Source organism: Kutzneria sp. 744 (genome assembly GCF_000568255.1).
Taxonomy (GTDB): domain Bacteria; phylum Actinomycetota; class Actinomycetes; order Mycobacteriales; family Pseudonocardiaceae; genus Kutzneria.
The window spans coordinates 4,407,931-4,454,070 of record NZ_KK037166.1 but is presented as its reverse complement, the minus strand read 5'-3'; the positions used below and the strand labels follow the sequence as shown (position 1 = coordinate 4,454,070).

At 69.8% G+C, this 46,140-nt stretch carries 50 protein-coding genes and 1 pseudogene; 33 read left to right on the top strand and 18 right to left on the bottom strand.

Annotation, left to right across the window (positions count from 1 at the left end; translation table 11 throughout):
- Positions 1-139: 139 nt before the first annotated feature.
- From KUTG_RS20065 to KUTG_RS66325, 7 genes are all read left to right on the top strand, one after another.
- On the top strand, positions 140-1,117 hold the full coding sequence (locus KUTG_RS20065) for a ScbA/BarX family gamma-butyrolactone biosynthesis protein (RefSeq protein ID WP_052395027.1): 978 nt from the start codon (positions 140-142) through the stop codon (positions 1,115-1,117).
- Positions 1,111-1,713 (top strand): nitroreductase family protein, encoded by a 603-nt coding sequence (locus tag KUTG_RS20060; protein ID WP_043718777.1) that lies wholly within the window; start codon positions 1,111-1,113, stop codon positions 1,711-1,713. The genes KUTG_RS20065 and KUTG_RS20060 overlap by 7 nt, the downstream gene beginning before the upstream one ends.
- A complete protein-coding gene (locus KUTG_RS58735; protein WP_043718775.1) occupies positions 1,710-2,546 on the top strand; it encodes a UbiA prenyltransferase family protein in 837 nt (278 codons plus the stop codon). The genes KUTG_RS20060 and KUTG_RS58735 overlap by 4 nt, the downstream gene beginning before the upstream one ends.
- 17 nt (positions 2,547-2,563) lie before the next feature.
- Positions 2,564-4,585, top strand: coding sequence for an MMPL family transporter (locus tag KUTG_RS20050; protein WP_052395025.1), 2,022 nt, complete (start codon positions 2,564-2,566; stop codon positions 4,583-4,585).
- Complete coding sequence (locus KUTG_RS20045) at positions 4,582-5,856, top strand: cytochrome P450 (RefSeq protein WP_043718774.1); 1,275 nt, start codon at positions 4,582-4,584, stop codon at positions 5,854-5,856. The genes KUTG_RS20050 and KUTG_RS20045 overlap by 4 nt, the downstream gene beginning before the upstream one ends.
- A 1,186-nt stretch (positions 5,857-7,042) precedes the next feature.
- A complete protein-coding gene (locus KUTG_RS63745) occupies positions 7,043-7,258 on the top strand; it encodes a hypothetical protein (RefSeq protein WP_232240871.1) in 216 nt (71 codons plus the stop codon).
- Complete coding sequence (locus KUTG_RS66325; RefSeq protein WP_369794487.1) at positions 7,225-7,506, top strand: HC3 family zinc finger protein; 282 nt, start codon at positions 7,225-7,227, stop codon at positions 7,504-7,506. The genes KUTG_RS63745 and KUTG_RS66325 overlap by 34 nt, the downstream gene beginning before the upstream one ends.
- Here the strand turns inward: KUTG_RS66325 and KUTG_RS61465 are convergent.
- Positions 7,388-7,714: a hypothetical protein gene (locus tag KUTG_RS61465; protein WP_198047926.1), complete on the bottom strand. Its 327-nt coding sequence runs from the start codon at positions 7,712-7,714 to the stop codon at positions 7,388-7,390. The genes KUTG_RS66325 and KUTG_RS61465 overlap by 119 nt on opposite strands.
- A gap of 344 nt (positions 7,715-8,058) precedes the next feature.
- Here KUTG_RS61465 and KUTG_RS20035 point away from each other — a divergent pair, with 344 nt between their 5' ends.
- Positions 8,059-8,868: a Crp/Fnr family transcriptional regulator gene (locus tag KUTG_RS20035; RefSeq protein WP_198047234.1), complete on the top strand. Its 810-nt coding sequence runs from the start codon at positions 8,059-8,061 to the stop codon at positions 8,866-8,868.
- Between the two features lie 70 nt (positions 8,869-8,938).
- Here the strand turns inward: KUTG_RS20035 and KUTG_RS20030 are convergent, their stop codons facing one another.
- Both KUTG_RS20030 and KUTG_RS58725 read right to left on the bottom strand, forming a co-directional pair.
- Positions 8,939-9,700: a Crp/Fnr family transcriptional regulator gene (locus KUTG_RS20030; protein ID WP_043718769.1), complete on the bottom strand. Its 762-nt coding sequence runs from the start codon at positions 9,698-9,700 to the stop codon at positions 8,939-8,941.
- A gap of 517 nt (positions 9,701-10,217) precedes the next feature.
- Complete coding sequence (locus tag KUTG_RS58725) at positions 10,218-10,358, bottom strand: hypothetical protein (RefSeq protein ID WP_157494657.1); 141 nt, start codon at positions 10,356-10,358, stop codon at positions 10,218-10,220.
- 625 nt (positions 10,359-10,983) lie between these two features.
- Here KUTG_RS58725 and KUTG_RS20025 point away from each other — a divergent pair.
- Both KUTG_RS20025 and KUTG_RS20020 read left to right on the top strand, forming a co-directional pair.
- Positions 10,984-12,285, top strand: a complete 1,302-nt coding sequence (locus KUTG_RS20025; RefSeq protein WP_043729001.1) for an IS256 family transposase — start codon at positions 10,984-10,986, stop codon at positions 12,283-12,285.
- Between the two features lie 578 nt (positions 12,286-12,863).
- Positions 12,864-13,187: a DoxX family protein gene (locus KUTG_RS20020; RefSeq protein WP_084579527.1), complete on the top strand. Its 324-nt coding sequence runs from the start codon at positions 12,864-12,866 to the stop codon at positions 13,185-13,187.
- A 29-nt stretch (positions 13,188-13,216) separates the two neighbouring features.
- Here KUTG_RS20020 and KUTG_RS66320 read toward each other — a convergent pair whose 3' ends face one another.
- The 3 genes from KUTG_RS66320 to KUTG_RS66310 are packed head-to-tail and all read right to left on the bottom strand — an operon-like array spanning position 13,217 to position 14,653.
- Positions 13,217-13,708: a transposase gene (locus tag KUTG_RS66320; protein ID WP_369794486.1), complete on the bottom strand. Its 492-nt coding sequence runs from the start codon at positions 13,706-13,708 to the stop codon at positions 13,217-13,219.
- Positions 13,671-14,225 (bottom strand): hypothetical protein, encoded by a 555-nt coding sequence (locus tag KUTG_RS66315; protein WP_369794485.1) that lies wholly within the window; start codon positions 14,223-14,225, stop codon positions 13,671-13,673. The genes KUTG_RS66320 and KUTG_RS66315 overlap by 38 nt, the downstream gene beginning before the upstream one ends.
- Positions 14,222-14,653, bottom strand: a complete 432-nt coding sequence (locus KUTG_RS66310) for a transposase (protein WP_043718767.1) — start codon at positions 14,651-14,653, stop codon at positions 14,222-14,224. Before KUTG_RS66310 ends, KUTG_RS66315 begins: the two co-directional genes overlap by 4 nt.
- A 353-nt stretch (positions 14,654-15,006) precedes the next feature.
- On the opposite strand from KUTG_RS66310, the gene KUTG_RS58715 reads away from it, so the two are divergent.
- Positions 15,007-15,162 (top strand): hypothetical protein, encoded by a 156-nt coding sequence (locus KUTG_RS58715; RefSeq protein ID WP_157494656.1) that lies wholly within the window; start codon positions 15,007-15,009, stop codon positions 15,160-15,162.
- 175 nt (positions 15,163-15,337) lie between these two features.
- On the opposite strand, the gene KUTG_RS20005 is transcribed toward KUTG_RS58715, so the two are convergent.
- On the bottom strand, positions 15,338-17,752 hold the full coding sequence (locus KUTG_RS20005) for a LuxR C-terminal-related transcriptional regulator (protein WP_043718766.1): 2,415 nt from the start codon (positions 17,750-17,752) through the stop codon (positions 15,338-15,340).
- Between the two features lie 283 nt (positions 17,753-18,035).
- Here KUTG_RS20005 and KUTG_RS20000 point away from each other — a divergent pair, with 283 nt between their 5' ends.
- Together KUTG_RS20000 and KUTG_RS19995 are read left to right on the top strand one after the other, a co-directional pair.
- Complete coding sequence (locus tag KUTG_RS20000) at positions 18,036-18,581, top strand: DUF1269 domain-containing protein (RefSeq protein WP_198047233.1); 546 nt, start codon at positions 18,036-18,038, stop codon at positions 18,579-18,581.
- Positions 18,582-18,778: 197 nt separating this feature from the next.
- Positions 18,779-21,547 carry a cation-translocating P-type ATPase gene (locus KUTG_RS19995; RefSeq protein ID WP_063753543.1) on the top strand — a complete coding sequence of 923 codons (2,769 nt, stop codon included), beginning with the start codon at positions 18,779-18,781 and terminating at the stop codon, positions 21,545-21,547.
- A 13-nt stretch (positions 21,548-21,560) separates the two neighbouring features.
- Here KUTG_RS19995 and KUTG_RS66305 read toward each other — a convergent pair.
- Positions 21,561-21,752, bottom strand: a pseudogene (locus KUTG_RS66305) (hypothetical protein); the annotation flags it as partial.
- Between KUTG_RS66305 and KUTG_RS56460 the strand changes: the two are divergent.
- The 3 genes from KUTG_RS56460 (at position 21,669) to KUTG_RS19980 (ending at position 23,378) form a co-directional block, all read left to right on the top strand.
- A complete protein-coding gene (locus KUTG_RS56460; protein WP_369794484.1) occupies positions 21,669-22,106 on the top strand; it encodes a polyphosphate kinase 2 family protein in 438 nt (145 codons plus the stop codon). The pseudogene KUTG_RS66305 and the gene KUTG_RS56460 overlap by 84 nt on opposite strands.
- Before the next feature lie 97 nt (positions 22,107-22,203).
- Positions 22,204-22,638, top strand: a complete 435-nt coding sequence (locus KUTG_RS19985; RefSeq protein WP_052395020.1) for a DUF7144 family membrane protein — start codon at positions 22,204-22,206, stop codon at positions 22,636-22,638.
- A 209-nt stretch (positions 22,639-22,847) separates the two neighbouring features.
- Entirely contained in the window at positions 22,848-23,378 is a 531-nt protein-coding gene (locus tag KUTG_RS19980) for a hypothetical protein (protein WP_043718765.1), read from the top strand.
- Positions 23,379-23,434: 56 nt separating this feature from the next.
- Here KUTG_RS19980 and KUTG_RS58710 read toward each other — a convergent pair whose 3' ends face one another.
- A complete protein-coding gene (locus KUTG_RS58710) occupies positions 23,435-23,575 on the bottom strand; it encodes a hypothetical protein (RefSeq protein ID WP_157494655.1) in 141 nt (46 codons plus the stop codon).
- An 87-nt stretch (positions 23,576-23,662) separates the two neighbouring features.
- Here KUTG_RS58710 and KUTG_RS58705 point away from each other — a divergent pair, with 87 nt between their 5' ends.
- The gene (locus KUTG_RS58705; RefSeq protein ID WP_198047232.1) at positions 23,663-23,854 is read left to right on the top strand and encodes a hypothetical protein; all 192 of its coding nucleotides are present in this window, start codon (positions 23,663-23,665) and stop codon (positions 23,852-23,854) included.
- Here KUTG_RS58705 and KUTG_RS19970 read toward each other — a convergent pair.
- A complete protein-coding gene (locus KUTG_RS19970; RefSeq protein WP_052396628.1) occupies positions 23,811-24,320 on the bottom strand; it encodes a potassium channel family protein in 510 nt (169 codons plus the stop codon). The two genes, KUTG_RS58705 and KUTG_RS19970, sit on opposite strands and share 44 nt — an antisense overlap.
- Before the next feature lie 155 nt (positions 24,321-24,475).
- Here KUTG_RS19970 and KUTG_RS19965 point away from each other — a divergent pair, with 155 nt between their 5' ends.
- The gene (locus KUTG_RS19965; protein WP_084579525.1) at positions 24,476-24,880 is read left to right on the top strand and encodes an SHOCT domain-containing protein; all 405 of its coding nucleotides are present in this window, start codon (positions 24,476-24,478) and stop codon (positions 24,878-24,880) included.
- Between the two features lie 197 nt (positions 24,881-25,077).
- Here the strand turns inward: KUTG_RS19965 and KUTG_RS19960 are convergent, their stop codons facing one another.
- Positions 25,078-26,076, bottom strand: a complete 999-nt coding sequence (locus KUTG_RS19960; protein WP_043718761.1) for an NADP-dependent oxidoreductase — start codon at positions 26,074-26,076, stop codon at positions 25,078-25,080.
- A gap of 111 nt (positions 26,077-26,187) precedes the next feature.
- Here KUTG_RS19960 and KUTG_RS19955 point away from each other — a divergent pair, with 111 nt between their 5' ends.
- From KUTG_RS19955 to KUTG_RS19940, 4 genes are all read left to right on the top strand, one after another.
- On the top strand, positions 26,188-27,060 hold the full coding sequence (locus KUTG_RS19955; RefSeq protein WP_043718760.1) for an alpha/beta fold hydrolase: 873 nt from the start codon (positions 26,188-26,190) through the stop codon (positions 27,058-27,060).
- 66 nt (positions 27,061-27,126) lie between these two features.
- A complete protein-coding gene (locus KUTG_RS19950) occupies positions 27,127-27,717 on the top strand; it encodes a TetR/AcrR family transcriptional regulator (protein WP_043718758.1) in 591 nt (196 codons plus the stop codon).
- Between the two features lie 155 nt (positions 27,718-27,872).
- Positions 27,873-28,688 (top strand): oxidoreductase, encoded by an 816-nt coding sequence (locus KUTG_RS19945; protein ID WP_084579523.1) that lies wholly within the window; start codon positions 27,873-27,875, stop codon positions 28,686-28,688.
- A 37-nt stretch (positions 28,689-28,725) separates the two neighbouring features.
- Complete coding sequence (locus tag KUTG_RS19940) at positions 28,726-29,424, top strand: SDR family oxidoreductase (protein ID WP_043718756.1); 699 nt, start codon at positions 28,726-28,728, stop codon at positions 29,422-29,424.
- A gap of 55 nt (positions 29,425-29,479) precedes the next feature.
- On the opposite strand, the gene KUTG_RS19935 is transcribed toward KUTG_RS19940, so the two are convergent.
- The gene (locus tag KUTG_RS19935) at positions 29,480-30,913 is read right to left on the bottom strand and encodes a hypothetical protein (protein WP_157494653.1); all 1,434 of its coding nucleotides are present in this window, start codon (positions 30,911-30,913) and stop codon (positions 29,480-29,482) included.
- 231 nt (positions 30,914-31,144) lie between these two features.
- On the opposite strand from KUTG_RS19935, the gene KUTG_RS19930 reads away from it, so the two are divergent.
- The 6 genes from KUTG_RS19930 (at position 31,145) to KUTG_RS19910 (ending at position 36,335) form a co-directional block, all read left to right on the top strand.
- Positions 31,145-31,585 carry a chromo domain-containing protein gene (locus KUTG_RS19930; protein WP_043718753.1) on the top strand — a complete coding sequence of 147 codons (441 nt, stop codon included), beginning with the start codon at positions 31,145-31,147 and terminating at the stop codon, positions 31,583-31,585.
- Between the two features lie 37 nt (positions 31,586-31,622).
- Positions 31,623-32,087 (top strand): hypothetical protein, encoded by a 465-nt coding sequence (locus tag KUTG_RS19925; RefSeq protein ID WP_043718752.1) that lies wholly within the window; start codon positions 31,623-31,625, stop codon positions 32,085-32,087.
- 37 nt (positions 32,088-32,124) lie between these two features.
- Positions 32,125-32,994 carry a peptidoglycan-binding protein gene (locus tag KUTG_RS19920; protein WP_232240869.1) on the top strand — a complete coding sequence of 290 codons (870 nt, stop codon included), beginning with the start codon at positions 32,125-32,127 and terminating at the stop codon, positions 32,992-32,994.
- Between the two features lie 54 nt (positions 32,995-33,048).
- Positions 33,049-33,870, top strand: coding sequence for a CHAP domain-containing protein (locus KUTG_RS56455; RefSeq protein ID WP_157494652.1), 822 nt, complete (start codon positions 33,049-33,051; stop codon positions 33,868-33,870).
- Between the two features lie 160 nt (positions 33,871-34,030).
- Complete coding sequence (locus tag KUTG_RS63740) at positions 34,031-35,020, top strand: helix-turn-helix domain-containing protein (RefSeq protein ID WP_052395017.1); 990 nt, start codon at positions 34,031-34,033, stop codon at positions 35,018-35,020.
- Positions 34,923-36,335: a tetratricopeptide repeat protein gene (locus KUTG_RS19910; protein ID WP_052395015.1), complete on the top strand. Its 1,413-nt coding sequence runs from the start codon at positions 34,923-34,925 to the stop codon at positions 36,333-36,335. The genes KUTG_RS63740 and KUTG_RS19910 overlap by 98 nt, the downstream gene beginning before the upstream one ends.
- 3 nt (positions 36,336-36,338) lie before the next feature.
- Here the strand turns inward: KUTG_RS19910 and KUTG_RS19905 are convergent, their stop codons facing one another.
- From KUTG_RS19905 to KUTG_RS19895, 3 genes are read right to left on the bottom strand one after another with little or no spacing between them, the layout of a single operon-like run.
- Positions 36,339-37,565 carry an RNA polymerase sigma factor gene (locus tag KUTG_RS19905; protein WP_043729984.1) on the bottom strand — a complete coding sequence of 409 codons (1,227 nt, stop codon included), beginning with the start codon at positions 37,563-37,565 and terminating at the stop codon, positions 36,339-36,341.
- Between the two features lie 2 nt (positions 37,566-37,567).
- The gene (locus tag KUTG_RS19900; protein WP_043718747.1) at positions 37,568-37,897 is read right to left on the bottom strand and encodes a YciI family protein; all 330 of its coding nucleotides are present in this window, start codon (positions 37,895-37,897) and stop codon (positions 37,568-37,570) included.
- 32 nt (positions 37,898-37,929) lie between these two features.
- Positions 37,930-38,544, bottom strand: a complete 615-nt coding sequence (locus KUTG_RS19895; protein ID WP_043718746.1) for a dihydrofolate reductase family protein — start codon at positions 38,542-38,544, stop codon at positions 37,930-37,932.
- 189 nt (positions 38,545-38,733) lie between these two features.
- On the opposite strand from KUTG_RS19895, the gene KUTG_RS19890 reads away from it, so the two are divergent.
- From KUTG_RS19890 to KUTG_RS53620, 3 genes are read left to right on the top strand one after another with little or no spacing between them, the layout of a single operon-like run.
- Positions 38,734-39,468: a GNAT family N-acetyltransferase gene (locus tag KUTG_RS19890; RefSeq protein WP_157494651.1), complete on the top strand. Its 735-nt coding sequence runs from the start codon at positions 38,734-38,736 to the stop codon at positions 39,466-39,468.
- A 44-nt stretch (positions 39,469-39,512) separates the two neighbouring features.
- Positions 39,513-40,043, top strand: coding sequence for an MFS transporter (locus KUTG_RS53625; protein ID WP_052395014.1), 531 nt, complete (start codon positions 39,513-39,515; stop codon positions 40,041-40,043).
- Positions 39,998-40,780 carry an MFS transporter gene (locus KUTG_RS53620; RefSeq protein ID WP_052395012.1) on the top strand — a complete coding sequence of 261 codons (783 nt, stop codon included), beginning with the start codon at positions 39,998-40,000 and terminating at the stop codon, positions 40,778-40,780. Before KUTG_RS53625 ends, KUTG_RS53620 begins: the two co-directional genes overlap by 46 nt.
- A gap of 7 nt (positions 40,781-40,787) precedes the next feature.
- On the opposite strand, the gene KUTG_RS63735 is transcribed toward KUTG_RS53620, so the two are convergent.
- The 3 genes from KUTG_RS63735 to KUTG_RS19870 all read right to left on the bottom strand — a co-directional run bounded on the left by KUTG_RS63735 (position 40,788) and on the right by KUTG_RS19870 (position 43,268).
- On the bottom strand, positions 40,788-41,333 hold the full coding sequence (locus KUTG_RS63735) for a hypothetical protein (RefSeq protein ID WP_043718745.1): 546 nt from the start codon (positions 41,331-41,333) through the stop codon (positions 40,788-40,790).
- 14 nt (positions 41,334-41,347) lie between these two features.
- Positions 41,348-42,094, bottom strand: coding sequence for a PIG-L deacetylase family protein (locus KUTG_RS19875; protein WP_043718744.1), 747 nt, complete (start codon positions 42,092-42,094; stop codon positions 41,348-41,350).
- Positions 42,095-42,224: 130 nt separating this feature from the next.
- Positions 42,225-43,268, bottom strand: a complete 1,044-nt coding sequence (locus tag KUTG_RS19870) for an LLM class F420-dependent oxidoreductase (RefSeq protein WP_052395010.1) — start codon at positions 43,266-43,268, stop codon at positions 42,225-42,227.
- 227 nt (positions 43,269-43,495) lie between these two features.
- Between KUTG_RS19870 and KUTG_RS19865 the strand changes: the two genes are divergently transcribed.
- The gene (locus tag KUTG_RS19865) at positions 43,496-44,731 is read left to right on the top strand and encodes an MFS transporter (protein ID WP_043718742.1); all 1,236 of its coding nucleotides are present in this window, start codon (positions 43,496-43,498) and stop codon (positions 44,729-44,731) included.
- A gap of 315 nt (positions 44,732-45,046) precedes the next feature.
- Positions 45,047-46,140 (top strand): AfsR/SARP family transcriptional regulator (locus tag KUTG_RS61445; RefSeq protein ID WP_198047231.1); only part of this gene is annotated, 1,094 nt, incomplete at its 3' end.

Sequence of the window (46,140 nt, the reverse complement as noted above, 5' to 3'; positions counted from 1 at the left end):
TGAACGGGAACCTGCGCGCGGCGCTCGCGGGACTCCTGCTCTGGGCATGGCGGCAGGACATCGGGCTCGACCCGTGGAGCGTGATCGTCGTCGGATCCGCGGTGTTGCCGATGACCGTCGACACCAGGCGAGGAGCGGCATGCACAAGCTGACGTTCTCCCGAACCGTGCCCCGCGAGCTGGTGCACCGGGCATCGGTTGCAGAGGTGTTCGTGACGTCACTGCTCGACCACGGCGGCGGGCGGATCGACGTCGGTGTCCAACTGCCCAGGTCGCACGCGTTCTACGGGGACTCCGACAACGGCCACCACGATCCGGTCGCGTTCGCGGAGGCAGCTCGCCAGGCGTGCCTTGCCGTGGCGCACGAGTGCTTCCGGGTTCCCGCCGAGGCTCGGTTCTTGTTGCGAAAGTTCGAGCTCCGCTTGCTTGATCCGGCGGCCATCGCCGTCACCGACACACCGTGCGATGCCGTCCTCCGCTGTCGGGTGGTGCAGCGCTTCACGCACGACGGGCGACTGTGCGGCCTGCACCTCCGGCACCGGGTCGAGATCGACGACCGGCACGTGCTGACCGCCGACTTCGCCTTCTCCTGGCTGCCCGAAAGCGAATGGGCCCCGGTGCGTGGCACGATCGAACCGCCGCGCGCAGTGCCGCCGCCAACAAGATGCGCGGCCGCCGTCGTCGGACGCAGGTGCGACCGCAATGTGGTGATCGGGCCGCCGCACGTCGAAGGCAGCTTCGCCCGTGCCACCGTCGTCGTGGACACCGCGCACCCGACGCTGTTCGACCACCCGGTCGACCATGTGCCGGGGATGGTGCTGGTCGAGGCGTTCCGCCAGCTGGCGACGGCGTGCGCCGCGGTTTCCGCGAACCTGGACACCGGCCTGCTGACCGCGCTGCGCTGTCGGTTCAGTGCCTTCGCCGAGCTCAGTGCCGAGGCGGTGTGCCACTGCCGACTGGGCGCGGTCCAGATGATGGCCGCCGACCGTGAGGTGGAGGCGTGGTGTTGGATCGACCAGTCGGGCCGCACCGTTGCCGACGCCCAGCTCCGGCTGAGCTTCCCGACCACGGCGGTGGACGCGCCGCACGCCGACGGCCTGGCGGGACGCACATGCTGATCGACGAGGCGCTCACCACCACCCGCGCCGTGCGCCGCGGCGTCGATCTGCGCCGGCCGGTCACGCGGGACGTCGTCGAGCGTTGCCTCCGGATGGCGGTGCAGGCGCCGACCGGCGGGAACAGACAGGACTGGCGGTTCGTCGGGATCGACGACCCAGGTCTGAAACAGACGATCGCCGACTGCTACCGCGCCGCCTCCGTGGCGTACCTGGACCAGGCAGCACGGACGGCGGACACCGACTCCGCCCGGTTTCTGGCGCAGAACCTCGAACGCGTGCCCGTGCTGCTGCTCCCGTGCATCCAGGGCCGGCACTCGCCGACCGAGCACCCGGCACGGACCGCGAGCCGCTACGGCTCGCTGTACCCGGCGGTCTGGAGCTTCATGCTCGCCGCGCGGGCACGAGGCCTCGCCACCGCGTTCACCACCGTGCACCTGGTGTACGAGCGGGAGGTCGCCGACCTGCTCGGCATCCCGTACGACGAGGTGACCCAGGGGTGCCTGATACCCGTCGCCTACGCCAAGCGCTGGTTCGGGCCGGCGCCCCGGCGGCCGGTCACCGAGGTCACCAGCTGGAACCGCTGGAGGCGCGGATGACCATGTTCACGCTCCGGTTGGGGCGCTTCGTGCTGGCGCGGTTCCGCCCGCACGTCTATGTCAGCTATGGCGTGCTGTGGACGTTCGCGCTTGAGGCGGTGGCCGGCGATCACTGGCGGCCGTCGCCGGCCACGGTCGCCCGCGCCGCGAGCGTCGTGCTCAGCCTGCTGTTCCTCCGGATGCTCGACGAGCGGAAGGACCTCGACTACGACCGCGTGCACCATCCGGACCGCCCCCTGGTGACGGGCGCGATCAGCGTCGGCGAGCTGGAGACGGCAATGGCGCTGATCATCGTGTGCGTCCTCGCGCTCAATGCGCCGATCTCGGTGGTCTCGGTCAACCTCGCGCTGCTGGTTCTCGGCTACGGACTCGCGCTGTCCGCGGTGGAGCGCCGATTCCCGGCCGTGCGAGACGGGCTGCTGCTGAGCCTCGCGGTCAGCTATCCCGTGCAACTGCTGATCAGCTGCTACCTCTACCTGTCGTCGACCGCCTCTGTGGACTGGCGGGTGGTGCCAGTGGTGCTCGTCTTCGCCTGCGTGTTCCTGCACTTCGAATTCGCCCGCAAGACGCGGTGGCATGGCGACGCCGGGGAACGGCTGTACTCGGTGGCGCTCGGCCCGACGCTGAGCGGCATGGTGACGCTGTGCTGGGCCGTAGCCGCGGTCGTGCTCATCATGCAGCTCACCACGACGTGGTTCGTCGTGCTGCTCGCGCCGCCCGTCCTCGCGGCCCGGCGGTTCTTCGCCGGTGCCAGCGAGTCCTGGCCGCTGGCCGCGGCCATGGCCTTCGTGCTGCTCAGCTACCTGTCCCTCATCGCCTACGGGCTCCGCTGACGTCCGGGAGCATCGCCTTGCTCAACCGTCTGGCCGACCTCACCGTGTCCCGGCCCCGCACCGTGCTCGCCGGCGCGGCGGTGTTCCTGCTCCTGTCCGTCGCCTGCGGCCACGACGTGGCTGACCGGCTCCATGGTCTGGGCGCGACGGATCCGGCGGCTTCCTCGTCGGTGGCCGCCCGCACGCTGTCGACGGAATTCCCCACCAGCAACCCGAACCTCGTCCTGCTCGTGGACTGCGCCCGCGGTGTGGACGAACCGGCCTGCGCCGCGGACGGGTCCGCCGTCGCCAAGCGGCTGGCCGGCGAGACGTCCGTCACGGGCGTCACGTCGTACTGGCTGGGCCGGGAGACGGCGCTGCGCTCGCGCGATGGACGGCAGGCGTTGATCACCGCCCGGATCACCGGGTCCGAACTAGCGGCGGCCGACCGGTCCGCGCAGCTGGCTGTCGCTTACGACGGCCGCCACGGCAGCGTGCTGGTGCGCACCGGCGGCCAGGCCGCGGTGGCGGACCAGGCGCGTCACACGATCGCCGACGACCTGACCCGCGCGGAACTGCTTTCGCTGCCGTTGACGCTGGTCGTGCTCGTCCTGGTGTTCGGCAGCGTGGTCACCGCGTTGCTGCCGCTCGTGGTCGGCGCGATCGCCATGCTGGGTACCGGCGCCGTGCTGCGGGCGGTCAGTGAGTTCGCCGATCTCTCGATCTTCGCCCAGGAGCTGAGCGTCGCTCTCGGGCTCGGGCTCGCGATCGACTACGCGTTGTTCATCGTGCGGCGGTTCCGTGAGGAGAGACCGCGTCCCGACGCTGTCCGCCGCGCGATGCTGACGGCCGGCCGCACTGTCGTGTTCTCCGCGGCCACCGTCGCGGTGTCGCTCGGCACCCTGTTCCTGTTCCCACTGGGCTTCCTGCGCTCGTTCGCATACGTCGGCGTGAGCGTCGTGCTGCTCGCGGCGGTCGCCGCGCTCACGGTCGTGCCGGCGGCGCTGACCGTGCTCGGCGCCCGCGTCGAGGCAGGCCGTATCCGCAGGCCATCCGAAGTGGACAGTCGAAAGTGGACGCGCACGGTCATCAGGTTCGCACCGCTGGTCGCCGTCCTGGTGGTGACCCCGCTGGTGCTGGCGGCGCTGCCGTTCCGCGACGTCCGCTTCGGCTCGGTCGACGACAGGCAGCTGCCGGTCGACGCGCCGGCCCGTGTGGTGCAGCAGGAGATCCGCGACAACTTCACCGGCAACGGCCGGATCGACGTGCTCACCACGGCCCCCGCATCGGACGTGGTGTCCCGGCTGGCGGGCCTGCCCGGGGTCGTGGCGGTGGCGCAACTCGGCCGTGTCGGCGACACCAGCGCCCTCGCTGTTGAGACGTCCGAGGACGCCGTGTCGCCCGCGAGCCAGGACCTCGTCCGCACGATCCGCGCCCAGGGCCTCCCGTTGCAAGTGGCCGGCCAGGCCGCCGAACTCGTCGACGCACAGGCGGCTGTCGGCAGTCGCCTGCCGTACGCGCTGGCGTGCATCGCGGCGGCGACGCTGCTGCTGGTGTTCCTGATGACCGGGACCGTCCTGCTACCGATCAAGACCGTGGTGCTCAACGCGCTGAGCCTGACCGCCACGTTCGGGGCCGTGGTGTGGGTGTTCCAGGAGGGCCACCTGTCCGGGCTGCTGGGGTTCACCCCGGTCGGCGCCATCGACACCACGCTGCCGGTGCTCATGTTCTGCCTGGCGTTCGGGCTGTCCATGGACTACGGCCTGCTCGTGCAGTCCCGGGTCCAGGAGGAGTACGCCCGGACCGGCGACAGCCGGGAAGCCGTGGCCGTCGGGCTGGACCGCAGCGCGCGGGTCGTCACCGCGGCGGCAGCCATCCTCGTCATCGTGCTCGTCGCGGTCGGCACCTCGGGCGTGCTCAACATGAAGATGCTGGGCCTGGGAACGGCCCTCGCGGTCGCCGTCGACGCGACCGTCGTCCGCTGTCTGCTCGTCCCGTCCGTGATGGTCCTGTTCGGACGGATCACCTGGTGGACCCCCTTCCGGAGGAAGCAGCGATGAACACCGTCACCACCATGCCCTGTCGGCTGCCGGTCATCGGCCACGGCCTGCCGCTGCTGCGGCGGCCGCTACGGTTCGTCACGTCGTTGCGTGACCGCGGCGAGGTGGTCCGGATCCACCTGGGCGGGGTGCCGGCCTACGTCGTCACCACCCCCGAGCTGACCCAGCGGGTGCTGACCGGCGCCGCCGGCGAGTTCACCCGCGACGACGTCTCCGATGCCGTCCGGGCGATGTTCGGCCGCGCCGTTGCCACGCTCGCCGGCGAGGAGCACCTGCGGCGCAGGCGTCAGCTGGCGCCCGCGCTGCGTGCCGCCCGGATCCGTCAGCACGTGCCGACAATGGCGGACCTCGCCGACCAGCGTGCCCGGTCCTGGCGCCCCGGCGACCGCATCGCCGTCGACGCCGAACTGTTCGAACTCTCGCTCGCCACCCTGTCGACGACCTTGCTCGGCGCCGACCTCGCACCGGCCGCGGTGGCCGAGATCCGCCGGTCACTGCCGGTGGCGCTGGCCGAGATCCCGCGCCGGCTGCTACTGCCGCGGCGCCTCCGGCAGCTGCCGACCGCCGCCAACCGGCGCTTCGTCACCGCCGCCTTCCGGCTGCGTCGAGTGTTTCGCTCGGTGGTCGCGCAGCGCCGGGCCGCCGGCGCCGGCGCCGGGGATCTGCTGTCCGCCCTGGTGTTCGAGGCCGGCCTCTGCGACGACGAGGCGGTCGACGAGCTGGTCGGGCTGCTCGTCGCCGGGGTGGACACGCCCGCGGCCGCCGTCGGCTGGGTGTGCCACGAGCTCGGCGCACACCCCGAGGTCGAGGCGCGACTGCATGCCGAGCTGGACACCGTCCTCGGCGACGGGCGGGTCACCGTGGACCGCGTGGCCGCGCTCCCGGTGACCAATGCGGTGATCATGGAGGCGCTGCGCAAGTACCCGGCCTGGATCAACCTGCTCCAGGCCGCCACCGAGGTCGACCTCGGCGCGGTCCGGCTGCCGCCGGGCAGCACCGTCGCCGTCAGCCCGTACCTACTGCACCACGACCCCTCCCGGTTCTCCTGGCCGGAGACGTTCGACCCGGACCGCTCGTTTGCCGGATCGCTGCCGTTCAGCACGGGTGTCCGCAAGTGCCCCGGCGAGGGTTTCGCACTGACGGAGATGGCGGTGCAGGTCGCCACGATCGCCCGGCGATGGCGGCTGCGCCCGACCGGTCCGGTCCGGCCGGTCACCCGAGGCGTCGTGGTGCACGCGGACCGTCTCACCATGATCGCGCACGCCCGGTGACGCCACGCACCCGCGTCGCGACGCCCGTCCCCGTACCGCGCCAATAGCCGACACGTAGGCGGTGACCAAGTGTTTCGCTGGTCGGGTAAGGCAACTCGACGGACCTCGCCGGGTTGCCTCCGCAGCGATCTCGCATCCTGGACCACGGAATGTCAGCCGAAGTCTGCCCGCGTCCTCCGGCCACCCCAACCAATCCACTCCGGTCGGAGACGTCGGTGAACCGGCGACAGCCGGCCCGGAGGGGGGCCACGCGCAACCGGACCGGCTGCCTGCACACCAGCAGGGCGCCGACCAGCGGTGGTCTCCCTGGTGAGTCGATCTGTGGAGGAACGGAACACCACCGGCCACTCGCGCCTCATGCTGCGCGTCGGCGGTCAGCACTCGCACCACCCGACAGCCACTTGCTGCGGCGGTAGCCTCGTGCTGTCGGACAGCAACTCACAGAATGCCGCAGCCCACACCCCGGCGCGAGGGGCTATTACGCGGAATCCTCACAATTCGACGACGGTGTCAACAACTCGCCACCCCTGACCCGAGGCCCCACCAGGCCGCGACGCGCGCGCCAGCTCCAGGCAATCCAACGTGCCCAGCCCGCCACGCCGTCAACGTCCGCCTGAGGGGCCTACCGGCAAGCTCCGGCGCTCTAGACACACAGCCGGACTCATGGTCACCGCCCCGAACGCCTGAGAGGTCCGTTCGGAGTCGGCGACACCGATGGATCCTCCGGCGTGTTCGATCTTGGTCCGATGGCCTCTGATCGTTCAGCACCGGGCCGGTGGCATCAAGGGCGCCGACGGCAGGCGCAGGGTCGTCCACCGGCAGAGCCTCCGATCATGACGAGCGGGGTACTGCGCGCGCCGGGTCCCCGCAACGGGCGATTGCATCACCACGGGTGTGCCCGTTATGGAACGGCGAACACTGTCCGATGAGGCACCATTGCGTCCCCTGGCGGGCGGCCACACGGTTGAAAGGACGCGTCGGGCACGCAGACTCGAATGCGTACAACGAAAAGCCGCACGTCACGAGGAGTGATCCGACTGTGATGGGAAAAAGGCTCCGTCAACTCTCCCTGCGACGCACCATCGATCAACTGACCCACGGCCCGCGCGAAATACGAACCCGGGCCCGCACGCGACGGACCACGGCCGATCCCGCACCTACCGGGGCCTGGTCCCGATTACTGGAGATGAACCACCAGGGAGTTCAGGTCTTCTCCGCACACGGCGGTCCCAGCGGCACTGACGACGGACGCGTTCGCCACATCGTGCTCGTCCCTCCCCCGTACGTCGTCCCTCCCCCGTACGTCGTCGCGTACTGCGCGGCCGTGCTTTCCGTGGAGGGCATGCGACTTCCCGGCCCCGGCCCGCTGTGCTCCTCCTGCCTGCGGCAGGTGCGGCTGTGAACCCGTGCGGACAACTGCTGCAGCCCCATTTCACCTGGCAGCCCGCCGCCCTGCGGAGGCACTGCTATCTCGCTGAACACCCCGCGTGGCCGGGCACCGAGCTGACGGCGCTGTGCGGCGTGGTCATCGTCAGCCATCCAGCCAATCGGGACGAGTGGTACTGGCCGACGTGTCCGCACTGCTACGACGAGGCTCGGCGGATCCAGCTTCGCTGGGCGGATGACGGTCGGACATGGCCCCTGACGTGACCAGCCACAGCGCTGGATTCATCTGAAGGACCTCGAACACCTCCTCGATGGCCACCCCGAGCCGACCGGCCGGCTCGCTGGGTCTGGAACCGCGGCTCAGCTGCTGCGCCAGGTCGGCGGCCGTCTCGCGCAGCCCGGCCTGGAGCGCGGCATGGCATTCGGACATTTGCCGCAGACCCGGGGCCGTAGTGCTGACGGGCCAGGACACGGGCGAACGCAGAAGCGGCCGGTGAGGTCGATGCGGGCATCAGCGGTCCTTGCGGGAGTTCGGTAACTCGATTGCCTGGCCAGAACGGGAACTACCGGGCGACGCCCAGATTTACCGGTCCACACGGCTAGATCAAGTCGCCGGACCACTGCGGGTGAGCAGATCGTCCTCGGGATGACAGTGTCTGTTCCGACCCGACGACTTCGCCACGACCATGGGGAATCCGGCACTCGTACACCAATGGTTATTGCGCCGACAATGTTCGTGCGCCGCATTCGGTGTACCGAACTGCCGCAGGAAATACCGTGCGCGGACCTGGGGGCCGGAACTTCTGGAGGACACGGGTGGACGAAGTGGTGGGGAATCGGCTTGCGCGGGTGACGCCGGATGCGCCCGACGACCGGCACGTCGCACCGAGAAATGTGCCGTTCGCGCTGGCCAACGCGCGATTCGCCGTGCGCGCGCTCGGCGGCACGCGACGTGCGGAGCGGTCCGTTCTGTCGACGCTCGCGGAACAGTTGTGCGCTCGGCAACTCCGCGTCGGAGAGGACCTGTGCTCGCCCGGACAGTGGTCGCCAGGCATATGGATCATCCAGGACGGCATCGCGGAGGTCGCCGTCGGCGTCGGCGCCAACCGGTGCGTGGTGCAGACGTTGTGCCGCGGGGAGGCGTTCGGCGTCGCGCCGCTGGTGTCGGGCCGCTGGATCCCGTGCCGCGTGCAGGCCGCCACCCATGTTTCCGCGCTGTTGTGGCCGGCGCACGGGTTTCTCGTTCAGCTGGAGCGGAATCCCGCGCTTGCGCGATTGTTGCTGGACGGTCTGGCCGACCGCGTCGTGGACGGCCGGATTCGGCTGTCGGCCTTGCTGGCCAGCAGCTTGGCGGTTCGTGCCGCGCGCATCCTGCTGCTGGAGGAACGCGACGGAGTGGTGCCGGTCTCGCAGGCGACGTTGGCGTCGATGATCGGCGCGTCGCGGCCGGCGCTCAACCGCGTGCTGGGGGACTTCCAGCGGGACCGGGCGATCGAGCTTCAGTACCGCAGGATCCAACTGCTCGACTGGGACCGGCTCGAAGACCTGGCCCAGTCCACGACGGCACCGGCACGGCACGAGCCGTCGCGGGGGCCGCAGATACGCCAGCTGCACACGGGCCGCTGATGCCGCGCCCGGCCGGGTGGCTCAGCCGCCCGGCCGGGCGCCTTTCTCGCGCGGGGCGCAGAATGGGCGGCTATCTCGGTTCCGCACGGCGACGGCTGTCGAGCACGCTGACCGGTTCGTCCTGAAAGGGCTGGGCGAGCCGGACCAGGGCGGCGCGGTCGAGGATCCGGATCGCCCGGTAGGACAGCTCGATGACGCCGGTCGTCTGGAGTCCGCGCAGGATGCGGTTGAGCGCCTGTCGGGAGGCGCCGATCATCGATGCGACGACGTCCTGCGGCAACGCGACGACGCCATCCCGCGCCTCGATCAGCAGGATGCGCGCCGCACGGACCTCGAGGCTGCTGACCGCCACCGAGGCGAGCCGCACCCAGCCGTCGGTCACGCGTCTGCTCAGCGTGGGCAGCAGCATCAGGGCCAGCGCGGGGCGCCGGTGCAACGTGCCGAAGAACAGGCTGGCCGGCCATTCCAGGACCGACACGGTGTCCACCGCCTGTGCCTGGCAGGGCACATCCAGTCCGCCGAGCAGCTGAACGATGCCGACGACCTCGCCGGCGCCGGCGGTCTGCACGACCCGGCGGCGCGCGCCCCGCCCGACGGCCACCTCGACCAGGCCGTGCTGGATGATCCAGACAGCCGACGGGCGTCGGTGCGCCTGCCACAGCTTCTCGCCGGGCCGCAGCGACCGCAGCGACAACTGGGCGGCCAGCGTCGACAGCACGCCGAAGTCGACGTCGCCGACGTTCTCGGGGATCTCGCCGCCGGACAGGCAACAAGCCGCGAATCTTGCCTGCTCCAGCCCGGCGCGGCGATGCTCGGGCCTGGCGTCGTCCATCTGTCGCTCCCTCCAGTCACTGCCGACGGGGACGGGACACCGGTCGACGACCGCTACGACGCGATATGCAGGATGCAACTTGCCAGAAGGTAGTGGGGGACAGTAGACAACGGCGATGGATGCCACCCGATCGGGCGATGTGGGTCTCCCCTGAACGGCGCAGCTGAGCTGATTCCTTCGTACCCGCGCCGAACGTCGCGTGCACGAGCATTCGCCGCGACGGGCGAGCAACCCACGCGCCGCGCCGTCGGGGCGGGCGAGCGGCGCAGGGCCGCGTTCGTCGAACGGCGGCTCGGCGAGGAGCATCGCGCCCGCGGGGGCATCTGTGACTCCGATGACCTTGATTGCTTTGTCATGCAACGAGGTTTGATCCGCCCGGACCAGGCTTGGCCGGCACCCGGACGATCGCGGCGGAGTTGGGTGATCGCCTCCGCCGAGGCGCGGATCGCGATCGGAGGGCAACGAGTCCGAGCGATGCCCGGACTCGTTGTCGTCAAACGGAATTCGGCACACCAGGCTACTGATCGTGCGCCATGCCGACGCCCTGATCGGCCCACACGCGGGACAGCCGAACGGTCTGCGGCTGGATCACGACCGGCCGGACGGCGAGGGCGATTTCCTGACGCACCGGCAACTGGACGGCAGGCTGGAGGGTCACCCGACGCCCAGGCCATGGTGGATGCCGCCCACGACATCCTGTCGGAGCTACGACTCACGGCCAGCCGAAATCACCTCATTCCACCGTGGACCTGGTGCGGTCGGTCCCGTTCGACAAGGCGGCGGCCGGGTAGCCGAAGGTGACCCGGCATCCCGCCGTGCAACGAGGCGTACGACGACGACCACGAAGGCGCCAGAGGCAAGGACGAGGATGTGCTGCTAGGCAAGGGCAAGCCGCAGATCCTGCCGGCGGCTGGGGCGTGATCATCACTCGCAGGTTGGGGCGGCAGCTGATGCGGGCTCCGTGGCTGTCGACGGAGTGGCACTCTGTCGGTGTCGGGCTCTGCTCGACAGGGGTGCGGGTGGCCTGGCCTGGCTGTGTGATCCGTGGACGACGCCCGCATCCGCGATGGCTGGCATGTCTCGGGTCGCGTTACCGCTCATCGGAGCATGTTGCGACACAAGGGACGCGTTGCTGGATGTCCGGTTCTCGCACTGGTTGGAGCTGGAGAGGAGGTTGTCCCAGGTCTCGTGGAAGTTCTGAGGTGGCGGTCCCCCGCCTGAGACCTGCCATGAGGTAGGTGTTGGGCGTCTGCCAGGACAACCCGACAAGCAAGGGGACCGCCGTGGATAAGCAGTACCAGACACCGGAGATCGACTCGACCCGGATCGCCGTGCCCGAGCGGATCAGTATCGCGCTGGACGAGATCGCCGCCGACCTGCGCGAGGGCCTGCTCGCGCTCGCGGTGGGCGCTGGCATGCAGGTGTTGACCGCGATGATGGACGCGGACGTGACCGCGATGTGCGGGCCGCGGGGCCAGCACGATCCGGACCGGGCCGCAGTGCGCCACGGCCACGAGCGAGGGTCGGTGCCCCTGGGCGGACGGCGCGTGCCGGTTACCCGACCCCGGATGCGCGCGGCTGATGGCTCCGGTGAGCTGCCGGTGGCCAGCTACGAGGCGGTCAACGACACCGAGGTGCTGGGCCGGATGGCGCTGGAGAGGATGCTGGCCGGGCTGTCGACCCGCCGCTACACCGCCGGCCTGGAACCGGTGGGTGCCCAGGTCACCGACGCCGCTACGGCGGTCAGTAAGTCGGCGGTGTCGCGGAAGTTCGTGGCCGCGACCGAGACCGCGTTGGCCGATCTGCTGTCGGCTGATCTGTCCACACTGGATCTGGTGGCGTTCATGGTCGACGGGGTGCATTTCGCCGAGCACTGCTGCGTCGTGGCGTTGGGGATCGGCATCGACGGCACCAAGTACCCGCTGGCGCTGGTGGAGGGCTCGACCGAGAACGCCACCTTGGTGACCGAGTTGATCGTGAGTCTGCGGGAGCGGGGTCTAGATGTCACCCGCCCGGTCCTGGCGGTGGTCGACGGCTCGAAGGCGCTGCACCGCGCGATCAAGGACGTTTTTGATCATCCGGTGATCCAGAGGTGTCAACTACACAAGGTCAGGAATGTGGTCGACAAGCTGCCTGAGAAGCTGAAGTCGGTGGTACAGCGTCGAATGCGTGATGCCTACCACGCTGAGGGTGCCCTGGCCGCTCAGGCTCAGTTGGAGGCGCTGGCCGCGGAGTTGGACCGCACACATTCTGGTGCGGCCGCTTCGGTGCGCGAAGGGCTAGATGAGACGCTGACGGTGCTACGGCTAGAGGTGTCCCCGACGTTGGCGCGAACCTTGCGCTCTACCAACGCCATCGAGTCGATGATCTCTATCTGCCGCGAGCATGCCCGCAACGTGAAACGCTGGCGTGACGGGAAGATGGCGTTGCGTTGGTGTGCTGCGGGCATGGTCGAGGCTGGCAAGCAGTTCCGCCGTGTCAACGGGCATCTGCACCTGCCCGCGCTACGGGTCGCGCTCGAACGGCATGTCGCGACCGAAACCGCCGGTGTTGTGAGGCATGATGGGCGTGTGACCGCAGCCTGACGATCATGGGCCGCCACCGAAGTTCCACGAACCTCGGGACAATCTCGCTGGAGAGAGTCTGGAGGGAGTCTGGAGAGTCCGATGACCCTGAACCACGCCGAACAGCGGTCTTCGACAGCGAACGGGCCGCGGTTTTCCTGTGGTGTCTTGAGTTCCGCAGGTGACCGTCCTTGGATCACCGGCAGCGTCAGGGTCTGGGGTCCCCTCAGATCCATGATTGTCGAATACGTTGGATCCGCCTCCTGGCCTGGGAGAACCGACCGCCACGGCCGTGCCATCCTGGGGCAGACCTCGCTCGTGAGCGGATCAGCGTCGATCGGTGTTCGCCGCCTTGATCAACGAGTGCGAACGCCTCGCGTGAATCTGCTGGTCGGCGCCGGTGACCGACGTCTGGACCCGCTTGTGGCCACCGGAGCACTGCCTGTCCCGATCGCGTCAGAGGCGCATGTCCGCCGCACTCGCTCCTCGCGTCAACCGAAGTCATCAAGTCAGCCGAAGTCGGTGGATATGGAGGAGGCGTGAAGGTCAGGTCGGAATCGTTCCAACCAGTTGGCTTTCGTCTCTGTCGAGGAGGGGCCATGCGGCTCATCGGGCAAGGAAAAGACTATGTGCTCTCCCTGTATCGGATCGTTCTCGGTTTGCTGTTCGTCTCTCATGGCGCTGGAACATTGTTCGGTGTTCTCGGCGGCAAGCAACAGGCCCTTGCGTTCGGAAGCTGGCCCGGGTGGTGGGCGGCGGTGATCCAGTTGGTGGCCGGCAGCCTGGTGCTGATCGGGTTGTTCACCAGGGGTGCGGCACTGCTGTGCTCGGGGTCGATGGCGTTTGCCTACTTCACGGTGCACCTGCCGAGATCGTTCTTCCCGCTGGCGAACGGCGGTGAGGCGGCGGTGCAGTTCCGGTAGTTGTCAAGTCCAATTGAGACTGTTGTGGCCTACGAGGCTGGTTGCGACTGTTGGTGGACGGGCTGGTTGATCCAGGCCACCTCCGGCAGCACGGGCGGGCGGGGCCGGCGGGCGAAGCGCTCAGGGTGCGCGGCGTAGGCCCGGTTGAGCGTGGCCTGCCGCTGGACACGGATCTGCTGCGCGGTCCCGAAGTGGACCGAGGCCGGGGTGTGCATCCCGATTCCGGAATGCCGGTGCTCATGGTTGTAGGCCAGGAAGAAACCCTCGCAGAACGCGCGGGCGTCGGCCAGTGACCCGAACCGGTCGGGAAAGTCCGGCACGTACTTCATCGTCTTGAACTGCGCTTCGGAGTACGGGTTGTCGTTCGAGGTGCGCGGCCGGGAGTGAGACCGCAGGACACCCAGGTCCACCAGGAGTTCGGACACCGGCTTGGACACCATCGCCCCGCCGCGGTCGGCGTGGATCGTGTGTGGCTCGCAGCCGTTACGGCGCACCGCGTCGGCGAGGAAGTCCTTGGCCACGACCGCGTCCTCGGCCGCGGCGACCAGCCAACCGGTGACGTACCGGGAGAAGATGTCCAGGGATGACGTAGCACTTGTACCAGATCCCCTTCGCGGGCCCTTTCAGCGCGGTGATGTCCCAGGACCACACCTCGCTGGGGCCGCGGGCGACCAGCTCCGGGCGGACCCGGGGCGGGTGGGTGGCGTGCCGGCGGCGTTCGGACACCTGCCTGGCGGCGCGGGCGATCCGGTACATGGTGGAGATCGAGCAGTGGTAGCGGCCTTCGTCCAGCTCGCGGGCCCAGACCTGGGGGATGGCCAGGTCCCGGTAGGCGGGGCTGGTCAGCAGGGCGAGCACGGCCGCCCGCTCGGCGTCGGCCAAGGCCGCCGGCGGTGGGGTGCGGGGCAGCCATGGGCCGTGCATCGGGCCTGTCGGGCTGGCGCGTCGATAGTGGGTGGCGCGGGGAATGCCGGTCAGCGCGCAGGCTTTCTGCACCGAGGTATGGGCGTCGCGCAGCTCGGTGAACGCGGTCGTCATGATGTCGTCGGCGGCTCGTCGGTGTCCGCACTCTCGGAGAGTTCTTCCAAGAGTGCGTGTGCTTTTCCCATGATGTCCAGCGCGAGTCGGGTCTTGGTGAGGTCGGCTTCCAGTTGTGCGTTGCGGCGGCGGAGTTTGTCCAGCTCGATCTGCTCGGCTGTCTTCTTGGGGCGCCGGGCAGGGGCGGCGGGGTCTGTGGGTCCGGTGGTCAGGGCGCCGGCGTCGCGGGCTCGTGTCCATTCGATGACGTGGGAGGAGTACAGGCCTTCCCTGCGGAGGATCGCGCCTTTCTCGCCGTTGGGGGCGTTCTCGTACTCGGTGACGATCGCCAGCTTGTACTCGGGGGTGAACGCCCGCCGTGTGGGTCGCGGTGCGGGGTCGGCCGGCGGGGTCGAGCGGGTGGGCTGGTCGTCAGCGGGGGTGGACACGGGCACAAGGATCTCCGATCCCGCCCTTGGTCAGGAACCCCTCGTGCTCACACGGGGTGTCTCACACGATCCTGGCAAAGAGGGTTCTGCTGGGCGTTCCTGCTCGTCGTCTTCTTCGGGTCCGGCGTCTGGTCGATTGATCGGCTGCTGCATCGTTCCGTCGAGGTACGTGCCGCCGCCATCGAACAGTCGGCGGCGCAGTAGTCAGTCATTACATGGGCTCGACACCATTACCGGTACCGACTACCTGACGAGCAACGGGGAACTGGACCCGCCCGGCACACCACCCAGAAGACGGACACTGCTGGTAGCGCCGGTGTTGGCAACCGCGCCGCACGGACTGTCCATCGGCATTGATCGCCGCGCTGCTTCCCGTGCACCGGATCGCGCAGTTCGTCGGCGATGTCGCGGCGGCCGTGATCCTGATCGTGACGAGCGTGGTCGGTGCCGTAATGAACCGGCGGTCCCTGACCGGAACCGGGCGGCACCGCGAGATCCCCCACGTGTGAGCTCATCGGTGATGAAAGCGTGCGCGCGGGGGCGAGGTCGGCGCCGTCGGACTTGCAGGTTGACCGGCTACAGGGTGACCGACGAGCCGGCCCCGGACGTCGTCAACCTGAGTGAATTCGGCGTCCGGGTCACGAGATGGCCGGGTGGCCGGTCAGGACCAGGCCACCTCGGGCATCAGACTCCGATCACCTTCGATGACCCGGCAAAGGTCCCGTTACCTCTCACCCGGAGAAGGCCCAGCTCGCAGGCACGCCGGATGGCTTCGTTGCGGCGATTGGCGGACAGCTTGCGCAGAATCCCACGTATGTGAGTCTTCACCGTGTTAACTGACACGAACATCTTCTGCGCGATCTCGTCATTGGACAGCAGGGCGGCCATGTTGCACAGGACCTCGTGCTCGCGGTCGGTCAGCGGCTCGATGAGCGTGGCGGGCGCACTGGCCGGCTGGATGGTCGGTGTGCCAGCGATCGCGCTGCCCAGCCAGAGGTGGCGCTTGACGAGTTCCTGCTCGTGTCGCAGGAACCGCCGCAGCCGGGGCGGTGCCTCGACGATCGGGCGCCGCAGGTTCTCCGGAGCCGCGAGCTGCAACGCCTGCTCGAGCGCATGCCTGGCGAGGTCGTTCCTGCCCCGATCCAACTCCTGGGACGCCTTGCGCAGCCACAGGTTCACCCGAGCCGCCAGCGTCTGGATCTCCGTCTCGCTGGTCAGCCAGGGCGGCAACGGCGCGGTCGTGAGCCCGACACACCTGCGGAGCAGCCGGCCACGTACGACGGCCAGCGCGGCAGCGGCCACCGGGTCGTCGTGGTCGGCGTTCGCCCGCATGTGCTGTCGAGCACGGGGGACGTCGTACTCGTCGGCGTAGATCCAGGCGAACGCCGCGTCGACGGCTGGGGGCCGATCCTCACCGACCAGCCGGCTGGCCAACCGCGCGAACTTGGTGGCCCGACGCAGTCGGCCCCGGACCGCGTTGAGCAGGGCGAGTTGCCCCAGCGCGTGCGCCCTCAGCCGATCCAGCCCACCAGCCTCCGCGGACTGAGCCGCAGCGACGAGCGTGTCCTCGGCATCCTCGAGTTCGCCCGCCCACAGCAGGGCGCCCCCCTTGCTCGCCGCCACGACGGCACGCAGATTCGCCGGCGTCACCTCGCCGTCGGCTGCCAGTTCCTCGACCGTGGCCGCCGCCGCGACCACCCGGTCGACGTCGGCGCGTGCCCCGGCCAGCAACGTTTCCAAGGCGGCGATGGAGAGTCGGACCGCCCGGGTGCCTGCCTCGGGCGCACCGTTGTCGACCGACTCCCGTGCTCGCGACAACTGATAGGCGCAGGCTTCGTCGTCCTTGGCTGCCATCGCGAGTGCGGCCCGCAGGATCGCCACGTGTGGACCACCGACATCGCCCGGCATGGCCTGGAAGACCTGGGCGAACGGGGGCGAATCCGTGCCTGCCAGCAGTCCGCCGATCGCCAACTCCTCGACGACGAGCGTGGCCGCGCACTTCCAGTCCCCGGCCATCGCGCTGTGGCCCGCCGCCACGACGACCTGTCCCTTGGCCACCAGCCATCGCGCCGCCTTGCGGTGCAGCCGCGTGAGGTTCTCACTCGACTCGCAGTAGTCGAGCTGGGCTCGCAGCAGGTCGCGGAAGAGCGGGTGGTAACGGAAGCCGCCGTCGTCGGTCTGCTCCACGAACGCGTTCGCGCTGGCCAGGGCCCGCAGGACCCGCGCGCTGTCCGCGCGGCCGCTGAGCTCGTCGGCGAGTTCGGGCCGCAGCGTGTCGACCACGCACGTGCTGAGCATGAACTCACGGATGCCGGGTGGCTGGAAGTCCAGCACCTCGGCGAGAAAATACTCGGCCACGTCGCGTCGGCCCCCGCCGAAGCGGTGCACGATCCGCTCACCGTCCTGGGGTGACCTGTCCTGCAACGAGATCGCCGCGAGGCGAAGTCCGGCCGCCCACCCCTCGGTCCGCTCCGCCAGCAGCGCAAGGCTGTCCTGTGCCAGTTGCGCGCCGTGCTCGGCCAGCAGTGCCTGCGTCTCGGGAACGGTGAAGGCCAGCTCGTCGAGCCGGATCTCGGTGGCCCATCCCGAGAGCCGGTACCGGTGCAGCGGAAGCGGCGGGTCCATCCGGCTGATGGCCACTACACGCAACTGGGGGCAGGAGTGCTGGATGAGGAATTCGATGTCGCTGACGACCCGCCCGTGTCCCAATTTCTCGACGTTGTCCAGTACCAGCACGGACGGTTCTGGTTGCTCGGACAGGCAGGCAGACAGGCGGATCAGCAGCGAGCGGTCCACCGCCTTGGCCCGTGCCGGCCGATCGACCGCACCGACCTGGACTCCGCTGCGCGCCAACCCTTCCAGCACGTACGTCCAGAAGATCCCCGGCCGGTCGTCCCCGGAGTCCAGGGTGATCCAGGTGACCCTGCCCGGCGCCAGTCCGGCCGACACCCACGAGCTGGCGAGAACGGTCTTGCCAGAGCCAGCCGGCGCGCTGACGAGTGTGAGCGGTCCTCGGGCCCCATGACGTAGGCGGTCGAGAAGCCGCTGCCGCGCGACGACCCGGGACCGGATCTCCGCCACGCGCAGCTTCGCCGACATCAGGGGATCTCCGCTGGGAGTCGCCGCGTCTACCGCGGCAGTCTCGGCACGCACCTCAAGTCACCCGCCTGATCGTTGTGGTTAATTCAGACCAGCGGCCGCGTCGAGTACCTTGCCGAGTCCAGCGTTGTCCCTGCGACCGCCGCACACACCACCTCCTTCGGATGAGATTGAGCAACACTCACTCGTCCGAAGCGGGCAATTAGCTTGCCTTGGCGTCTCATGCCCGGGGGATGAAGCGGCCCCTTCCTTCGCTCGCTGAGATGGAGGCGCAAGCCGTGCCATGTGGGAGGAGCGAAAGGAAGTGGACGCCATGGCGACTTTGGTGGCCATCGGATACTCCGACGAGACCACGGCCTCATTGGCCGCGCATGAGGCTCAGTGTCTCGCCGAGGAGCTCATCATCCAGCCGGACGCGATCGCCGTGGTCAGCAGGGACCAGCAGGGCAGGTTCCACACGACCACCAGCCACCACGCGGTGGCCGGCGGGGCGATGTGGGGCATGTTCTGGGGCCTGCTGTTCGGCCTGCTGTTCTTCGTTCCGTTCTTGGGAATGGCGGTCGGCGGCGGGCTCGGCGCACTGCTGGGAAGGGTCGAGAAGTCAAGCGTCAGCAGGCAGTTCCAGGACCAGGTGCGCGAAATGCTGAAACCGGGGACGTCCGCGCTGTTCCTCATTGTCGAGAAGGTGACCCCGGACAAGGCGGTTGCCGCGATGAGCAAGTTCGGCGGCACCGTGCTCAAGTCCTCGCTGTCCGAGCAGGCCGAGGCCGACCTGCAGGCGGCGCTGCACGGCACACCCCTGCCTGCCACGACCCCGGCGGCGCAGTAGCCGGCGCGGCAACCCCCGGGCGTGGCTCATTGTTCCGCAGGTCCGTCACACCTGCTGGACGGACGCCTTGAGGCCGTCGGTGCCGACCTTGGCCACCTTGACCGTCAGCCGAGGGTCTTCACCCTGCGCGGATGAAGACTCGCCACAAACCGCAGTGGACGCTCGCTGCTGCGCCAGCGGCCGGAAGGAGACCACCGATGACGAGGCGAACGGTGTCCACCCCGTTCCACACGCTTTCGGTCGCCGACGTGCTTCGGACGGAGGGCGTCGACCGCGCCAACGGCCTGAGCGCGGCGCAGGCGACCGCACGCCTGCAGGTGTTCGGTCCCAACCGATTCGCCGAGGAGCGCAGGCAACCCTGGCCGCGCGCCTTCGTCCGGCAGTACGCCGACCCGATGCAGATCGTGCTGCTGGTCGCCGGGATCTGCAGCATGTTCCCGTTGCGGCAATACGGGACCGGCGCCCTGCTCCTGTTGCTGACGCTGTTCAACGCGGTGCTCGGCCTACATCAGGAGGGCAAGGCGGTCGCGGCCGTCGCGGCCCTGCAGAAGATGACGATCGCCGTGGCCAGGGTGCGGCGAGACGGAACCCTGGTGGAGCTGCCGGCCGACCAGTTGGTCCCCGGCGACCTCGTGCTGATCGAGGCGGGCGACATGGTGCCGGCGGACGGCCGGCTCGTGCGGGCGGCCAGGCTGGAGATCGACGAGTCCGCGCTCACCGGCGAGAGCGTCCCGGTGGTCAAAGGGGTCGATCCGGTGGATCGGGTCGACACGGATCTGGGCGACCGCACCGACATGGTGTACCTGAACACCGCCGTCACCAGGGGCGCGGGCGAGTTCGTCGTGACCGCGACCGGGATGACGACCGAAGTCGGCCATATCTCCGGCATGCTGTGCGTGGAGCGGGGCGTCCAGACGCCGCTGACCCGCCAGCTGGCCAGGCTGACCAACCAGATCCTGGTCATCGCGGGGATCGCGCTGCTGCTGTCGGTGGTGGTGAACCTGACCCGGGGACTGCCCTTCAGCGCGGTGTTCACCGCGGCGACAGCGTTCGCCATCGCCGCGATCCCCACCGGCCTGCCCGTGGTCGTCACGACGCTGCTCTCGCTGGGCACCCAGTCCCTGGCCGGCAAGCACGCGATCGTCAAGCAGTTGCGCTCCACCGAAACCCTCGGCTGCACCTCGGCGATCAACTCGGACAAGACCGGAACGATGACGCTGAACCAGATGACCGCCGTCGAGCTGGCCATCCCCGGCCGCCGGTACTCGGTCGGAGGTACCGGGTACTCGACGCGGGGCCGGATCACGCACGTGGCCGGCCAGCCCGAGGTCGACCTCGAACCGTTCCTGCTGCCGATGGTGCTCGCCTCCGACGCGGTGGTCAGCGACGGCGAGCTGGTTGGCGATCCGACCGAGGGCGCGCTGGTCGTGCTGGCGGAGAAGGGTGGCCTGGACGCGAAGTCCAGCCGGGAACGGTTCCCGCGCATCGCCGAGGTTCCGTTCGACGCCGCGTACAAGCTGATGGCGACCTTCCACCGGATGACCGACGAGTCCGGCAAAGACATCGTGCGCTGCTTCGTCAAGGGCGCACCCGACCGGCTGCTGGCCCGCGCCGCCACCACAGTGGACGACGATTTCCGCGCCCGCTACCTCGCCGAGAACCGACGGCTGGGCGAACGGGGGCTGCGGGTGCTCGCGACCGCCCGCAAGGACTTCGACCACGTGGGGTTCGACCCGAACGCCGACCTGCTCGCCCTGCTCGACGGCCTGACCCTGTTGGCGCTCGTCGGCATCGTCGACCCGCCGCGTCCGAATGCGAGGGAGGCGATCGCTACCGCGAAGTCGGCCGGCATCCGGGTCCGGATGATCACCGGTGATCACGTGGTGACCGCCGAGGCGATCGCACGTGAGCTGGGCATCGAGGGCAGGGCCGTGGTGGGCGCCGAGTTCGGCGCACTCAGCGACGACGAGGCGCTCGAGCAGGTCGAGGACATCGGTGTCGTCGCGCGGGTCACCCCGGAGCACAAGGTCAGGCTGGTGGAGGTGCTGCAACGCAAGGGCGATGTCGTCGCCATGACCGGCGACGGGGTGAACGACGCCCCCGCGCTCCGCAAGGCCGACATCGGCATCGCGATGGGCATCACCGGCACGGAGGTCTCCAAGGAGGCCGCCACGATGATCATCACCGACGACGATTTCTCCACCATCGTCAGGGCGGTCGAGTTGGGCCGCGGACTCTACGACAACCTCACGAGGTACGTCCGTTTCCAGATGGGCGCGCTGGTCGGGTTCGTCGTCACCTTCCTCGGGGCGAGCATCCTCAATCTCGCCGCCGGGATCCCGTTCCTGCCGACGCAGACGCTGTGGGCGAACTTCACCACCCAGATGTTCCAGGCCATCGGCCTCGGCTCCGGCAAGCCAGCCGACGGCCTCATGCTCGGCACACCCCGCCCGGCCGACGAGCCCATCGTCCCGCGCGGCGTGCTCGCCTGGTTGGGCGTGGCCGGACTCGTGCTGGGCGCCAGCACCCTCCTGGTGATCTGGTGGGCCGGTGCCGCCCACGGTCTGGACGTCGCCCGCACGATGGGGCTGACCACGTTCTCGATCTCCGAGTTGTTCTTCTCGTTCACGATCAGGAGCGGGCAGCGGTCGATGTTCAGCCTGGACACCTTCGACGACCGGCGCTTCCGCGTCACCACGGCGATGTCGGTGGCGGCGATCGTGCTCGCCACCGAGTTCGGTCTGTTCCAGAAGATCCTGCACACCATCAGCCTCGACCTCGGGCAGTGGCTGGCCTGCGTCGTGGCCGCCGCCCCGATCATCCTGGTTTCGGAGCTGTACAAGGCACTGCTCCGCCGTCGGTCCGGCGCATCGGCCGCAGGTACCGCAGGACCGGGTGCCCACCAGGAACGCTGTGCGACACCGCCAACGTGCGTGCCAGCGGAACGACGGTCTGCCGGCACCTGAGTGCGGGGCTGGACAGCACGAGCAGGATGGGAAACCCATGCAGGCGCTCGGCGGCCTCGTCGCCCTGGGTGCGGCCGAGCGGGCTGAGTGCCCGCCAGTCGTCGGCGGCGTCACGCGTGCGGTGCGCGCCGGCGCGGGCGTGGCGCGACAGCAACCGTGCCGGCTCGGTGGTTCGGACCGACTTCGTCAAGCCGCTGCTCGACATCTCGTCGCAGGAGCAGCGGAGCCGGTTCCTCCGGCGCATCGAGATCCCGGAGAGGAACTGGAAGTTCTCCGCCGCCGACGCGCGCGGGAACGCCAGCACTGGGACGACTGTCAGGATGCCTTCTCCGAGATGCTCTCCAACACCAGCACGCACTGGGCGCCGTGGCACGTTGTTCCCGCCGACCGACAGTGGTTCGCGCGGCTGGCTGCGGCCGCCGCCATCGCGAACACCCTCATCACGATCGCCCCCCGCTATCCGGTCCTGGACGAGGACGTGCGGCAGGACCTGCTCGCGGCCAGGGCGGAACTCGAGGCGGAGGGGCCGAAGGCCAAGGGGAGCGGAAAGTCCCGGTAGCAGCGGTCGGTTCACCCCTGGCGGATGAAGCGCCGGTCCGCCGGCCCGCGCGAGGGTCTGCCGATAACTACCGCGGCTACCCGAGAAGGGACGACAGATGGTGGTGAACAAGATGGTGTGGGTCGGCTCGGTGGTCTTCGCCAGCGCGATGCTCGTGGTGATCGGCGGGATCAATGTCGTCGAGGGCCTCGTGGCGCTGGGACAGCGCGGCCGGGTCGTCGTGGTCGAGGACAAGTTCTACCTGGTCGACCTGACCGGCTGGGGATGGGGATTGTTGATCTCCGGCGGGGTGCTGATCCTCACCGGGCTCGGCTTGCTGGCGGCCAAGAGCGCGGCGCGCGTCGCGGCGATCGTGATCGTGGGCGTGCACGCCGTGGCACAGGTGTTCTGGATCGGCGCCTATCCGATCTGGTCGTTGCTGATGATCGCGCTCGACACCGTGGTGCTGTACGCGCTGACCGTCCGGTGGACGGACGTGCGCGAGGAGACGACCGGCGTCAGCGCGATCGGCGAGCACAGCAGGGTCAGCTGAGAAGGAGTCGTCGCCGTGCGGGCCGCCCCGTCGCCAGGCGGCTCGCCGGAGAAGGAACTGGCACGCCTGCGCGCCGAGGTGGCTCCGCTGCGATCCGAGCTGGACACGAGGAAGCGGCGTGGCCGGCTCACAGCCGCCGCGCGCGGGTGTGCGACGGCCATCCTGGTCGTGCTGGCCACCTTCTGCGTGGTGGCCAGCACCGTTGTGGGGTGTGGGCGACGTGGACCGTGCTCGACACCGACCACTGGGTGCAGACGGCGGCGCCGCTGCCCAAGGACCCGCAGGTCGCCACGGCCATCGCCAGCTACGCGACCGACGAGGTCTTTCAGGCGCTCGACGTGCCGCGTCGGCTGTCCGAGGTCCTGCCGAGCCAGGCGGCGTTCATCCGGTCACCGGTCAGCTGCACGACTTCGTGCGGCGCATCGTCGACCAGTTGGCGCGAACCGACCAGTTCCAGGCCTTGTGGATCGAGGCCAACCGGCTGGTCCACCAGCAGGCCGTCGACATGCTGGTGGACCAGCCAGGTCGCCGTGGCGCAGGGCGACGAGATTCGCATCGACCTGCTGCCCATCGTCAACCAGGTGCTGCGCCACCTCTCGCAGCGGTTGCCGACGCTGTTCGGCCACCAGCTCAACCTGCCCGAGGTGACCGGCGGAGAGATCCCACAGAACCTCAGGGCGAGGATCGGGGACGCCCTCGGCGTCACGCTGCCGGCGAACTTCGCCCAGTTCACCGTGTAGCGGGGCAACGAACTCCGGCGGTTGCAGCACGCGGTCCTGCTGGTGAAGCGGGGACTTCACGGCGTGATCGCCCTCGCGGTGGTGACAGTGGCAACCGCGCTGTGGATCTCGCCGCGGCGGCGCCGGACCGTGCTCCAGTTCGGGCTGTGGCTGGTGGTCTGGGTAGTCGTCGTCACCGCGTCGACGCGTGTGGTCAAGGCGCAGGTGCTGGCGCAGGCGCCGCCATCACTCTTCGAGAGCTGCGGCCGGTCGCCGGCCGCGTGCTGGCCAGTGGTCCCGACTGGGTGCGCGCCCATGTCGACCTGCTCCGCATCGCCGGCGTCGCGGTCGCCGCGCTGGCGGCGTTGCTGCTGTCGTCGTGGGCCGGACTGCTCGTCGTGGTCGTGGTGCTCGCCGGGTACCAACTGCTGCTGACGGCGGTGGGTCGCAGGTTCAGGTCCGATCCTGCCGGCGGCGCTGCACCGCATCGAGGATGACCCGCAGCAGCACGCCGAGTACGAGCAGATCGCCGAGCATCTGCGTCGTGACAACGATCCTGGCGGCCTCCGTCAGCGCCACGATGTCGCCGAATCCGACTGTGGCGAACACCGTGACGGTGAAGTACAGCGCGTCGGTGCGGGTCAGCGGTTCACTGAAGCTGCCGGGAAGATCGCGCGCCATCAGGTAGTAGACGGAGGCGAAGACCAGCAGGAACAGCGGAATGATCACCGCGAGCGCCTGGACGCCCTGAGCCGCTGGATGCGCGGAGCGCAGGATCGCGCGGACCTGCCAGACGACCACGCCGATCACGACCACCAGTCCGACCGCCAACAGGGCGAAGGCCGATCCGGTCAGCGGGCGGTTCATCGGCAGCAGGTAGTACACGACGACGAGCCCGGCGGTGCTCAGCAGCGGGCGGACGGCGGCCACGAGCGTCGGACGCCACCGCGATGGCGGGGCCACGCACACCTCCCCTCCGGCCGCAATTGCGTGGAAGGCCTGCCACCCATGGTAATTCCCGATAGTCCATCCGTTGCGGGGGATGTGGCGGCGCGGCGTGCACGGGAGCTTGGCCCCGGGCGTGCGACCGCACGTCGACGGGCTTTCCGGGAGACGCCATGATGCTGGCCGAAGGCAGCGGGTATCCACTGTTCGACGTGCTGTGGACGATGTTCGTCCTGTTCGCCTGGATCATGTGGTTCTGGCTGTTCATCGTGATTTTCGCCGACCTGTTCCGCCGCTCGGACATCTCCGGCTGGGGCAAGGCGGGCTGGACGGTCTTCGTCATCGTGGTGCCGTTCATCGGTGTGCTCACCTACCTGGTCGTGCAGGGCGGCAACATGGCCGAACGTCGCCGCGCCGAGGCGGAGGCGGTGCAGGCTCGGTTCGGGAGCTACATCCAGTCGGCGTCCTCGACCGGGCACGCGTCAGACCAGATAGCCAAGGCCAAGGATCTCCTGGACAGCGGCGCCATCGACCGCGCCGAGTACGAGCTGCTCAAGCAGAAGGCGCTGGCGCCCTGAACCTTTTTCATCCTGTGGTGGATGTGGTGCTGGGCACTAGTTGGTGCGGTCAGTCAGTGGAACCTGGTGTGGTCGATCCATCGCTCGCCGACACGGCCTCCGGTGAGTCAACAGCCCTCGACCGTGGTCCGCGCCCCGGCGCCAGGACAACGCCTGGACCAGGATGCCGAACGGTCGCGGACCGCAACACCTGTGCGCTACTCCAGGGTCACTACGACCTTGCCCTTGGCACGTCCCTGGTCGACGTAGGCGACGGCGTCGAGCGTCGCGTCGAACGGGAACACCCGGTCGATGATCGGGCGCAGGTGGCCGGCGTCGATGAGGGTGGCGAGCTCCTGCAGCTGCGAACCGCCGGCCCGCATGAACAGGAACGAGTACTGGACGCCTAGCCGCTTCGCTTGGCGGCGGGTGCGGCGGCTCAGCAGGGTCATGGCCACGCGAAGGAAGGCCGGGGCGCCGATCTGCTGGGCGAAAGCGGGGTCGGGCGGGCCGGCGATGCCGATCGCCAGGCCGCCGGGCTTGAGCACGGTCAAGGACTTCGCCAGATTCGTACCGCCCAACGGGTCGAGAACGACGTCGTAGCCGGACAGGACCTCGGCGAAGTCCTCGTGCTTGTAGTCGATGACCAGGTCGGTGCCGAGAGCCTTGACCCACTCGACGTTCGATGTGCTGGTGGTCGTGGCGACGGTCGCACCCAGGTGCTTGGCCAGCTGGATCGCGATCGTGCCCACGCCACCGGAACCGGCGTGGATGAGGACCTTCTGCCCAGCCGTCACGTTCGCGCGCTCGACCAGGGCCTGCCACGCGGTGAGCCCGGCCAGCGGCACGGCGGCCGCTTCCACCATGGACAGCGAGGCCGGCTTGAGGGCGACGTCGTCCTGATGGATGGCGATGAGCTCGGCGAACGTCCCGATGCGGTGATCCCGGGGACGGGCGTAGACCTCGTCGCCGGCCTTGAACTTCCGCACCGCGGATCCGACGCGGGTGACGACGCCGGCGACGTCGTGCCCGAGCACGAACGGCGGACGGTAGCGCAGGATCAGCTTGAAGTCGCCGTCGCGGATCTTGGCGTCCAGCGGGTTGACGCCGGCGGCGCGGACGCTCACCAGGACGTCATGGGTGCCCAGCTGGGGTTCCGGCAGCTCTGCGGCGCGCAGGCCGTCCTTGCGGTAGCGCTCGACGATGAATGCCTTCATGTGTTCCCGCTCTCCTCATCTCGTTCAGCCGACCACTTGCGGTGGCCATTGAATTATGACCATACTGCAATCACGGCCGGACGGCGACCCCAACGACAGACGAGGACAGCCATGAACAACCCGCAAGCAGCACGAGAGGACGCCCGGGCGTCCTATCAGGACACATCGACCCGCACGGTTTCCGCCGGAGGCGTGGATTTCGCCTACCGCGTGCTCGGCCCGGACACCGGCGTCCCGGTGGTCTTCCTGACCCACCTGGCCGCGACCTTGGACAACTGGGATCCCCGTGTCGTCGACGGCATCGCCGCGGCACGCCGGGTCATCACCTTCGACAACCGCGGCGTCGGCGCGTCCACCGGCTCGACACCGAACACCATCGAGGCCATGGCGAACGACGCCGTCACGTTCATCAAGGCGCTGGGTTTCCCCGAGGTCGACCTGCTCGGCTTCTCGATGGGCGGCATGATTGCCCAGCTGATTGCCGCCGACGAACCCCGACTCGTCCGCAAGCTGATCATCGCGGGCACCGGCCCGGCCGGCGGCGAGGGCATCAAGAACGTGACCAGGATTTCGCACCTGGACACTCTCCGGGGGTTGCTCACGGCGCAGGACCCGAAGCAGTTCCTGTTCTTCACCCGGACCGCGAACGGACGCAGCGCCGGCAAGCAGTTCCTGACCCGGCTGAAGGAGCGCAAGGTCAACCGGGACAAGACGATCTCCCTGCGGTCCTACGGTGCGCAGCTCAAGGCCATCCACCGCTGGGGCCTGGCGCGACCGGCCGACCTGTCCGCCATCCGCCAGCCCGTGCTCGTCGCGAACGGCGACGCCGACCGGATGGTGCCGACCACCAACTCGGCCGACCTGGCGCGGCGCCTGCCCGACAGCGAACTGGTGATCTACCCCGACGCGGGGCACGGAGGGATCTTCCAGTACCACGGCGAGTTCGTCGCCAAGGCGCTCGAATTCCTCGCCCGGGAACGTTGATCCGGCGGCCGCCCATTGGCTTACGAGTGAAATACCATATGATCGGCCGGCGGAGGCGAGGAAAGCATGGTGCGCTACAGCGGCGAGCACAAGCAGGAGACCCGGCAGCGGATCATCGAGACGGCCGGGCGCCGGCTCAAGCGAGACGGCATCGACGGCTCCGGAGTCTCCACGCTGATGAAGGACGCCGGGCTGACCAACGGCGCCTTCTACGCCCACTTCACGTCCAAGGACGACCTCGTCGCCACCGCGATCGCCGACCAGCTGCAGGCCCTCAACGCGAACGTCGTCGCGCAGGCAGAGCCCGGACTGGCGGGACTCCACCAGATCGTGCGCTGGTACCTGTCGGCCGAGCACCGCGACAACCCCGGCGACGGCTGCCCCAACGCCGCACTGCTCGACGAGATCGGGCGCTGCACCGACACCACCAGGCAGGCCTACACCGACGGCGTCCTGCTGGTCATCGACGGCATCGCCGCTCGTATCGCCCCCGACGATCCACCCGCGGCCCGGGTGAAGGCGCTCAGTCTCCTCGCGATGCTGGCCGGGACACTGCAGCTCTCCCGCGCCCTGACCGACCGGCAACTGTCCGACGACCTACTCGAACAAGGCATCCACAACGCCTTTACCTTGCTGGGCAACGAACAGCACAGCTGAACCGCCTCACGTCAGCGGGCCCTGGCCGAGGAATCGCTCCAGGCAACCGAACTTCACCAGACGCCCCAGCGCGCTCCGGGGACCCGTCATGCCCGCGTGCGCTCTGCCGCGCGGCGATCCAAACCGACGTAATTCACCAGGACAAGGAGTCAGCGATGGCTGCAACCCAGCGGGTCGCGCTCGTGACAGGCGCCTCCTCGGGCATCGGCAAGGCAACGGCGACCGCCCTCGCCACAGCGGGCTTCGCGGTGATCGGCACCGGCCGGCACACCCGGGGACTCACCCCGCCCGCGGGCGTGACCTTCCTCGACCTCGACATCGCCGACGACCACTCCGCCGACACCGCGGTCCGGCAGGTGATCGACCGGTTCGGCCGGATCGACGTCCTGGTCAACAACGCCGGTATCGGCTCGGCCGGCGCCGTCGAGGAAAACTCCGTGACCCAGGCCAGGAATGTCTTCGACATCAACGTCTTCGGGGTCATGCGCATGACCAAGGCCGCCCTGCCGCACATGCGAGCCCAAGGAAGCGGACGCGTCATCAACATCTCGTCCGTTCTCGGGCTCGTCCCCCAGCCCTACATGGCCCTCTACGTCGCGGCGAAGCACGCCATCGAGGGCTACTCCGAGTCTGTGGACCACGAGGTCCGCGAGCACGGCGTCCGGGTGCTGCTCGTCGAGCCCGCCTACACCAGGACCGGTTTCGACACCAACGCCGCGCAGCCTGACACCCCCCTGGCTGTGTACGCGCAGCGACGGCGCGTCTTCGACGAGGTGATCGCCGCGGCGATGAAGGTCGGTGATGACCCGGCTGTCGTCGCCGAGGTGGTCGTCGCGGCAGCCACCGATCCCAAGCCGAAGCTGCGCTACACCGCCGGCCCGCTCGCCCGGCGGATGCGCACGCTGCGCCGCCTCGCCCCCGCCGGAACGTTCGACAAGGGGATCCGCAAATTCAACCGGATGCCCGTCTGACCGCCGATTCGGTCACCCATCACCTCAGGAGATTCCCGTGGACCTGACCAGCAGCACCGCCCTCGTCACCGGAGCCAACCGGGGATTCGGCCGCGCACTCGCCGCCGAACTGCTTCGTCGCGGCGCCACCGTCTACGCCGGCGCCCGCAACCCCGACGAGGTCGACCTGCCCGGCGCCACCCCGATCGCGCTCGACATCACCAACCCCGCCTCCGTCACCGCGGCGGCCCAAGCCGCCGGCGACGTGACCGTCCTGATCAACAACGCTGGCTCGCCCCCGGGCGCCGACCTGCTCACCGGCGACCTGGCCGACATCCGCCTGGAGATGGACACCCACTACCTCGGCACCCTCTCGGTCATCCGCGCCCTCGCACCCCGGATCGCGGCCAACGGCGGCGGCGCGATCCTCAACGTCCTGTCCGGCCTGTCCTGGGTCAGCTTCCCGGACGCCGGCGCCTACTGCGCCGCCAAGTCCGCGGAATGGTCCCTCACCAACGCATTGCGCCTGCAACTCGCCGGCCAGGGCATCCGCGTGACCGCGCTGCACGTCGGCTACATGGACACCGACATGATCCGCACCGTCGACGCACCCAAGTCCGACCCCGCCGACATCGCCCGGATCGCCGTCGACGGCCTCGCCGACGACGCCTACGAGATCGTCGCGGACGACGCCTCCCGCCAGGCGCAGGCCGCACTGGCCGGCGGTGTCTCGGCGCTCTACCCGCAGCTTCCCTGAAGGGACAGCCAGCCGGAATCCCAGTTCGGGGCCAGGGCTGAGTCGGGCGTTCCCGTCAGAACGGGCAGGTGGCTTCGTCGATGCCGGTGAGGCCCCAGGGGGCGCCGGCCTGCGGCACGTCGTCGGGCTCGGTCGTTCGGGTGTGCGGTGACCAGGCGAGGAATCTGGTGGTGCTGGAGGGAAGGGTGGCGGTGAAGCGGCGGGTGTCCGGGCCGAACTCGGGCGCGGGGCCGTGGTCGTGCCAGGTCGCGTCCCGGTGGCCGAGACGGATTGCCGGCATCGGGATCTTCAGGCCGCCCACCTCAAGGACTGCCGGCTCGACCGGGGCCCAGCGTGGGGGCGTGCCTTCGCGGCTGATCAGCTGACCGAGGGCCCGGTCCCACTGCACGACCTGGCCGGCCCAGAGCAGCCTGGTCTGACGGATGCGCACTCGGTCGAGCAGGGGGATCCCCCGCACGACCTGACCGATCTCCTGGCCGGTCACGTCTTCGAGGTCGATGAGGTCCTCCAGCAACTCCGTGGTCTCCCGAAGCCGGAGCACCTTGTCCGGCTCCGGCGTCTGCAGGGGGATGCCGACGGAATCCGGGCCCGGTTCGCCGAACACCAACACCACGGAACGGCACAGCTTCAGCTCCAGGGTGCTCGCCGCGTGGGCGATTCGAAGATCCTCGTTGGCGGTGAGCACCTTCGCCGCCATCTCCATCGTGTCGTCGTCCTCGCTGCGCATCTCGACGTGGAGGACGACGCCGTCGTCGACCATCAGATGCCAGGTCCGGACGTTGTCCTCGACGACCTCGTCCAGGACGGTCGCATGGTAGACGGCGATGGACGAGCCGTCGGACGCCTTCAGCTCGATACGGAGCTTGTGGGCGGGGACGGAGTGGAGCATCCGGGGACGGGTCGGCGGCTCCTGGGGGGCGTCGAGATCGTCGTACGACTCGGACAGCGGAGAGATCTCGGTGTTCGGTGGGGCGATGTACATGGTGGCCGGACGGGCCAGCACGACGTCGGCCGTCCACGCCTGCTCGTCGACCGTGACGGCGCCGGCGTCCCGCAGCTGCTCGATGAAGCGCAGGGTCTCCATGGTGAGGGCGGCGACACGCGAGACGACGTTCACCGCCGCGAGGTGACGCTCACCGAAGGAGGAGCCGGCGGCCAGCTCTGAGTCCGTGACCGGGCCGGTCGCGTCGGTGTCGTCCACCTTCAGCGCCTTCCACGCCGCCCGCAGGTCACCGAGCCGGCCGAGTCGCTGTTCGGTCGACGTCGACGAGGCGTCCAGCAGCCGCCGGATCGCGCTGAGGACCTTCGGATAGAAGGTCGACTCCTGCTTCGAGGTCAGTGGCCGAACCCGCGCCGCGAGTGACTCGAACACCTCCTCGTCGGCGGCCTGGGCCAGCGCCTCCGGGTCTCGGAGCAGGGAGTGAGCACCGATCCGCCGCGCCCGAAGGACAAATCGGGCGACGGTGTCAGCGGGCTGCAGCGATGTCATGGCTGACATCGTGGCGGAACTTCGGGCGCCGCGCCGCCGGGCGTCGACCCGGCGTTCGGTCGCGCAGGGCCAACGCCAGGCGAACGTCAACCTGTCGTCATGGAGGTTCCGCCGCGGGGCGGACAGGATGTTGTTCAACGGCAGGGGAGACCAGGAACGGCCGGCCCCGGCAGACAGAAGCTCATCGCCCCGACGGCGAAAAGCCCCGCTCCCAGAACGAAGGGCACCTCCATGTCCAAAATCGCCAAGATGGCCGCCGTCGCGGCGTTCGCGGTGCCGGTGCTCGTGGGCGCCGCCGGAACGGCGCAGGCCTCCACTCCTTCCGGCTGCTCCAGCGTCACCCAGATCGGCAGCACGGCGTACATCACCGCCGGCGGCCAGACCATGGCCTCGGTGAAGCAGTACAAGGGCTGCAACAAGAACTACGCCTACCTGTACATGTGGGAGGGCTACCGCTCCAGCCACAGCAGCTGGAGCGTCTGCACGTCCATCGTCACCAACGGCGGGCACACCCTGGAGGACGAGAGCTGCGGCACCAGGGCCAATCCCGTCGAGATCTGGTCCTTCGGCGCCTCCACCCTGTCGCAGTGCACCCAGGCCCTGGGCTGGAGCGGCACCGGCGACTGGCCGGACCCGGGCGACCCCCGCGCGGTGACCGACGTCCGCTGCTGACCTGGCGAACCCGCCCCCACAGGAGAACGAGAAAGCCATGCAGCGTTCGATTCCGCACGTCGCCGCCGGACTGGCCGCGCTTGCCATCGCAGTGACCCCGGCCGTCGCGGCGGCCGCGCCGGCATCGGCCGCCACGGCCGCCTCCTGCTCCGACCGTTATCAGGTGGGCAGCACCAAGGTGGTGCCCGACGAGCACGGGCAGTCGGCCATGTCCATCAAGCAGTACTGGTCGCCGTCCTGCCAGGAGAACTTCGCCTACGCCTACGTCTGGCAGTCCTTCCGCGACAGCCACCCCGGCGCCTTCACCATCGTGGTCGGCGAGATCTGGGTTCATTCGCCCGGCGTGGAGACGAACCCCGTCGCCAACAGCGCCGTCGACACCCGCCAGGCGGAGCTCTGGTCGCCCGGTTTCTACGGGCCCGGCCGGTGCACCTACGCCACGGGCACCCTCGCTTGGGGCTCCTACGACAGTGACGGCAAGACCGACCAACGGTGCGGCTGACCGGGCCGATCCTCGAACGAACGGAAAGAAGCTCCGCATGAACACCACAACGAGGACCCGGCGCACCGTCACGGGGCTGTTCGCGGCCGTCGCCGCCCTGGGCTGCCTGGCGTTGACCGCGGCGCCGGCTTCGGCCGTGCCCGCGGCCCAGACCACCGCCGCGCTGCCCGCCGTCGACATGGAAGCCACCGTCCTGGCGGCCCAGATCGACCCGCGGCGCGCCGACAGCACGCAGACCCCGGGCGCCCACGATTCCGTGCTGGCCGTGGAGAAGGCTCTCCAGGCCCGCAATCTGCTGGACGCCAAGTGGGTCGACGGCTACTTCGGCACCACCACCATCACGGCGTACGCGGCCTTCCAGCGTTCGCTCGGGTACAGCGGCCTGGCCGCGAACGGGCTGCCCGGCCAGAGCTCGCTGACCGCGCTCGGGCAGGGCCGGTTCACCGTCTCCCGTGTCATCGGACCGGGCGCGAAGATCAAGCGCGACGGCTACACCATCAACACCCGCACCCAGGCGATGCTCACCGAGGCCGAGCGCCTGCTGGGCCGGACCCTCAAGCTCGACCAGGGTTCCTACAACCCCGGCGGCGACCCGACCTCGGCCGGCACCCATGACGGCGGCGGTGTCGTGGACGTCAACGTCGACGGCATGTCCGCCGCCACCAAGACCTCCGTCGCCAAGGCCCTGCGCCAGGTCGGCTTCGCCGCCTGGGTCCGCAACCCGACCCAGGGCGACTGGCCGTGGCACATCCACGCCGCGGCGATCAACGACACCGACCTGTCCACCCAGGCCCAGAACCAGATCGGTGACTACTACCTCGGCTTCAACGGTCTCGCCAACCACGGCGCCGACGACGGGCCCCGGATCGCGATCCAGACCTGGGAGGACTACCAGCGCACGCACTGACCGGCGCGCTGGACGTCCTCCCCACCCGCTGACACTTCACGAAAAGGGAAAACCGTGAGAAACGTACGCACGATGCTGACCGTCGCCGGCACCGCCCTTGCCCTGGCCGTCCCCACCCTGGCCGTCACCGCCGCGCCCGCGTTCGCCGCGAGCCGCGACGGGGTCTGCGACAGCGGGGAGTTCTGCTACTACTACAACAGCAACGAGGCCGGCTCGGTCTCCGACTTCACCGGCTCGATCAGCGACCTCGGCGCCACCGAGCCGTCCTGCTACGATTTCAAGAGCGCCGGCGCCGGTCAGGGCGTGTGCGTGAAGAACAACGCGGCGTCGGTGTGGAACCGCTCCTCGTCCACCGTGGTGGTCTACTTCAACAGCAACTTCGGCGGGGCGAGCCAGTCCATCGCCCCCGGCGCGAAGGCGAACCTCGACGCCACGCTGAAGAACAACAACGCCAGCCACCAGTTCGTCACCGGTGGTGGCGGCGGCACGCAGACTCCTCGCGACGACTACGACGGCAACGCCCGCGGCTTCGCGCAGGACAACTGCACCGCGTTCGCGGCCTACCGGATCGCCAGCCGGCTCGGCGTGCCCAGCTTCAGCAACTCCTATGGCGGCACCACCTGGGGCAACGCCGGCACCTGGGACGACGCCGCCCGCCGCGTCGGCGTCTCGGTCAACAAGACCCCGACGGTGGGCTCCATCGCCGTCAACGACGTGCACAAGGTCGGCCACGTGGCCTACGTCAACGCGGTGCACTCGGACGGCTCGTTCGACGTCGAGGAGTACAACTGGAACAACCCGCTCGCCTACGGCACCCGCAAGAACGTGCACGTGAGCGACGCCCAGGCCGACTTCCAGTGGATGCTCCACTTCTGATCGGTCTCTGAATCACCCCCTCGGGGCGCCGGTGGTCAGCACCGGCGCCCCACAGGCATGCCCAGTTCCGCGAATCGGTTGAACCGGCGCGGCCCGTTGACCGACAATGGTCGGACTGGCCTGTGCCGCTCCGGCGGCTGACCGTGTCCGGGGGGCGGGAATGGGCAGTGATGCCTTTGGGGAGCTACTGCGTGAGTGTCGGCTTGCCGTCGGCTGGACGCAGGACGAGCTGGCCGGCCGCTCGGGGGTGTCGGCCCACTCGATCAGCGTGCTGGAGGCGGGCCGGCGACAGCCGCGGCTGTCCTCGGTGGGCATGCTCGCCGAGGCCCTGGGACTCGATCCGGGCCGCCGCGAACAGCTGCTCGCGGCGGCGCGCAACGCCGTCGCCCCGCCCGCGCCGATCTCGCCCCCGGAACCGCCCCCGGCCCCGCAGGTCGACGACCGGCCCAGCATCCCGGTGCCTCGGCAGCTGCCCTGCGCGGTGGCGGGCTTCACCGGCCGGACAGCTCAGCTCAAAGAGCTCACCAGCCTGCTCGACCGGGACGACGCCGTGGTGATCGCGGCGATCAACGGCAGCGCCGGCGTCGGCAAGACGGCCCTGGCCGTGCACTGGTCGCACCAGGTCGCGGACCGTTTCCCCGACGGGCAGCTCTACGCCAACCTCCGGGGTTTCGACCCCAGCGGCCAGCCGGTGCCGCCGGCCGAGGCGATCCGGGGTTTCCTCGACGCGCTCGGCGTGCCGGCCCAGGGCATCCCGGCCGGCCTGGCCGAGCAGGCGGCGCTGTACCGCTCCCGGCTGGCCGACCGGCGGGTGCTCGTGGTGCTGGACAACGCCCGCGACACCAGCCAGGTCCGGCCGCTGCTGCCGGGCACGGCCCGGTGCATGACCGTCATCACCAGCCGTGACAACCTCGGCGGCCTGATCGTGAGCGAGGGCGCGCAGGCCATCGCCCTGGACCTGATGACCTCCGCCGAAGCCGACGACCTGCTGGCGAGCCGGGGGCCCGGAGCGGCTGGCCGCCGAACCGCAGGCCGTCAGCGACCTGCTCGAAATGTCCGCGCACCTGCCGCTGGCGCTGAGCATCGTCGCCGCGCGAGCCACCCTCACCCCCGCCCGGTCGCTGACCGAGCTGGCCGGGCAGCTGCGTGATGTCCGCGATCGCCTGCACGCCTTGGACATCGGGGACGCCAGCGTCGACCTCAGTGCCGTGTTCTCCTGGTCCTACCGGACGCTGAGCGATGCGGCGGCTCGCATGTTCCGGCTGCTGAGCCTGCACCCGGGCCCGGTCATCTCGGTGCCCGCCGCCGCCAGCCTCGTCGGAACCGAACGCGGTCAGGCCCGTGCGGCCCTGTCCGAGCTGGTCAGGGCGCAGTTGCTCACCGAACCCAGCGCCGGCCGGTTCGCTTACCACGACCTGCTGCGGGCGTACTCGACCGACAACGCCCACCTGGAGGAGACCGAGCAGTCGCGCCGCGAAGCGCTGCACCGCATGCTCGATCACTACCTGCACACCGCGCACGTCGCGGCGCTGCTGCTCAACCCGCCCAACGACCAGCTGTCCCTGGCCGAGCCGCAGCCGGGTGTCGCCATGGCCGAGCTCATCGACGACGAGCAGGCATGGCAGTGGTTCACGGCCGAGCGTCCGGTGTTCCCGGCGGCCATCGACCTCGCCGCCGCCGCCGGCTTCGACACCCACGCCTGGCAACTCGCGTACAGCGTCGCCAGCTTCTGCGTGCGCGCCGGGCACTGGACACAGATGGCCGCCGCCCAGGTCGTCGCGATCGCCGCGGCCGAACGCTCGGGTGAGCCGGACGGGCAGGCGTCGTCCCTGCGTGAGCTGGGCCGGGCGTACATGCGGCTCGGTCGTTATCCCGACGCGAAGGACAGCCTGCACCGCGCGCTCGCCCTGGACAAGCAGCTCGGCGACCTGACCGGCCAGGCCCGCAGCTACAACAACCTCGGCATCGTGTCCCACGCGCTGGGCGCCCAAGAGGAGGCGCTGGAGCACGGCATGGCCGCCTACGCCTTGTTCCACGAGGCTGGACACCAGGCGGGCCAGGCCGACGCGCTGAACGCGATCGGCTGGATGCAGACCCAGCTGGGCCAGCACGTCGACGCGCTGCGCCACTGCGGCAAGGCGCTCGAACTGCACCGTGTGGTGGGCAGCCGGCACGGCGAGGCGGACACCTGGGACAGCCTCGGCTACGCCCACCACAACCTCGGCGAGCACGAGCAGGCCGTCACCTGCTTTCAGAACGCCCTGGACCTGTACCAGAAGCTGGGCAGCCGCCATCCGCAGGCCGACACGCTGATCCGCCTCGGCAACACCCACCAGGACAGCGGCGACGTCCAAGCCGCTCATCGCGTCTGGCAGCAGGCCCTGCCCATCCTCGACGACCTGCACCACCCGGACGCCGACCTCCTCCGCGCGCGCATGGCCGAGCACCGAGCCCAGACGAGCTGAGACCTACGCCAGCTGGTCGCGGCGGCGGGTCAGGTAGGCGGTCTCGGCGGTGTTGCCCGCCAGTTCGATGGCTTTGTCGTACGCCGCGCGCGACTCCCGGCTACGGCCCAGCCGACGCAGCAGGTCGGCGCGGGTGGCGTGGTACGGGTGGTAGCCGGCCAGCCTGGGCTCAAGGCGGTCGACGGCCGCCAGCGCGACCTCCGGGCCGTCGAGTTCGGCCTGGGCGATGGCCCGGTTGAGGGCGACCACGGGGGAGGAGTCGAGGCGGACGAGCTGGTCGTAGAGGGCGAGGACCTGTGACCAGTCGGTGTCGCGGATGTCGCGGGCGGACGTGTGCACGGCGTTGATCGCGGCGAGGATCTGGTAGGGACCTGGGGCGACCCCGGCGGCCAGGCGCTCGCGCACCAGCCGGTGGCCCTCGGCGATCAGCGCGGTGTCCCAGGCGCCGCGGTCCTGCTCGTCGAGGGCGACCAGCTCGCCGCCGGCCGAGACGCGGGCGGTGCGGCGGGCCTCGGTGAGCAGCATCAGCGCCAGCAGCCCGGCCACCTCGCCGTCGTCCGGCAGCAGGGCGCGGATCAGGCGGGTGAGCCGGATCGCCTCGGCCGTCAGGTCGTGGCGGAGCGGATCGGTGTCGGGGCCGGTCGCCAGGTAACCCTCGTTGAACACGAGGAAAAGCGCGGTCAGCACGCCGGAGACGCGGGCCGGGAGATCCGCGGCCGACGGCACGCGATAGGGGATCCGGGCCGCCTTGATCTTGGCCTTCGCGCGGGTGATCCGCTGCCCCATGGCACTCTCGGCGACCAGGAAGGCGCGGGCGATCTCCGGCACGGTCAGGCCGCCGACCATACGCAGCGTCAGCGCCAGGCGGGCCTCCGTCGCCAGCGCCGGGTGACAGCAGGTGAAGATCAGCCGGAGCCGGTCGTCGTCGATGGCGCCGAGAGGCTCGTGCGGGTCGTCGTCGGACACCATCCGAGCCTCCTTGTGCTTGTCGTCGCGCTTGTTCTCCCGCCGGATCCGGTCGATGGCCTTGCGGTTGGCGGTGGTGGTCAGCCAGGCGCCGGGATTGGGCGGCACGCCGTCGGCCGGCCACCGCTCGACGGCCGTCGCGAACGCCTCGGCCGCCGCCTCCTCGGCGATGTCCAGGTCGCCGAAGCGCCGGGTCAGGGCGGCCACCACCCGGGCCCACTCCTCGTGGTGGGCCCGGGTGACCGCCTCGCGGACGTCGGTCACGGTCACGGCTCCAGGAACGGCCGCACCTCGACCTTGCGATTGCAGGCTTTCGACCCCGCGGCGGCGAGTTCGAGCGCCATGTCGAGGTCGGCGGCCTCGATGACCCAGAAGCCGGCGAGGTACTCCTTGGACTCCAGAAAGGGACCGTCGGTGACCATTCCCTCCCCACCGCGGTTGTCGATGACGGTGGCCGTGTCGGGCGCGGCGAGGCCGCCGGCGAAGACCCAGTAGCCCTCGGTCTGAAGCCGCTCGTTGAACACGTCGATCGCCGCCTCCTCGTCCGGGTCGGCGAGTGTGGCCTGATCGTGGATCACGGAAAGCAGGTACTGCATGGGGAGATCCTCTCTTGTGGGTGTGTGGGACGTCAGCCTGCCGTGTAGTACCGCGGGCGACCGGCCGGCCGGTAGACCTGGATCGTCACGCCCTTCGAGTCGACCCGCGACTCGACCAGGTCGAGCGTGAGATCCGGGCCGTTGCGCGGAAACAGCCGCGCGCCCTGGCCCAACACCACCGGGATCACCATCAGGGTCATCTCGTCGACCAGGTCGTTGGCCAGCAGCCACTGGGTCAGGATGCCGCCGCCGTGCACCTGAAGCTCGCCCCCGGGCCTGGCCTTCAGCTCACGCACGGCCGCCGCGAGGTCACGGCCGAGAACGGTCGTGTTCTCCCAGCGCGGCGCGGTGAGCGTGGTCGAGGCGACGTACTTGGGGGCCCGGTTCAGGGCCACGCCGACGGGGTGCGCGCGCAACTCGTCGATCGATCCCCAGGAGCCGGCGAACAGGTCGTAGGTGCGCCGTCCGAGCAGGAACGCCTCGGCCCGCTGGTAGGTCTCCGCGATGAACGCCCTGGTCTCGTCGTCACCCGCGCCCCGGGCCCAGCCGCCGCGCTCGAACCCGTTCCTGCGGTCCTCGTCCGACGCGCCGCCGTTGCCCTGCGTCACGCCGTCAAGGGTCACCTGGGTCATGGTCGTCAGCTTCATGATCGCGGTTCCTTCGCCTCGGCGCCGCCCCCTGCGGGCGGCCTCACCCCTGCTACGAACACCCCCGCCCCGATCCGACACCTCCGCCCGAACTTCTTCGAAGAATGTTTTCCGGGCCTCGCGGCGGCACGGCGGGCAGGGTGTCGCGGTTTTTCGCCCGCGGGGCGAAACCGGGGGGCGTGGTGGGCCGTGAAGATCAAGGGAGACGGTGATCGGCTGACTGCTGGGGGCGGAAAAGTGGCGGCGAAGTACGCGCTGGTCGTGACGAGGGATCCGGAAGAGGTGGCGGCGGCGCAACGGCTGCGGCGCGACCTGCTGACGGTGCAGTACGGGATGGCGCTGCCCACGGAGGTGGACGGGCTCGACCGGGATGAGTTCGACGAGCTGTGCACGCATCTGATCGTGCGGGAGAACGCCAGCGGGGACGTGGTGGCGACGTGTCGGGTGTTTCCGCCGGGCGTGCGGGAGCGGACGTACTCGTCGAAGCGGTTCGATCTGTCGGCGCTGCGGGAGATCAGGCCGGCCATGCTGGAGCTCAGCCGGGTCGGGGTGCGGGCGGACCATCGGGACGGCGGCGTCGTGGCGATGCTCGCGACGGCGGTGTTCCGGCTGGCCCGTGAGATGGACTGCACGTGGATCGCCGGAGTGCCGTTCGTGTCGCTCGAGGACGGGGGCGTGACGGCGGCGAGCATCGAGAAGATGATCATCGCTGAGCACCTGGCGCCGGCGCGGTTGCGCGTCACTCCGTTGCAGCCGTGGCAATCCGACGGCATCGAGACGCACGGCGAGGCGGAGATCCCCCAGCCGCTGCGGCACTACCTGCGGATCGGCGCGATGGTGTGCGGCGCCCCGAGCCACGACACGGTGCTCGGGGTGGCGGACTTCTTCGTGCTGCTGGACACCCGTGGCCGGTGGCAGCGGTGACGAGGTCGGCCTGGGCGGTCATCTGTTGCGGGACAGGCCTTTTCATGTCGGCGCTGGACAACCTGGTGGTGCTGACGGCGTTGCCGGCGATCGGCCGCGACCTGCACGCCGGCGTCGAAGGGCAGGCGTGGGTGGTCACTGCCTACACGCTGCCGTACGCGGCCCTGCTGCTGACCGGGGCGGCGCTGGGCGCCAGATTCGGCCGACGGCGGATGTACATGATCGGGCTGACGATGTTCACGCTGGCGTCCGCCGCCGCGGCGTCGGTGCGCTCGATCGACGCCCTGATCGTGATGCGGGTCCTGCAAGGCTCCGGTGAGGCACTGGTGCTGCCGTTGAATCTGCCGATCGTCACCGCCGCGGTGTCGGCGAAACGGCGCGGCGCCGCGATCGGGGCCCTCGGTGCGCTGGAGGGCGTCGCCATCGTGGCGGCGCCGATCGTGGGCGGGGCGATCACGCAGAACCTGTCGTGGCAGTGGATCTTCTGGATCAACGTGCCGGTGGGGGTGGTCCTGGTGCCGCTCATCCGATGGGCGCTGGACGAGGGCGCGGCACGGCCGTCCGGCTGGACCTGATCGGTGTCGCGCTGTCCGCCGCCGGCCTGTTCGGCGTCGTGGCCGGTCTGCTGCTGGCCAGCCCGCTCGCGTTCGCCGCCGGCGTCCTCGGGCTGATCGCCTTCGTCGGGTGGGAACTGCGCACGCCCACGCCGGCCTTCCCGATCCGGCTGCTGCGGCTGCCCGTCTTCGCCATGTCCAACCTGGCCGGCCTGCTCATGTACGCCGGCCTGTTCGGCGCGATCTTCCTGCTGCTGCGCTACTTCCAGCTGACGCTGGGCTTCTCGCCGCTGAGCACCGGCCTGCGCGTCCTGCCCTGGACCGGGCTGGTGATTCTCATCGCCCCGGTGGTGGGCGCCCTGTCCGACCGGATCGACGCCCGCCGGATCATCACCGTCGGCCTTGCCCTGCAAGCAATTGGGCTGGCTGCCCTGACGGTCGCCGTGGTCACCGCCGCCTCGTACGCCTGGTTCCTGCCCGGCATGGTGTTGTGCGGCGCGGGCATGACCGCCTACATCGCACCCAGCGGAAACCTGGCCATGAGCGCCGCCCCCGAACAGCACCGGGGCCCCGCCGCGGGCGCGCTCACCACCACCCGTCAACTGGGCTTGGTCCTGGGCATCGCCACCCTGACCGTCATGTCGACGACGCTGTCCCTCTCAGCGGCGCTGTGGACGGCCGTCGCCGTGCTGGTCGCCGCCACGGCCGCGGGCGCTCTGGCTCGTGACGGCCGGTCCGTGCCGCTGGCCATGCACTGACAGTCCACTATGGACGTACGTGGGGCTCCAGGCGTTCCCGGAGGCCGGCGGCCATGCCGGCGATGGTGGCGAAGTCGAAGAACCCGCCGAGGGTGTCGGCGAGGCGGCGATGCTTCACGGGGCCCAGCCGGAGGCGGAGGAGGACCCGGGTGCGGGTGGTGTCCAAGGGGCGCAGGGTGATCGACCAACTGACCAGGGTGTGGCCGCGGCGCGAGGTGTAGACCAGGGTGTGGGGCGGCCGGATCGCCGCCACCTCGAACGTCTCGTCGCGGCCGTAGTCGGGGATGACGTCGCCGACGGCCAGGGTCGTCCAGCGCGGGTCGAGCCGGCGCAGCGCGCGGCGGCGTGGAGGCAGGAAGCGCTCGACGGTGCGGGGGAAGTACCAGCCGGCGCGGCGTTTGCCGAGCTGGACCAGCCACGGCCACACGCTCTCGGGCGGCGCGTCGACGGTGAAGCCACGGTCCATCACGACGTCGGCCGGGGAGACGATGTCGTCGCCGGGCCGCGGTTCGGTGCGCTCGGCGGGCGTGGGCCGGACGGTGTGCTCGGTCATGACCTCGCCTCTCGTCAGAACTCCGGCGGCGCCTGGAGGTCGTGGGCGCGGAACAGGACGGCGTGCTCGACGCCCAGGGCTTTGCCGCCCATCGCGGTGAACGTCGGGATGAAGTCCGCGGGGGCGGGATGGTTCGGCAGGGCGGCAAGGTATGCGCCGTGCGCCTCCAGCGAGGCTATGCCACGGCGCAGCGGCTCGCCCGTGACCTCGACGCCGTGCGTCGCCGAGCCGCCGAGCCCCGTGACGATGAACCAGCGCGCGGAGTGCGGTTCGAGGCCCTCGTCGTCGATCTGCTCCGGGAAGACCCAGCGGTTGCCCGCGTCGCGCACCGCGTCCAGGGTCGCCAGCCCGGCCGCGCGATGGTCGGCCTGGTCGAAACCGAATGGCGTCTCGACCTCGTGACTGCCGCCCAGCACGACGTCGGGCTTGAACCGACGGATCTCGCGGCAGATGTCCCGGCGCAGGTCGAGGCCGTAGACGAGCACGCCGTCCGGGTGTTCGAGGACGGTCAGGTGACTGACGCCGACGACCGCGCAGGCGGCCCGCTGCTCGGCGACCCGCAGCCGAGCCGTCTCCTCGGGCGGGTTCGGCATGCCGGCCTCGCCTCGCGTGAGCAGGAGGTAACCGACCTCGATGCCACGTGCGGTCCAGCGGGCGACGGCCGCGGACGTGCCGTACTCCATGTCGTCGGGATGCGCGACGACACAGAGCACGCGCCGGAAGGACTCCTCGGGGAGGGCGGGCAGTGTCATGCCGCCCATCCTCGCCCACGTCACACCATCAGGGAATCGCCGCGGCGGAGCTGGTCGAGGACCAGGCGTCCGTTGTGGACCCGGCCGGTGACGGGCTGGTCGCCCTGACCAGCAACGCCGGTCGGTCGGCGGCTCCGGCTCAGGTGGACGGGGTCACGCCGACGTGACGTAGGGCCTCGATTCGTGCCGGCGACAGCTCCTCGAGGATGTCGGCCACCGAGATCCGGTTGTCCAGCAGCTCGGGCGTGGTGGCGAGATAGAGCACGATCGTGGTCACCGACGGGTGCATGTACTCGGCGATGCGGCGGCGGCACTGCTCGAACGTGCCATGCACCCACAGCTCGTCGACGACCTGGTCGGGCAGGCCGGCCTGCGCGCCGACGACGTCGCCCGCGTCCCACCGGCGGTGCATGGGAGCCAGCTCGTCACGGCCGAGCCACTCATGGAAGGCGCGGTAGACGGAGCGGTTGAGGATCCAGGAGAGGAACCGTCGGCCCTGCGCACGGGCGAAGGCGGCGTCGGCGGTGGGACAGACGAAGATCTTGACGGCGACCTCCTTGCCCGTCAAGGGAACCGGCACTGAGGACAGGACCCGGTCGAGATCGTCGGCGGAGAGCACGTTGGTGATCGCCCCGTCCGCTTCGGTGAACGCCAGTTCGAGCATCTTCGGCCGCAGTGCGCCGACGATGACCCGGGGTGGCACGGCGGGCGGGGCCGGCAGCTCGAAACCGTTGAGCGAGAAGGTGTCGAAGTCGCCGTCCACGCGCTGGCCGCGCAGCACCCGCTTGAGAAAGCGCACCGTGTCCCGCACGCGGCTGAGCGGCTTGGTGTGCGGGATCCCGTTGATGTCGGTGACATGAGCCGGCACGGAGGAGCCGATGCCGAGGACCACCCGCCCGGGAGCCAGTTCGGCCAGCGCGGCGGCGGTCTGGGCGATGACGGCCGGCCCCCGGGTGAACACCGGCATGATCCCGGTGCCCAGCCGCAGCGACGGGGCCCAGGCGGAGCTGGCCGCGAGCGGGGTGACCGCGTCGAGCCCGCCGCCCTCCGCCGTCCACACGTCGGTGAACCCCAGCTCCGGCAGTCTGGCGACGAACGGGCCGTGCGCGCGCAACGTCAGAGCGGGCAACGGCACGCAGACACCCCACTGGCGGCCCTGTCCCCGAGATGCGCTGTCGGTCATCGAGCGTCCTTTCTCCGACCCGGCGTGATGAACGCCAATCTGCCCGACGCGCACGGCCGGCTACAAGGCAGCAACGACTCCTGATACCGACACTCACAGGCTGTCCCACCAGCTCGGACCGTCAGCCTGTGAGCAGAAGTATCAGGACAATCTGCGGACTAGTCGGCTCGCGGCATCCTCACCAAGATGGCCTCGGGAAGAATTCCCGACGGCTGAGGAGAAATCGGATGGTCGACGTGACGGCGCACGCCCGCGCCGGGCAGCGGGGCAGCGGCTGGCGCCGTTTTCTCGCGGTGTACCTGGTGTTGTTCCTGGTGGGCACGGAGGCGTTCCTGATCTCACCGCTGCTGCCGACGATCGCCCGCGACGTCGGCGTCAGCGAGACGGCGGCGGCGAACGTGGTCACCGCGTATGTGCTCGTCTACGCGATCACCGGGCCGTTCCTGGGCGGCGTGTCCGACCGGTTCGGGCGGCGGCGCAGCATTCTCACCGGCACCGCCCTGTTCTTGGTGGGCAACGCGGTGGCCGGCATCGGCACGAGCCTCACGGTGCTGATCGTGGCGCGGGCCGCAGCCGGGCTCGGGGCCGCGATGGCCGGGCCGTCGATCTGGGCGCACCTGGCCGAGTCCTCGACGACCGAGGCCCGTGGTCGCGCGATCGGCGTGGGGTTCGCGTTCTTCTCCTGCGGCCAGGTGCTCGGGCTGCCGGTGGGCACGTTCATCGCCGGCGCCCTGGGATGGCACGCGACCTTCCTGGCGATCGGCGCCGTCACGCTGGTGACCCTGCTCGGCCTGCACCTGCAGGTGCGTCCGACGGCCAAGCCCGTGGTCGGTTCGGCCGGTGCGGCCCTGCGGGCCGTGTTCTCGGTGTGGCGCAACGGGATCATCGGGCACGCGCTGGCCGTGACGTTGCTGTTGCAGGCGGCCAACCTTGGCGCCTACTCCTTCCTCGGGGCGCTGCTCGAGGAGCGCTTCGGTCTGACGGTGAACCAGCGAGGGTTCGTCGGTTTGCTGGTCGGCGGCGGCAGCGTGCTCGGTTCGCTGCTGGCCGGCCGCCTCGGCGACCGCGCCCGTCGTCGTGGGCGCAGCGGTGTGGCGCTGATCGGCCTGTGGTGTCTGCTGCTCGGCGTGGGTATCGTGCTGGCGGTGCAGGGCTCGGCGCTGTGGCTGGCGCTGGCCGCGATCGGGCTGTGGTTCCTGGCCAGTGGCGCGTTCGGCACCGACCAGCAGACCTTGATCGCCACGGCGGCGCCGGAGCAGCGCGCCACCTCCGTGTCCTGGAACAATTCGATCATGTACGTCGGCGCCGCGGCGGGTGTGCTGCTGGTCGGCGGCTTCCCCGGGCAACAGGCCGGCATGACCGTCGCCGCGGTCGTGCTGACGGTCCCGGCGGCCCTGGTCGCGGCGGCGTTGAGCATGCGCGCGGCCCGCGGGTCCCGGCGGCCGGACGCCGTGGCGGCCTGACCGGTTTATTCGATGACGTCGGGCTCGAATTTGTACTGATACTATTACTAACACCCTTTTTCTTTTCGACGTCTTCTTGACGTGGACTCGTTCGATGTCGGTAGTATCGACCACTGTCTGGTGATCGACGCCGGCGACGCTGCCACCTTGCTGCCGCGCGCCATTCAGTTCTGTGCGCGCGGCAGCGGGTGTGCGCCGCGTTCGTGCGGTAGGCATACCGAACGGGGGAAATCGCGTGCTGTTCAATTCAGTGGATGCTGATGAAGGTGCGTGTGGAAACCGTGGACGCGACCGTCGCGACGGCCGGTGAGGCGGATGGCGCCACCGCTGCGTTTCAGCGTGCTCGGTCCACTGGAAATTGTTCAGAACGGCAGCGTGCGGCGATTGGCCGCGGCGAAGCAGCGCATCCTGCTGGCCTCGCTGCTGGTGCGGAGCAACCAGGTCGTGCCTACCGACGAGCTCATCGAGCGGCTGTGGGACGGCCGCCCGCCGGCCGGCGCCAAAGCCGCACTACAGGTGCACGTGACGCGACTGCGGCAGGCGCTGGGTGAACCGCAGGCTGATTCGTCGCGGTTGATCCACACGCGCCCCGCCGGGTATTTCGTGGAGATCGATGACGACCGAATCGATCTCACGCGCTTTCTCGGGCTCGTGGACCGGGCGCGGGACGAGTCCGATCCGGTGGCCGAGGCGGTCCTGCTCGACAAAGCGCTGTCGCTGTGGCGAGGACCGGCCCTTGTTGATGTTCCGTCGGATTTTCTGCACAGCCACGACGTGCCGCGGCTGGTCGAACAGCGACTGCGTGCGGTGGAACGACGGTTCGACGTGCAGTTGCAGCTGGGCAATCATGAGGAAATCGTGCCGGAGCTGCGCGCCGCGACCGCGGAGAATCCGCTTCGTGAGAAATTATGGGGACAACTGATGCTCGCGCTGCACCGCAGCGGCCGCCGGGGCGAGTCGCTCGAGGTGTACCGCTCCGTGCGCAGGCTGCTCAGCGACGAGCTGGGAATCGACCCCGGTGACTACCTCGCCGGGCTCAACCAGGCGATCATCACGGGCGATCTCGGCGCGACCGTGCCGGCGGACCGCGTGGCGGCGGCCGCTCCCGAACGGTCGTGGCAGGTGGCCTGCCAGTTGCCGGCCGACGTCGACGGGTTCGTCGGGCGGACCGAGCTGGCCGAGCAGATCGCCGACGGCCTGGTGTCCGCGGCCCGTGACGACGTGGTGCCCGTGGTGTCGCTGACCGGGTCGCCCGGGGTCGGCAAGACAGCTCTGTCGGTGAAGGTGGCCCACCGGCTCAGGCCGAATTTCCCCGACGGCCAGTGGTACGTGCGCGCCTGTGACTCGGGAGCCCGGGGTCGCGCTCCCGAGGACCTGCTGACCGAACTGCTCGCAGCCAGCGGGGTCGA

Bases quoted from the DNA above. Each gene is read 5' to 3' on its own strand.
- KUTG_RS20065 (WP_052395027.1), top strand. From the start codon at position 140: ATGCACAAGCTGACGTTCTCCCGAACCGTGCCCCGCGAGCTGGTGCAC.
- KUTG_RS20060 (WP_043718777.1), top strand. From the start codon at position 1,111: ATGCTGATCGACGAGGCGCTCACCACCACCCGCGCCGTGCGCCGCGGC.
- KUTG_RS58735 (WP_043718775.1), top strand. From the start codon at position 1,710: ATGACCATGTTCACGCTCCGGTTGGGGCGCTTCGTGCTGGCGCGGTTC.
- KUTG_RS20045 (WP_043718774.1), top strand. From the start codon at position 4,582: ATGAACACCGTCACCACCATGCCCTGTCGGCTGCCGGTCATCGGCCAC.
- KUTG_RS63745 (WP_232240871.1), top strand. From the start codon at position 7,043: ATGAACCACCAGGGAGTTCAGGTCTTCTCCGCACACGGCGGTCCCAGC.
- KUTG_RS20030 (WP_043718769.1), bottom strand. From the start codon at position 9,700: ATGGACGACGCCAGGCCCGAGCATCGCCGCGCCGGGCTGGAGCAGGCA.
- KUTG_RS20020 (WP_084579527.1), top strand. From the start codon at position 12,864: ATGCGGCTCATCGGGCAAGGAAAAGACTATGTGCTCTCCCTGTATCGG.
- KUTG_RS66315 (WP_369794485.1), bottom strand. From the start codon at position 14,225: ATGACGACCGCGTTCACCGAGCTGCGCGACGCCCATACCTCGGTGCAG.
- KUTG_RS20005 (WP_043718766.1), bottom strand. From the start codon at position 17,752: ATGTCGGCGAAGCTGCGCGTGGCGGAGATCCGGTCCCGGGTCGTCGCG.
- KUTG_RS20000 (WP_198047233.1), top strand. From the start codon at position 18,036: ATGTGGGAGGAGCGAAAGGAAGTGGACGCCATGGCGACTTTGGTGGCC.
- KUTG_RS19995 (WP_063753543.1), top strand. From the start codon at position 18,779: ATGACGAGGCGAACGGTGTCCACCCCGTTCCACACGCTTTCGGTCGCC.
- KUTG_RS19985 (WP_052395020.1), top strand. From the start codon at position 22,204: ATGGTGGTGAACAAGATGGTGTGGGTCGGCTCGGTGGTCTTCGCCAGC.
- KUTG_RS19965 (WP_084579525.1), top strand. From the start codon at position 24,476: ATGATGCTGGCCGAAGGCAGCGGGTATCCACTGTTCGACGTGCTGTGG.
- KUTG_RS19960 (WP_043718761.1), bottom strand. From the start codon at position 26,076: ATGAAGGCATTCATCGTCGAGCGCTACCGCAAGGACGGCCTGCGCGCC.
- KUTG_RS19955 (WP_043718760.1), top strand. From the start codon at position 26,188: ATGAACAACCCGCAAGCAGCACGAGAGGACGCCCGGGCGTCCTATCAG.
- KUTG_RS19950 (WP_043718758.1), top strand. From the start codon at position 27,127: ATGGTGCGCTACAGCGGCGAGCACAAGCAGGAGACCCGGCAGCGGATC.
- KUTG_RS19945 (WP_084579523.1), top strand. From the start codon at position 27,873: ATGGCTGCAACCCAGCGGGTCGCGCTCGTGACAGGCGCCTCCTCGGGC.
- KUTG_RS19935 (WP_157494653.1), bottom strand. From the start codon at position 30,913: ATGACATCGCTGCAGCCCGCTGACACCGTCGCCCGATTTGTCCTTCGG.
- KUTG_RS19930 (WP_043718753.1), top strand. From the start codon at position 31,145: ATGTCCAAAATCGCCAAGATGGCCGCCGTCGCGGCGTTCGCGGTGCCG.
- KUTG_RS19925 (WP_043718752.1), top strand. From the start codon at position 31,623: ATGCAGCGTTCGATTCCGCACGTCGCCGCCGGACTGGCCGCGCTTGCC.
- KUTG_RS19920 (WP_232240869.1), top strand. From the start codon at position 32,125: ATGAACACCACAACGAGGACCCGGCGCACCGTCACGGGGCTGTTCGCG.
- KUTG_RS63740 (WP_052395017.1), top strand. From the start codon at position 34,031: ATGGGCAGTGATGCCTTTGGGGAGCTACTGCGTGAGTGTCGGCTTGCC.
- KUTG_RS19910 (WP_052395015.1), top strand. From the start codon at position 34,923: ATGTCCGCGCACCTGCCGCTGGCGCTGAGCATCGTCGCCGCGCGAGCC.
- KUTG_RS19900 (WP_043718747.1), bottom strand. From the start codon at position 37,897: ATGCAGTACCTGCTTTCCGTGATCCACGATCAGGCCACACTCGCCGAC.
- KUTG_RS19895 (WP_043718746.1), bottom strand. From the start codon at position 38,544: ATGAAGCTGACGACCATGACCCAGGTGACCCTTGACGGCGTGACGCAG.
- KUTG_RS53625 (WP_052395014.1), top strand. From the start codon at position 39,513: ATGTCGGCGCTGGACAACCTGGTGGTGCTGACGGCGTTGCCGGCGATC.
- KUTG_RS53620 (WP_052395012.1), top strand. From the start codon at position 39,998: ATGGGCGCTGGACGAGGGCGCGGCACGGCCGTCCGGCTGGACCTGATC.
- KUTG_RS63735 (WP_043718745.1), bottom strand. From the start codon at position 41,333: ATGACCGAGCACACCGTCCGGCCCACGCCCGCCGAGCGCACCGAACCG.
- KUTG_RS19875 (WP_043718744.1), bottom strand. From the start codon at position 42,094: ATGGGCGGCATGACACTGCCCGCCCTCCCCGAGGAGTCCTTCCGGCGC.
- KUTG_RS19870 (WP_052395010.1), bottom strand. From the start codon at position 43,268: ATGACCGACAGCGCATCTCGGGGACAGGGCCGCCAGTGGGGTGTCTGC.
- KUTG_RS19865 (WP_043718742.1), top strand. From the start codon at position 43,496: ATGGTCGACGTGACGGCGCACGCCCGCGCCGGGCAGCGGGGCAGCGGC.